The 56905-nt window shown below is 59.2% G+C and carries 53 protein-coding genes and 4 tRNA genes (2 of these 57 only partly in view); 32 read left to right on the top strand and 25 right to left on the bottom strand.

Annotated features, from left to right (window positions below; translation table 11 throughout):
• The 5 genes from msrP to RMV17_RS25010 all read right to left on the bottom strand — a co-directional run.
• Positions 1-597, bottom strand: the 5' portion of a protein-coding gene (msrP, locus tag RMV17_RS24990) for a protein-methionine-sulfoxide reductase catalytic subunit MsrP (protein WP_108226989.1). It extends 417 nt beyond the left edge of the window; 597 of the gene's 1014 nt are visible here — the first part of the coding sequence; it begins with the start codon at positions 595-597; its stop codon lies off the left edge, out of view.
• Between the two features lie 64 nt (positions 598-661).
• Positions 662-1519, bottom strand: a complete 858-nt coding sequence (gene pssA / locus RMV17_RS24995; protein ID WP_016983477.1) for a CDP-diacylglycerol--serine O-phosphatidyltransferase — start codon at positions 1517-1519, stop codon at positions 662-664.
• Positions 1520-1666: 147 nt separating this feature from the next.
• On the bottom strand, positions 1667-2683 hold the full coding sequence (gene ilvC / locus RMV17_RS25000) for a ketol-acid reductoisomerase (RefSeq protein ID WP_003228216.1): 1017 nt from the start codon (positions 2681-2683) through the stop codon (positions 1667-1669).
• 48 nt (positions 2684-2731) lie between these two features.
• Complete coding sequence (gene ilvN, locus RMV17_RS25005) at positions 2732-3223, bottom strand: acetolactate synthase small subunit (RefSeq protein WP_003176102.1); 492 nt, start codon at positions 3221-3223, stop codon at positions 2732-2734.
• Positions 3224-3225: 2 nt separating this feature from the next.
• Positions 3226-4950, bottom strand: coding sequence for an acetolactate synthase 3 large subunit (locus tag RMV17_RS25010; protein WP_034153917.1), 1725 nt, complete (start codon positions 4948-4950; stop codon positions 3226-3228).
• Between the two features lie 399 nt (positions 4951-5349).
• Here RMV17_RS25010 and RMV17_RS25015 point away from each other — a divergent pair, with 399 nt between their 5' ends.
• A complete protein-coding gene (locus tag RMV17_RS25015; protein WP_311883329.1) occupies positions 5350-5766 on the top strand; it encodes a DUF4124 domain-containing protein in 417 nt (138 codons plus the stop codon).
• A gap of 108 nt (positions 5767-5874) precedes the next feature.
• Here RMV17_RS25015 and RMV17_RS25020 read toward each other — a convergent pair whose 3' ends face one another.
• The 3 genes from RMV17_RS25020 to mrcB are packed head-to-tail and all read right to left on the bottom strand — an operon-like array spanning position 5875 to position 9300.
• Positions 5875-6210 (bottom strand): YqcC family protein, encoded by a 336-nt coding sequence (locus RMV17_RS25020; protein ID WP_311883330.1) that lies wholly within the window; start codon positions 6208-6210, stop codon positions 5875-5877.
• On the bottom strand, positions 6210-6959 hold the full coding sequence (locus RMV17_RS25025; protein WP_108226992.1) for a hypothetical protein: 750 nt from the start codon (positions 6957-6959) through the stop codon (positions 6210-6212). Before RMV17_RS25025 ends, RMV17_RS25020 begins: the two co-directional genes overlap by 1 nt.
• A 16-nt stretch (positions 6960-6975) precedes the next feature.
• The gene (gene mrcB / locus RMV17_RS25030) at positions 6976-9300 is read right to left on the bottom strand and encodes a penicillin-binding protein 1B (protein WP_034153902.1); all 2325 of its coding nucleotides are present in this window, start codon (positions 9298-9300) and stop codon (positions 6976-6978) included.
• A 118-nt stretch (positions 9301-9418) separates the two neighbouring features.
• Here mrcB and RMV17_RS25035 point away from each other — a divergent pair, with 118 nt between their 5' ends.
• The 4 genes from RMV17_RS25035 to RMV17_RS25050 all read left to right on the top strand — a co-directional run bounded on the left by RMV17_RS25035 (position 9419) and on the right by RMV17_RS25050 (position 12787).
• On the top strand, positions 9419-10975 hold the full coding sequence (locus tag RMV17_RS25035) for an AAA family ATPase (RefSeq protein WP_311883332.1): 1557 nt from the start codon (positions 9419-9421) through the stop codon (positions 10973-10975).
• Between the two features lie 90 nt (positions 10976-11065).
• Positions 11066-11410 carry a pentapeptide repeat-containing protein gene (locus RMV17_RS25040; RefSeq protein ID WP_007909940.1) on the top strand — a complete coding sequence of 115 codons (345 nt, stop codon included), beginning with the start codon at positions 11066-11068 and terminating at the stop codon, positions 11408-11410.
• 287 nt (positions 11411-11697) lie between these two features.
• Positions 11698-11970 carry a TfoX/Sxy family protein gene (locus RMV17_RS25045; protein WP_003228231.1) on the top strand — a complete coding sequence of 91 codons (273 nt, stop codon included), beginning with the start codon at positions 11698-11700 and terminating at the stop codon, positions 11968-11970.
• A 16-nt stretch (positions 11971-11986) separates the two neighbouring features.
• A complete protein-coding gene (locus RMV17_RS25050) occupies positions 11987-12787 on the top strand; it encodes a cyclic nucleotide-binding domain-containing protein (protein ID WP_311883336.1) in 801 nt (266 codons plus the stop codon).
• A gap of 227 nt (positions 12788-13014) precedes the next feature.
• Here the strand turns inward: RMV17_RS25050 and RMV17_RS25055 are convergent, their stop codons facing one another.
• Genes RMV17_RS25055 through RMV17_RS25070 form a run of 4 tightly spaced genes read right to left on the bottom strand, consistent with a single transcriptional unit; the run spans position 13015 to position 16561 of the window.
• Positions 13015-13866, bottom strand: coding sequence for a ChaN family lipoprotein (locus RMV17_RS25055; protein WP_311883338.1), 852 nt, complete (start codon positions 13864-13866; stop codon positions 13015-13017).
• 21 nt (positions 13867-13887) lie between these two features.
• Positions 13888-14655 (bottom strand): heme ABC transporter ATP-binding protein, encoded by a 768-nt coding sequence (locus RMV17_RS25060; RefSeq protein ID WP_034153898.1) that lies wholly within the window; start codon positions 14653-14655, stop codon positions 13888-13890.
• A complete protein-coding gene (locus RMV17_RS25065) occupies positions 14655-15692 on the bottom strand; it encodes an iron ABC transporter permease (RefSeq protein WP_311883342.1) in 1038 nt (345 codons plus the stop codon). The genes RMV17_RS25060 and RMV17_RS25065 overlap by 1 nt, the downstream gene beginning before the upstream one ends.
• Positions 15689-16561: an ABC transporter substrate-binding protein gene (locus RMV17_RS25070; protein ID WP_311883344.1), complete on the bottom strand. Its 873-nt coding sequence runs from the start codon at positions 16559-16561 to the stop codon at positions 15689-15691. Before RMV17_RS25070 ends, RMV17_RS25065 begins: the two co-directional genes overlap by 4 nt.
• A gap of 165 nt (positions 16562-16726) precedes the next feature.
• On the opposite strand from RMV17_RS25070, the gene RMV17_RS25075 reads away from it, so the two are divergent.
• A complete protein-coding gene (locus tag RMV17_RS25075) occupies positions 16727-17044 on the top strand; it encodes a Rieske (2Fe-2S) protein (protein WP_108226998.1) in 318 nt (105 codons plus the stop codon).
• Here the strand turns inward: RMV17_RS25075 and sfsA are convergent.
• Entirely contained in the window at positions 17041-17754 is a 714-nt protein-coding gene (sfsA, locus tag RMV17_RS25080; protein WP_034153894.1) for a DNA/RNA nuclease SfsA, read from the bottom strand. The genes RMV17_RS25075 and sfsA overlap by 4 nt on opposite strands.
• Positions 17754-18926 (bottom strand): pyridoxal phosphate-dependent aminotransferase, encoded by a 1173-nt coding sequence (locus RMV17_RS25085; protein ID WP_038369028.1) that lies wholly within the window; start codon positions 18924-18926, stop codon positions 17754-17756. Before RMV17_RS25085 ends, sfsA begins: the two co-directional genes overlap by 1 nt.
• 334 nt (positions 18927-19260) lie before the next feature.
• On the opposite strand from RMV17_RS25085, the gene dksA reads away from it, so the two are divergent.
• From dksA to RMV17_RS25165, 16 genes are all read left to right on the top strand, one after another.
• Complete coding sequence (gene dksA / locus RMV17_RS25090) at positions 19261-19704, top strand: RNA polymerase-binding protein DksA (protein ID WP_034153892.1); 444 nt, start codon at positions 19261-19263, stop codon at positions 19702-19704.
• Positions 19705-19846: 142 nt separating this feature from the next.
• Positions 19847-20743: a tRNA glutamyl-Q(34) synthetase GluQRS gene (gene gluQRS / locus RMV17_RS25095; RefSeq protein WP_311883348.1), complete on the top strand. Its 897-nt coding sequence runs from the start codon at positions 19847-19849 to the stop codon at positions 20741-20743.
• A 77-nt stretch (positions 20744-20820) separates the two neighbouring features.
• Positions 20821-20997, top strand: a complete 177-nt coding sequence (locus RMV17_RS25100; RefSeq protein ID WP_003176118.1) for a hypothetical protein — start codon at positions 20821-20823, stop codon at positions 20995-20997.
• Positions 20981-23935, top strand: a complete 2955-nt coding sequence (locus RMV17_RS25105; RefSeq protein WP_178087436.1) for a sensor histidine kinase — start codon at positions 20981-20983, stop codon at positions 23933-23935. The genes RMV17_RS25100 and RMV17_RS25105 overlap by 17 nt, the downstream gene beginning before the upstream one ends.
• A gap of 22 nt (positions 23936-23957) precedes the next feature.
• Positions 23958-25394: a sigma-54-dependent transcriptional regulator gene (locus tag RMV17_RS25110; RefSeq protein WP_034153889.1), complete on the top strand. Its 1437-nt coding sequence runs from the start codon at positions 23958-23960 to the stop codon at positions 25392-25394.
• Positions 25395-26128: 734 nt separating this feature from the next.
• A complete protein-coding gene (locus RMV17_RS25115; RefSeq protein ID WP_034153888.1) occupies positions 26129-27529 on the top strand; it encodes a polynucleotide adenylyltransferase PcnB in 1401 nt (466 codons plus the stop codon).
• 4 nt (positions 27530-27533) lie between these two features.
• Positions 27534-28019: a 2-amino-4-hydroxy-6-hydroxymethyldihydropteridine diphosphokinase gene (gene folK, locus RMV17_RS25120; protein WP_108227002.1), complete on the top strand. Its 486-nt coding sequence runs from the start codon at positions 27534-27536 to the stop codon at positions 28017-28019.
• Positions 28020-28412: 393 nt separating this feature from the next.
• The gene (gene panB / locus RMV17_RS25125; RefSeq protein WP_034153886.1) at positions 28413-29213 is read left to right on the top strand and encodes a 3-methyl-2-oxobutanoate hydroxymethyltransferase; all 801 of its coding nucleotides are present in this window, start codon (positions 28413-28415) and stop codon (positions 29211-29213) included.
• Complete coding sequence (panC, locus tag RMV17_RS25130; RefSeq protein WP_175553190.1) at positions 29210-30070, top strand: pantoate--beta-alanine ligase; 861 nt, start codon at positions 29210-29212, stop codon at positions 30068-30070. Before panB ends, panC begins: the two co-directional genes overlap by 4 nt.
• Before the next feature lie 205 nt (positions 30071-30275).
• On the top strand, positions 30276-30656 hold the full coding sequence (gene panD, locus RMV17_RS25135; protein WP_003205654.1) for an aspartate 1-decarboxylase: 381 nt from the start codon (positions 30276-30278) through the stop codon (positions 30654-30656).
• Positions 30657-30887: 231 nt separating this feature from the next.
• Positions 30888-32552 carry a glucose-6-phosphate isomerase gene (gene pgi, locus RMV17_RS25140; protein WP_034153884.1) on the top strand — a complete coding sequence of 555 codons (1665 nt, stop codon included), beginning with the start codon at positions 30888-30890 and terminating at the stop codon, positions 32550-32552.
• Between the two features lie 311 nt (positions 32553-32863).
• Positions 32864-34801 (top strand): acetate--CoA ligase, encoded by a 1938-nt coding sequence (acs, locus tag RMV17_RS25145; RefSeq protein ID WP_311883361.1) that lies wholly within the window; start codon positions 32864-32866, stop codon positions 34799-34801.
• 51 nt (positions 34802-34852) lie between these two features.
• Positions 34853-35725: an oxygenase MpaB family protein gene (locus tag RMV17_RS25150; RefSeq protein ID WP_311883363.1), complete on the top strand. Its 873-nt coding sequence runs from the start codon at positions 34853-34855 to the stop codon at positions 35723-35725.
• A 117-nt stretch (positions 35726-35842) separates the two neighbouring features.
• Positions 35843-36859 carry a class I SAM-dependent methyltransferase gene (locus RMV17_RS25155; protein ID WP_311883365.1) on the top strand — a complete coding sequence of 339 codons (1017 nt, stop codon included), beginning with the start codon at positions 35843-35845 and terminating at the stop codon, positions 36857-36859.
• 199 nt (positions 36860-37058) lie between these two features.
• Positions 37059-40007, top strand: a complete 2949-nt coding sequence (locus tag RMV17_RS25160) for a DUF748 domain-containing protein (protein WP_311883367.1) — start codon at positions 37059-37061, stop codon at positions 40005-40007.
• A complete protein-coding gene (locus tag RMV17_RS25165; RefSeq protein ID WP_150751693.1) occupies positions 40007-40303 on the top strand; it encodes a DUF2845 domain-containing protein in 297 nt (98 codons plus the stop codon). The genes RMV17_RS25160 and RMV17_RS25165 overlap by 1 nt, the downstream gene beginning before the upstream one ends.
• Positions 40304-40572: 269 nt before the next feature.
• Here the strand turns inward: RMV17_RS25165 and RMV17_RS25170 are convergent, their stop codons facing one another.
• On the bottom strand, positions 40573-40929 hold the full coding sequence (locus RMV17_RS25170; protein ID WP_242207033.1) for a BON domain-containing protein: 357 nt from the start codon (positions 40927-40929) through the stop codon (positions 40573-40575).
• 296 nt (positions 40930-41225) lie between these two features.
• Complete coding sequence (locus tag RMV17_RS25175) at positions 41226-41666, bottom strand: pilin (protein ID WP_016986243.1); 441 nt, start codon at positions 41664-41666, stop codon at positions 41226-41228.
• Between the two features lie 225 nt (positions 41667-41891).
• Between RMV17_RS25175 and pilB the strand changes: the two genes are divergently transcribed.
• The 5 genes from pilB to yacG are packed head-to-tail and all read left to right on the top strand — an operon-like array spanning position 41892 to position 46503.
• The gene (gene pilB, locus RMV17_RS25180; RefSeq protein WP_311883379.1) at positions 41892-43592 is read left to right on the top strand and encodes a type IV-A pilus assembly ATPase PilB; all 1701 of its coding nucleotides are present in this window, start codon (positions 41892-41894) and stop codon (positions 43590-43592) included.
• A 2-nt stretch (positions 43593-43594) separates the two neighbouring features.
• Positions 43595-44812 carry a type II secretion system F family protein gene (locus tag RMV17_RS25185; protein ID WP_311883381.1) on the top strand — a complete coding sequence of 406 codons (1218 nt, stop codon included), beginning with the start codon at positions 43595-43597 and terminating at the stop codon, positions 44810-44812.
• Between the two features lies 1 nt (position 44813).
• Positions 44814-45686 carry an A24 family peptidase gene (locus RMV17_RS25190; protein WP_311883384.1) on the top strand — a complete coding sequence of 291 codons (873 nt, stop codon included), beginning with the start codon at positions 44814-44816 and terminating at the stop codon, positions 45684-45686.
• The gene (coaE, locus tag RMV17_RS25195) at positions 45683-46306 is read left to right on the top strand and encodes a dephospho-CoA kinase (RefSeq protein ID WP_311883386.1); all 624 of its coding nucleotides are present in this window, start codon (positions 45683-45685) and stop codon (positions 46304-46306) included. The genes RMV17_RS25190 and coaE overlap by 4 nt, the downstream gene beginning before the upstream one ends.
• Complete coding sequence (yacG, locus tag RMV17_RS25200) at positions 46303-46503, top strand: DNA gyrase inhibitor YacG (protein WP_095048684.1); 201 nt, start codon at positions 46303-46305, stop codon at positions 46501-46503. Before coaE ends, yacG begins: the two co-directional genes overlap by 4 nt.
• A gap of 6 nt (positions 46504-46509) precedes the next feature.
• Here the strand turns inward: yacG and RMV17_RS25205 are convergent, their stop codons facing one another.
• Complete coding sequence (locus RMV17_RS25205; RefSeq protein WP_008078491.1) at positions 46510-46725, bottom strand: hypothetical protein; 216 nt, start codon at positions 46723-46725, stop codon at positions 46510-46512.
• A gap of 65 nt (positions 46726-46790) precedes the next feature.
• Complete coding sequence (locus RMV17_RS25210; RefSeq protein ID WP_311883391.1) at positions 46791-47480, bottom strand: energy-coupling factor ABC transporter permease; 690 nt, start codon at positions 47478-47480, stop codon at positions 46791-46793.
• A 192-nt stretch (positions 47481-47672) separates the two neighbouring features.
• Here RMV17_RS25210 and RMV17_RS25215 point away from each other — a divergent pair, with 192 nt between their 5' ends.
• The 5 genes from RMV17_RS25215 (at position 47673) to RMV17_RS25235 (ending at position 51158) form a co-directional block, all read left to right on the top strand.
• A complete protein-coding gene (locus RMV17_RS25215) occupies positions 47673-48299 on the top strand; it encodes a DUF1780 domain-containing protein (RefSeq protein ID WP_008078503.1) in 627 nt (208 codons plus the stop codon).
• Entirely contained in the window at positions 48296-48823 is a 528-nt protein-coding gene (locus RMV17_RS25220; protein ID WP_311883394.1) for an MOSC domain-containing protein, read from the top strand. Before RMV17_RS25215 ends, RMV17_RS25220 begins: the two co-directional genes overlap by 4 nt.
• A 51-nt stretch (positions 48824-48874) precedes the next feature.
• A complete protein-coding gene (locus tag RMV17_RS25225) occupies positions 48875-49048 on the top strand; it encodes a DUF3094 domain-containing protein (protein ID WP_007909875.1) in 174 nt (57 codons plus the stop codon).
• A gap of 116 nt (positions 49049-49164) precedes the next feature.
• The gene (locus RMV17_RS25230; protein WP_311883397.1) at positions 49165-50463 is read left to right on the top strand and encodes an NAD(P)/FAD-dependent oxidoreductase; all 1299 of its coding nucleotides are present in this window, start codon (positions 49165-49167) and stop codon (positions 50461-50463) included.
• Positions 50464-50750: 287 nt separating this feature from the next.
• Positions 50751-51158 (top strand): hypothetical protein, encoded by a 408-nt coding sequence (locus RMV17_RS25235; protein WP_034153869.1) that lies wholly within the window; start codon positions 50751-50753, stop codon positions 51156-51158.
• A 63-nt stretch (positions 51159-51221) separates the two neighbouring features.
• Here RMV17_RS25235 and RMV17_RS25240 read toward each other — a convergent pair whose 3' ends face one another.
• From RMV17_RS25240 to pgeF, 7 genes are all read right to left on the bottom strand, one after another.
• Positions 51222-52847 carry a methyl-accepting chemotaxis protein gene (locus RMV17_RS25240; RefSeq protein ID WP_311883400.1) on the bottom strand — a complete coding sequence of 542 codons (1626 nt, stop codon included), beginning with the start codon at positions 52845-52847 and terminating at the stop codon, positions 51222-51224.
• A gap of 164 nt (positions 52848-53011) precedes the next feature.
• Positions 53012-53088: transfer RNA gene (locus tag RMV17_RS25245), tRNA-Pro, on the bottom strand.
• Between the two features lie 97 nt (positions 53089-53185).
• Positions 53186-53261, bottom strand: a tRNA-Lys gene (locus tag RMV17_RS25250).
• A gap of 5 nt (positions 53262-53266) precedes the next feature.
• Positions 53267-53343 (bottom strand) — tRNA-Pro (locus RMV17_RS25255).
• A gap of 9 nt (positions 53344-53352) precedes the next feature.
• Positions 53353-53428, bottom strand: a tRNA-Asn gene (locus RMV17_RS25260).
• A 297-nt stretch (positions 53429-53725) separates the two neighbouring features.
• Positions 53726-56290: an ATP-dependent chaperone ClpB gene (gene clpB, locus RMV17_RS25265; protein WP_034153867.1), complete on the bottom strand. Its 2565-nt coding sequence runs from the start codon at positions 56288-56290 to the stop codon at positions 53726-53728.
• A 129-nt stretch (positions 56291-56419) separates the two neighbouring features.
• Positions 56420-56905 carry the 3' portion of a peptidoglycan editing factor PgeF gene (pgeF, locus tag RMV17_RS25270; RefSeq protein WP_311883403.1) on the bottom strand. 237 nt of this gene lie beyond the right edge of the window, so only the last 486 of its 723 coding nucleotides appear in the window; its start codon lies beyond the right edge, outside the window — the gene reads right to left on this strand; its stop codon occupies positions 56420-56422.

The raw sequence follows: 56905 nt of genomic DNA on the forward strand, positions 1-56905 counted from the left end.
AGAGCGCTGACCGGGCATGCTCTTCGGATCCTGCAAGGTTTCAAAACGGATGTATTTGGCATTCGAGGTAGGTTCGACCTGCTTGAGCAGCGCCGAGATCGGAAAGCCGATCCAAGGAATAACCATCGACCAAGCCTCGACACAGCGCAGGCGATAGATACGTTCCTCCAACTGATACGGCTTCATGAAGTCTTCCAGCGCATAGCGCCCTGGCTTACCCACCTCCCCGTCTATGACCACACTCCAAGGCTCGGTTTTCAGTGATCCGGCATTAGCTGCCGGATCACCCTTGTCGGTACCGAACTCATAGAAGTTGTTGTAGTGAGTGGCGTCTTTATAAGGCGTGATCGCCTCATCCTTAACGTTGACCGCACCCCATTTGGTAGAGGACAGCTTGTCGTTAAACCATGCAGGTGCTTTGCCCGGCTCGACATCGGCATACCGCGCTGCATCGTCGGCATTGGCCCAACGTGGCAGGCTACTGACGGCGATACCGGCAGCAGTAGCACCCAGTAATTGGCGGCGAGAGAGATAAATGGGTTCAGGCGTGACATCCGACTCATGGCAGTCGGACGCTTTGGGGACTTTGATCAACATGGCAACTCCGCAGGCTTTGGAGGACTGATGCACCCATAGACTGCGGAGTATGCGGGAAATTACATTACTCGGCTTTTTTGTGCCGACGAAGATGCAACAGGTACTGCACCGGGCCCGAAGCGGCGTAGGCGAGGAACACCAGCAGCAGAATGCGCGGTGGATCGCTGAAGACCACGGCGAACACCAGCACCACCGCAAGGATAGCCACGAACGGTACGCGCCCCTTCAAGTCCAGCTCTTTAAAGCTGTTGTACTTGATGTTGCTGACCATCAGCATACCGGCAGCCGCCACCATCAACGCGACCAGAAACGACATCTTCGAACCCTGGATCCCGTAATCACTGAACGCCCAGACGATGCCCGCTACCACACCGGCAGCCGCAGGACTGGCCAGGCCAATGAAGTAGCGTTTGTCAGCCGTGCCGACCTGAGTATTGAAACGCGCCAGACGCAACGCCGCGCCCGCTACATAGATGAAGGCGACCATCCAGCCAACCTTGCCCATGTCGCCCAATGCCCAGCCAAACGCCAGCAGCGCCGGTGCAACACCGAAGGCGACCATGTCCGACAGCGAGTCGTACTCGGCGCCGAAGGCACTTTGCGTATTGGTCATGCGTGCCACACGACCGTCGAGGCCGTCGAGCACCATGGCAACGAAAATTGCGATCGCAGCGAACGCGAAATACTTGCTCGCATTGGCCGAGTCGCCAGCGCTTAGAGCAGCCTGGGCACTCATCGAGTTGATGATGGAATAAAACCCTGCGAACAGGTTCGCAGTGGTGAACAGGTTCGGCAGCAGATAGATACCACGATGCCGGACTTTACGACCTTCTGCGTCGTGCCCTTCTTCGATGTGTTCATCGATGGGCAGCAGGCTTTCGGCGTCAGAAGCCTTGTTCGGCTCTTCGGGACGTTCGCTCATGGACATTACCTTGCAACGGTTTGGAGAAATTTCGACAGGTGCTTGAGGACGACAGTTCGGCCACAAACGCTGCAGCTTTATACCAGAACCACACGCTCAAACGAAAAAACGCGGCCGAGGCCGCGTTTTCCGTACAAGAAGGACGACTTAGTTTTTGGCTTTGTCGACGATCTTGTTGGCACCGATCCACGGCATCATGGAGCGCAGTTGCTCGCCGATGATTTCGATACCGTGAGCGGCGTTGTTACGACGCTTGGCGGTCATCGAAGGGTAGCCGGTTGCGCCTTCGCTGATGAACATTTTGGCGTATTCGCCGTCCTGAATACGTTTCAGGGCGTTGCGCATGGCCTGACGGGACTCGGCGTTGATCACTTCCGGGCCAGTCACGTACTCGCCGTACTCAGCGTTGTTGGAGATCGAGTAGTTCATGTTGGCGATACCGCCTTCATACATGAGGTCAACGATCAGCTTCAGTTCGTGCAGGCACTCGAAGTAGGCCATTTCCGGCGCGTAGCCAGCTTCAACCAGAGTTTCGAAACCAGCTTTAACCAGTTCAACGGTACCGCCGCACAGTACGGCTTGTTCGCCGAACAGGTCGGTTTCAGTCTCGTCCTTGAAGGTGGTTTCGATGATACCGGTACGACCGCCGCCAACACCGGCAGCGTAGGACAGTGCAACGTTTTTGGCGTTGCCCGAGGCGTCCTGGTAGATCGCGATCAGGTCAGGAATACCGCCGCCTTTGACGAACTCGGAACGTACGGTGTGGCCTGGTGCTTTCGGCGCGATCATGATCACGTCGAGGTCGGCACGCGGAACAACCTGGTTGTAGTGGATCGCGAAGCCGTGGGAGAAGGCCAGGGTGGCGCCTTTCTTGATGTTCGGCTCGATTTCGTTCTTGTACAGGGAGGACTGGAACTCGTCCGGGGTCAGGATCATGACCAGGTCGGCAGCCGCAACAGCGGAAGCAACGTCGGTCACTTTCAGGCCGTGAGCTTCAGCTTTGGCAACGGTGGCCGAACCTTTACGCAGACCAACGGTAACGTCGACACCGGAGTCTTTCAGGTTGCACGCTTGGGCGTGGCCCTGGGAACCGTAACCGATGATGGCAACTTTCTTGCCCTGGATGATCGACAGGTCGCAGTCTTTATCGTAGAAAACTTTCATGAATTTCCCCTTTATATCCAGGCCGTTCAGGCCATTCGCTAATTTGGTTTAGATGCTGAGTACTTTGTCGCCGCGGGCAATGCCGGTCACGCCGCTACGGACGGTTTCCAGAATCGATGCGGTGCCGATGGACTGAATGAAGCTGTCGAGCTTGTCGCTGGTACCGGTCAGTTGAACGGTATACACGCTGGCGCTGACGTCGACGATCTGTCCACGGTAAATATCGGTGGTGCGTTTGATCTCGGCGCGCTGGGCGCCAGTGGCCTTGACCTTGACCAGCATCAGTTCGCGCTCGATGTGAGCACTTTCCGACAGGTCCACCAGCTTGACCACTTCGATCAGCTTGTTCAGGTTTTTGGTGATCTGCTCGATGACTTCATCGTGGCCAACGGTGGTCAGCGTCAGACGCGACAGGGTCGGGTCTTCGGTCGGGGCCACAGTCAGGCTTTCGATGTTGTAGTTGCGCTGCGAGAACAGGCCGACTACGCGAGACAAAGCGCCGGGTTCGTTTTCCAGAAGCAAGGAAATAATGTGCCGCATGATTAAGTACGCTCCGTCTTGCTCAGCCACATATCGCGCATCGAGCCGTCTTTGATCTGCATCGGGTAGACGTGCTCGCTGGTGTCGACCGAAATATCGATCACGACCAGGCGATCCTTCATGGCGAACGCCTCTGCCATCTTCGACTTCAAATCTTTCGATTCGGTGATGCGTACGCCAACGTGGCCGTAGGCTTCAGCCAGCTTGACGAAGTCAGGCAGCGATTCCATGTAGGAGTGCGAGTGACGGCTGCCATAGCTCATGTCCTGCCACTGACGAACCATCCCCAGAACACCGTTGTTCAGGATGACGATTTTCACTGGCAAGCCATATTGCAGGCAGGTCGACAGTTCCTGGATGTTCATCTGGATACTGCCTTCACCGGTGACGCAGGCAACGTCGTCATCCGGGAAGCTCAACTTGATGCCCATGGCCGCCGGGAAACCGAAGCCCATGGTGCCCAGACCACCGGAGTTGATCCAGCGATTCGGCTTGTTGAACGTGTAGTACTGCGCCGCGAACATCTGGTGCTGGCCCACGTCGGAAGTGATGAAGGCATCGCCCTTGGTCACTTCGCAGAGGGTTTCGATCACGGTCTGCGGCTTGATCATGCTGCCGTCGCCCTTCTCGTAAGGGAACAGGCCGCGATCACCGCGCCATTCATCCACTTGCTTCCACCAACTGGCCACGGACTCCTTGTTCGGGGTCTCGCCGATTTCCTTGAGGATCGCAACCATTTCGGTCAGGACGCTCTCCACCGGACCCACGATTGGCACGTCGGCCTTGATGGTCTTGGAAATCGAAGCCGGGTCGATATCGATGTGGATGATCTTGGCGTTCGGGCAGAACTTCGCCGCGCCGTTGATCACACGATCGTCGAAACGCGCGCCGACCGCGAGGATCACGTCAGCATGGTGCATTGCCAGGTTGGCGGTGTAGCTGCCGTGCATGCCGAGCATGCCGATGAACTGACGATCAGTACCCGGGAAACCACCCAGGCCCATCAACGTGTTGGTCACGGGCAGGTTGAGCATTTTCGCCAGTTCGGTCAGCGGTGCGGAACCGTTGCCGAGAATCACGCCGCCACCGGAGTACATGACCGGACGCTTCGCCGCCAGGAGCATTTCTGCTGCCTTGCGGATTTGCCCGGAGTGACCGCGAACGGCCGGGCTGTAGGAACGCAGCTTGGCTTTCTTCGGGAAGATGTATTCGAACTTTTCGGCCGGGTTGGTCATGTCTTTCGGGATATCGACGACGACCGGGCCCGGACGACCGGATTGCGCCAGGTAGAAAGCCTTCTTCATGACTTCCGGGATTTCCGAAGCGTGCTTGATCATGAAGCTGTGCTTCACGATCGGCCGGGAGATACCGATCATGTCGGTTTCCTGGAACGCGTCGGTGCCGACCATGGTGCTTGGCACCTGACCGGAAATGATCACCATTGGAATCGAGTCCATATAGGCGGTCGCAATACCGGTGATGGCGTTTGTGGCGCCAGGACCGGACGTCACCAATACCACGCCGGCTTTACCGGTGGCACGGGCATAACCGTCAGCCATATGGGTTGCCGCTTGTTCGTGACGAACCAGGATGTGAGTCACTTCCGGTTCTTTGAACAGGGCATCGTAAACATGCAGGAGAGCACCACCCGGGTACCCGTAGATATATTTGACGCCTTCGTCACGCAAAAAGCGGACGAGCATCTCACCGCCAGATAAAAGCTCCACGTTGTTCACCTCTAAAACGCCAGAATACCGTCCACAAAAAAGGGGCGGGTCTTAATAGGTTTACTTCTCGGCAGAGCATGAGCGACGGTGGTCGCCGACTACGTCAGCACTGACTGAGCAAGTATTGGGATCGTCCCAAGTGTTGCGGGCCTTTCCCACCCAGCGCGAGGTAACGCGTTGCGGGTGTAACAGGTCGGCGCGGATGTGCGCCTCATGATCTACCGAGTGGGTCTGCTTCTGGCAGTCCCTCTACAGCGGACTTTGGATTCTTCTGTTTCGCCCTCTCCAAGTCAAGTCGTCTGTGTGGTTAATTGTGGGTAAGCACATGAGAACGCAAGAAAAAACCTGAAAACCGCTACTCTATTAGTGTCAATTGCGCATTTTTGCCAAGGAATCAGCATGCGAACGCTCCTCCTGACTCTGCTGATCGGCCTCAGCCCGTGGTGCACGGCCGCTCAAATCTATAAATGGGTCGATGCCCAAGGTGTCACGCACTTCGATGCGCAGCCGCCTCCGGGTCAGCAGTCGACAACCTTGCAGACGCCCTCCTCGCCCCCACCGAAACCCGCGGCAATGCCGGGCAGCGGCGTGCTGGGAGATCAGAAGGCTATCGATGACAAGGTCAAGAAACAGGTGGCTGACCAACAGGCACAGCTAAAACAGTTCTGCGAACAGGCTCGGACGAACCTTGCGCAATTGCAAAACAATCCGCGCTTGAGGGAAGAGGTGGAGGGACAGTTGCGCCGGCTGGATGATGCGCAGCGTCAGGAACGCATTGTCGAGGCGCAAAAGCAAATCGCGCAGAATTGTGAATAGACACCTGTAGGAGCTGCCGCAGGCTGCGATCTCTTGATTTTGCTTTCAAAAACAAGATCAAAAGATCGCAGCCTTCGGCAGCTCCTACCTATCCGGTGTCAGTCTGGCTCAGCGCGAGGCAGTGATCAGCAGGTCAAACTCTTTGAGCAGCACCTGCAACTGCCGATCCTTGCCACCCAGGTTGCGCTGGGCGAAGACCATTTCGGCCATTTCCTGAATACCCGAGGCATTCGGCAACGGCAGATCCTGCTCAAGGATATATTTCATCTTCGGCAGGAAGATCCATTGCAGCCATTGCTCAAAGTCGAGCGTATCGATCGAAAACGGTTCGACACTGCTCAACGCTTCGGCCGATGGCGGAACTTCGTCCCACCAGCCTTGAGTACGCAGCTCACGCTCGATCAGCAACAACTGATCGGCGATTTTCGGGAAACGGGCATCCATCACAGCGAAACCTTGGCCTTCTGACGGGCCTGAGCGGCACCGGCGGAATCGCCTTGTTTCTCACGGGACTGAGCAATGATTTCCCACAGATTGGCTTGCAGGTCCGGACGACCGTTAGCCATGGTCAGCGCACGACGGGCGAACTGCTCGGCTTGCGGCGCATCGCCTTGAGCCATACGCACTTGCGCCAGGCGATAAAGCACTTGCGGTTCACGCGGGGCGACACGCTGGGCTCGCTCAAGGCTGGACGATGCACCGTTGAGGTCGCCGCCGGCTTGCTGCTGTTGCGCGGTGGTCAGCAGAGCGAGCACCGGGCCGTCAAGTTGCTCATCGGCCGACAAGCCGCCACCACTGCTGGCGGAAGGAATCCCGCTTGGCGTCGATGGCATGCTGTAGCTGCCGGTATTGATCGGCGCAGACTCAGCCGGCGAAGGATTGTACGGCCCCGACGTGATACCGCCGGATGCCGGCCCAGGCACGATTGGCGAAGCGCTGATCGGTGTCGACACGGCAGCGCCGCCACCCGGCACCATCACGACCACACCAGTATCACCTTGCGGAATCGCCTGAGTCTGGCCCTGTGCTGGACGCTTGACCGTCGTTTGACGGAAACCGCCATTGGCCGAAATGCGCTCGCTGTTGGACACCGCAGTACCGGAATCAACCACCGGAATCGAACCACGCTGTACGGTAGAGCAGCCGCTGAGCAAAGCCACGGCGGTCACCGCTGGAATCAACCACTTGTTCACTTGAAACCCTCTTTGCTTAATTCATCCAGCCCTTGACCCAATCCATCACCGACTCGCCGGAAGCAGGCGTTTCGCTTGCACACGCGGCGCCGGGTGGCGGTTCGCTGCCGCGAATATACGGCATCTGCACCGCCCCCGGGCAGTTGGCATCAGAGCCCTGCCCGGTACGCGAATCGACCCACGCCTGCACGACGTTGTCCGGCTGCGGCATGTCCAGCGGCAGCGGATCGGCCTTGCGCATGAAACTGGTCCAGACCTGCAGTGCACCGGTGGCACCGGTGAACGGCGTCTTGCCGTTGTCATCGCGGCCCAGCCAGACCACCGCCAGCAGATCCTGACTGAAACCGGCGAACCAGCTGTCACGGGAATCGTTACTGGTACCGGTCTTGCCCGCCAGCGTCAGAGTCTTGGGCAGCACGTTATAAACCGAGCTGCCGGTACCTTCACGCATCACGCGCTGCATGGCGTTCTGGATCAGATAAATGGACGCCGGGTCGAAACGCTGCTCGATCTGGAACGGATAACGCTTGAGCGGCTCGCCCTCGGCGGTCAGCACGCTGCGAATCCCGCGCATCGGCGTATTGAAACCACCGTTGGCCAGCGTCTGGTACATGGTCGCTACTTCGATCGGGGTCATGCCGCCAGCACCGAGCAACATCGACGGGAATGCCGGGAACTCACGCGTCACGCCCAGACGACCGAGCGTTTTCAAGACATTCGGCACACCGACTTCCAGACCCAGACGCGAGGTCGACAGGTTGTAGGAATGCGCCAGGCCCTGATAAAGGAACACGGTGCCGTGGGAGCGGCGATCATAGTTCTGCGGTTTCCACACCTGACCGTTCGCGCCTTTGACCGACAACGGATCGTCCGACAGCCAACTGGTCAGCGTGTACTGGCTTGGTTTCTCCAGCGCAGTCAGATAAACCGCAGGCTTGATCAACGAGCCGATCGGTCGCACCGCATCCAGCGCACGGTTGAAACCGGCGTAACTGGCCTGACGGCTGCCAATCATCGCCTGGACTTCGCCGGTTTCCGGATTGGTCACGACCATCGCCGCTTCCACATCATCGGAGCCTTTACGCCCGGACAGACGTTTAAAGGTGTCGTTGACCGACGCCTCGGCTTTCATCTGCAGGATCGGGTCGAAGCTGGTGAAGATGCGCAGGCCTTCTTCGGTCAAGTCTTCGTCGCGGTAGTCTTCACGCAACTGGCGTTTGACCAGATCGATAAAGCCCGGGAACGAGCTGTCGGCCAGTTTGCCGCGAGTGGTTACGCCCAGCGGCATGTTCTTCGCTGCGGCCACTTGTTCGGCCGTCGCCACGCCTTGCTGCTCAAGCACGTCGAGCACCAGGTTACGCCGTTCCAGCGCACGCTCGGGATTACGACGCGGGTTGTAGTAGGACGGGCCTTTGACCATGCCGACCAGCAACGCCACCTGATGCAGTTTCAGCTCGGACAATGGCTGGCCAAAGAAGAACTGGCTGGCCAGACCGAAACCGTGCACCGCACGCTGACCGTCCTGCCCGACGAAGACTTCGTTGAGGTAGGCCTCAAGGATTTCCTTTTTGTCGTAATGCAGTTCCAGCAGCATCGCCATCATCGCTTCGGTGAGCTTGCGGGTCAGGCTGCGTTCGCTGGTCAGGTAGAAGTTTTTCACCAACTGCTGGGTCAGCGTACTGCCGCCCTGAGTCATCTTGCCGCCAGAGGTGTTGACCCAGATAGCACGGGCAATCGACTTCGGCGACACCCCCCAGTGACTGTAATAATCGCGGTCTTCGACAGCCACCAGGGTTTCGAGCAGATACGGTGGCACCTGATCGAGTTTGATCAGAATGCGGTCTTCGAGATTCTTCGGATAAATACCACCGATCATCAGCGGCTCGAGGCGCACAACGGACAATTTCGCACCGTTGGTCGCCGACAGCTCAGCCACATAATCGCCGGAGAAACGCACGCGCACTGGCTGCGGTTTCTCCAGACCTTCGTAAAACTGGAAGCCACGGGTATTCAGATCGACTGTATTGCCGCTGACGGCTGCGGCGCCAGGGCCATTGCTCACGGCTTCGCGACGATAGCCGAGGGCATCGAGTTCGGTAAGGAAATCGTCCTTGCTGAGCTTTTGTCCGACGAACAGCTCGAGCGGGCGCGCATAGACCTTGGCCGGGATGGTCCAGCGCTTGCCGGAGAACTTCTCCTGCACCACGGCATCGAGGTATACGGCGAAGCCGGCCAGCACGACAAGGCCGACCAGACTGAGTTTAATGGCCCAGCTCAACCACGGGCTAAGGCCCTTGGAGGGTGGTTTTTTCTTGGTACGGGGGGATCGAGTTCGAGTCATGGCGGCGGATTATACGCACTTTATTCATCCTCAACAGGAGCGCTCCGAGGTTTGCGTCGGGCTGGCGAGCGGCCATAATGGCGGCCTCGAATTTCCCCCAGTCTCTGAAGGATCGCCCGTGAGCCAGTCACTGATCGCTGCCCTGCAAAACCCGGCCCTCTACCCGCACCCTGTCGAAGGGTTTCAGGTCATCGAAACGCATATCTCGTGGGTGATCCTCACCGGTCCCTTCGCTTATAAAGTGAAGAAGCCGGTCAATTTCGGCTTCCTCGACTTCACCGGCCTCGAGTCGCGCGCACATTTCTGCGCCGAAGAGCTGCGTCTGAACCAGCGTCTGACTGAAGATTTGTATCTGGAAGTGTTGCCGGTGACTGGCAGCGTCGAAGCTCCGCAACTGGGCGGCGACGGCCCGGCCATCGAATATGTGCTGAAAATGCGCCAGTTCCCGCAGAGCGGTTTGCTCAGCACCCTGCAAGCCAACGGCGAGCTGACCACACAGCACATCGACGAGATGGCCGAGCAGATCGCCCGCTTCCATCTCACCGCGCCAAAAGTCCCGGCCGAACACGACGCCGGCACCCCGGACAGCGTGATGGCGCCGGTCGCGCAAAACTTCGAGCAGATCCTGCCGTTCCTCAGCGACAAGAACGATCTGCTGCAACTCGACGCGCTGAAGGCCTGGGCCGAAAGCAGCTTCGAACGCCTCAAGCCATTGTTCGCCCAACGCAAGGTCGAAGGCTTTACCCGTGAATGCCACGGCGATATCCACCTGGGCAACGCCACGGTCATCGACGGCAAAGTGGTGATCTTCGACTGCATCGAGTTCAACGAACCCTTCCGCTTCACTGACGTCTGGGCCGACACCGGTTTCCTCGCGATGGACCTGGAAGACCGTGGCCTGAAATCCCTGGCGCGCCGCTTCATCAGCCAGTATCTGGAACTGACCGGCGACTATCAGGGCCTGGAAGTGCTCAACTTCTATAAAGCCTACCGCGCTCTGGTGCGCGCCAAGGTTACGCTGTTCAGCATGCCGGCGGACGCGACCCCGGTGCAGCGCGCCACCACCCTGCGCCAGTACCGCAACTACGCCAACCTGGCCGAAAGCTACAGCACCATTCCGTCGCGCTTCATGGCAATCACCCACGGCGTTTCCGCTGTCGGCAAGAGCCACGTAGCCATGCGTCTGGTCGAAGCGCTGGGCGCGATTCGTCTGCGTTCGGACGTAGAACGCAAGCGTCTGTTCGGTGAGCAAACTGTTGCCAATGATGTGCAGGCCGGCATTTACAGCAACGACGCCAGCGTGGTGACCTACGCGCGCCTGCATGAAATCGCTGAAGTCATCCTGCACGCCGGGTTCCCGGTGGTCATTGACGCCACTTACCTCAAACGCGAACAACGCGACAACGCGGCGAAGATCGCCGAAGCCACCGGCACACCATTCCTGATCCTCGACTGCAATGCGCCGCAAGCGGTGATCGAGAGCTGGTTGGCGATTCGTCAGGCGGATAAACAGGATCCGTCCGACGCTACGCTGGCCGTGATCGAAGCTCAGCAGGCCAATCGCGAAGCCCTGACGCCGGAAGAAATCCTGCGCAGTAAACGCGTGCAGACCAATGAGTCCGGCACGCTGGACACCGTGGTCGCGCAGATCCGTCAGCGCCTGCCAGGCCTGTAAGAAACTATTTCGGCCGTGAAGCCCTCGCTTGCTTCACGGCCGCCAAATAGTGGCACTATACTGGCGCCATAAAACCAACGGTGATATGACATGAGCCAGCCGAAACTTCTCGACACCCCGCTATATGCCTTGCTGCACAAAGACGACATCACAGGTTTCAACAAGGAGCGTCCACAGGACGGCCCGATTGACATGGTCGGCGGCGATTTCCGTGGTCTTGATTTGCGTGAACTGAACGCCGATGGCGTGGATTTCCGCGACGCTTACTTCCGTTCTGCCGATTTGCGTGGCATCGATTTCCGCAATGCATCGCTGGAAGGCGCAAGTCTGGCTCACGCACAGATTTCCGGGGCGTATTTCCCGCCGGAGCTGAGTGCTGACGAGATTCTGATGTCGATGAATTTCGGTACGCGCTTGCGTTATCGCACTCGCTGATATGCATACCCCTCTCTGATACAACACCCACCTGGTGGGAGCGAGCCTGCTCGCGAAGAGGGAGTGTCAGTCACCCTGATCGTGAAAGTCATAGCGCTTTCGCGAGCAGGCTCGCTCCCACATTTGGAATGTGTTTCCTCCCGCCTTTCTGCGTTCGCAGGCCGGTTAAGCTCCCTTTCTTAGAAGCATTTGCGTCGAATCCGACCAAACAACCACGCTTTTCCTACTGATGGCTACACTCCTGAGAAGCTCGCCCACGCACCATTCGGCCGTCGCAAGGAGGCTTGATGAATGATGAACTGCAACACCTGAAGAATCTTGGCAAGACGTCGGCGCAATGGCTGCATGCCGTGGGCATCCACAGCGCCTCGGACTTGCGTCGCCTGGGCGCCGTGGACGCCTACCGGGCCGTGCGTACCCGCGGGTTTCGCGCATCGAAGGTGTTGTTGTATGCGATCGAAGGCGCACTGATGGATGTGCACTGGAACGACATCCCCGCCGAACGCAAGGACGCCTTGAACAAGCAGCTTGAAGCCATTTCCTCGCGCCACAAGAACTGAACGGGCATAGACCGTCATGTATTTACTGGGGGAACAATCGGCTTGGGCCGATGCCTTGATCAACCGTTTGCAGAGCTTGCCCGCGCTGTGGCTCCGCGATTTGGCGCCTTGCGGGCCTTCTCTGGAACTGGAAGCGACGGAAGACTTACTCACGAAAATGCCCACTGATCAGTTATTCCTGCTCAATGAAGGTGTGATCAGCGGCTGTCTGGGCGCACGTCAGCTGTTTTATTGGCAGGAGGGTGATCTGATCGGCCTTCAGCAGGGTGAGGACTGGGCTGATTGCCGTTTGTGCAGTGATGGGGCATTGCGTTTGACGCCCTATCGGCGCCGTGAGGTTTTTCAGCACTTGTATGCCGACGCTCGTCGGGCAGACCAGTTTCTGGAGTATCTGCTAGGGCAAATGGCAATCCTCGCCCATGCCGTCGCAGAACTGAAACCGCGCGAGTTTCGCAGTACCAATGGCTTCAAACGGGTCGAAGCGGGTGAAATTCTGATCAATCAGGGTGACGCGGCTGATCACGTGTTTGTGATCATCGACGGGCATGCCGAAGCATTTGTAGACGGGCAGAAAGTCGGAGACGTGGCCAAGGACGAGATTTTCGGTGCCATGGCCGTGTTCACTGGCGAACCACGCAATGCCACGGTCGTTGCCCGAGAGCCGAGCACCGTAATGCTGATTCCCGGTGATCAATTCTTGAATATGACCCGCACCAATCCGAAGATCGCCCACAGCCTGATCGAGAGCATGGCGCGGCGGATCGGCCAGCTCAATCGGCAGATCACGCAACTGCCCACGACTGAAGGTCAGCGCTGAAGCCCTTTGCTTACCGGGCGTTCCGGCCATTTTCCAGACGAATTAAAAGAAACGGAAAAACAGTTGTTGACTCGGTAATGAGAATCGCTATGATTATCACAACTGGTCGCAAGATCAGTCGATATTCTGAAAAGCCCTTGGTTCGGACTCTCAGATTATCTCCTCATCAGGCTAATCACGGTTATTTGACCCGGTTTTTACCGGGTCTTTTTTTGCCTGTGGAAAAGTCATTTGCCGAACTGTTTGCGCATCTGCTCGCAGTAGTCCTGCTTGGGCGTGGCGGGCGTGTACCAAACGTAGTCGGCCATCGCGGCGGTCACCTCAGCGCCCTGCTCTGCCAGCATCAATACTGTTGGAGCCACAGTGGCACGCAAATCCACAACATGCAGCGGCACGCCAACATCCTTGCGCGCATGCCACGCGCCGGCCAGCAGGAGTGAAGGTGTGGGGGCCGCCATCAGACGCTCAGCCATACGCCGGTCACGTTGTTGCTGAACAGCGAGCATTGCCGGCATCTGTGATTCGGGCAGCAGGCCACAGTGGGAATCGCTGATCTGTTCCAGCAATACAGTTTTCACCGATTCAGCATTGCTGCGCGCGCCCTTCAACACCGGTGGATCACGATAGAAGGTGCGGATTTCGGCGCTGGTCAGATTCGCCGCCAGCATTGGATACGGTTGCGTGAGAGCGAAACGGACAATGGGCCCGTAGAGATTCCAGTCCCAGCCATCCTCCCAGACCAATGCGCCAGGGAGGTCGGCGGGCGGCGTTGTCGCCAGGCGCACTTGATCAACGCGAGGCTGCTGATCCGGCGTGAGCATTTCCAGGAGCAGGCTACCTTGCGGCCGCTGCTCACCGATCGAGCGCAACAACCACAATTGCGCTGCGTGATGATCGGCATTGTCATGCTGCTCGCCGATGATCAACCGCTCAGGCTCAGCCAAGCGCTTCAGCAGTTGCTGCGCCGTCAGCACTTCACCGTTGCGCAAATCGCGAATCTCGCCACTGACCGGAGGTGGCGCCACAGCATGCTGACACCCCGCAAGCAACACCACCGCCAACAGCCACAAACCACGCATGCAATCACCTCAATGGTCCAGTCAGCGGGCGATGATCAGCGGATGCCCACGCTCCGGGTGCGGCTGCACCAACACTTCGAGACCGAATACAGCCTGGAGCGTGTCCGGTCGCAAAACCTGCTGCGGTGTATCCAGCGCCACCGGACGCCCACCTTCCAACAGCAGAATGCGATCACAATAACGCGCCGCCAGATTCAGATCATGCAGGATCACCAACACCGCCGCGCCACGATCGGCAAACTCGCGCACGGCCTGCAGTGTCGTGTGTTGATGCAGCGGATCAAGCATCGACGTGGGCTCATCCAGCAGCAGCGTCTGCCCGGCCTGCCCCGGCCAAAGCTGCGCCAGTACCCGAGCCAGATGCACACGCTGCCGTTCGCCACCGGACAGCGCCAGATAACTGCGACCGCTCAAGTGTCCGGCATCCGCCGCCACCAATGCCTGCGCGATGATTTCGTCATCCCGCACCCGACCGCTTTGCCAAGGCAAACGGCCCATGCCCACCACGTCTTCAACGCGAAAAGCAAAATCCAGGGTCGACACCTGAGGCAACACCGCCAATCGCTGCGCGCGCTGCGGGCCGGTCCAGTGACTCAACGCTTGCCCGTCGAGCGAAACCCCGCCCGCGCTCGCCGTCAACTCACCGCACAACGCGCCCAGCAAGGTACTTTTGCCCGCACCGTTCGGGCCGAGTACACCGAGCACTTCACCCGGTTCGAGCTGCAACGTGACATCGCTGAGCACGGTCTTGCGACCTCGATGGATGTGCAGGTTCTGCGCACGCAACATCAGGCACGCCCTCGCAGCAGCAAATAGAGGAAGAACGGCGCACCGATAAACGCGGTGACGATGCCGATCGGCAACTCTGCCGGGGCCAGCGCCAGCCGCGCGACCAGATCAGCCAACAGCAACAGGCTCGCCCCCGCCAGCACGGAGGCCGGCAGCAACACTTTGTGATCAGGCCCTGCCAGCAAACGTACCAGATGCGGTACCACCAGCCCGACAAAACCGATCATCCCGGCGGCCGCCACTGCTGCGCCAACCCCCAGCGCTGTACAGAACACCAATTCACGTTTGAGCCGTTCGACATCGATGCCCAGATGCCCAGCCTCGGATTCCCCGAGCAGCAAGGCATTCAGCGCTTTCGCCCGGCGCGGCAACCACAACGCGACAGCGGCGCTGATGATCAGCAATGGCCACAACCGCGCGTAACTGGCGCCGTTGAGACTGCCCAGGTTCCAGAACGTCAGCGTGCGCAGGGTCGCGTCATCCGCCAGATAAGTGAACAGCCCCACCGCCGAACCGGCCAGCGCCGTCAGCGCGATGCCCGCCAGCAACATGGTCGCGACGTTGGTCTGGCCATTACGGCGACCCAGTCGATACACCAGCGCCGTCACGCCGAGACCGCCGAGAAACGCGCAGACCGACAGCAGATACGGCCCGAACCATTCCGGCAGGCCGCCAAAAAAAGAACCGCCGACAATCGCGATCGCTGCACCCAATGCCGCGCCGCTGGAAACACCGACCAGTCCCGGATCGGCCAGTGGATTACGAAACAAGCCCTGCATCGCCACGCCGGACAACGCCAGCACACCGCCGACCGCCAGCCCGAGCAAAGTTCGCGGCAGACGAATCTGCCCAAGGATCAGTTCAGCCTGCTCCAGCCCGTCCGGCGCCAACGGCACGCCGAGCATGCGCAATCCTGCACGCAACGTGTCGAACAGCGGCAGACTGACAGGCCCGAGTGCCAACGATAGCCAGATCGCCAATAAACACAGGAGCGTCAGACCGATGAACAAGCCACGGGGTTTTACCAGTGTGGTCATTGGCCGCTCTTGGCCGGGTAGAAACCGTCAGACAGGGTTTTCAACGCTGCCGGCAAACGCGGCCCGAGCCCACCGACCAACAAGGTCGGATCAAGCTCCAGCACACGCCCGGCCTTGGCCGCGCGACTTGAATTGAGAATCGGATTTTCCTTGAACAACGCTGCTTTCGCCGCGTCACCGGTCAACGCACGGTCGGCGAATACCAGCACTTCAGGATCAAGGCTGGCGAGGGATTCCACGGAAAACGGCTTGTAACCCGTGTGCGTCGCCAGGTTATGTCCGCCCGCCTGTTGCAGCAGCCAGTCGGCGGCGGTGTCCTTGCCGGCGATCAATGGCTTGCCACCGGCATGTCCAAGCAACAGCAGCACACCCGGCGCTTTTTGTCTGGTCTGCACTTCGGTAACCCGAGCCTTCTGCGCATCGAGTTGCTGTTGATAGCTTTGCAGCAGTTGCGCGGCCTGAGCCTGCGCGCCGAGCAATTGGCCCAAATGAGTAACGTTTTTCTCCAGCGTTGGCAGATCTGGCTGAGCCGAGAACAACGCCACCTGAACCTTGGCCGCTTTTACCTGCGACAGTACGGGTGGCGGGCCCATTTCTTCGGTGCCGATAAGAATATCCGGACGCAGACTGAGAATGCCCTCAGCGGAAAGGCTGCGTTGATAACCAATGCTTGGCAGCGCCTTCAACGACTCCGGATGCTGGCTGGTGGTATCGACGCCAACCAGTTTCGACTCGCCGCCCAATGCCGTTACCCACTCCGACAGCGCACCGCCGGCGCTGACCCAACGTTGCGGCAAATCAGCCGCTGCAGCCTGGTGGCGGAGCAAAAGTCCGACACACAGCGCGACAACGCGGGTACTCAGGCGCATACACAGCTTCCTTGAATAAGGTTTTTCCCGGGCATCAGGATGGCAGGCCAAGTATCCTCGACATCTGCCAGATGCCTGCGGGTGAAGGCCGCCATTTGATAATTGTTTGCATTTAAACGTCAAGCTCGGACATATCCAGACACGAGCGGACACTAGAGGATAGTCATGAAGCTTCTCTGCGCAGGCGCCGATCTGGCCGAAGCGAAAAGTCGTGGTTTCGAGATCGACGGTAAAAGGCTGTTTGCCGTGCGTCGCAATGGTCAGGCCTATGTCTACCTCAATCGCTGCCCGCACCGGGGCGTGGGCCTGGAATGGCAACCCGACCGGTTTCTCGACCCGAGCAACAGCCTGATCCAGTGCGCCACCCACGGCGCACTGTTTCTGATCGAGGACGGTGAATGCGTCGCCGGGCCTTGCGCCGGGCAAGCACTCACCGCCATTCCTTGCCGGGAAGATGCACAAGGGCTGTGGATCGATGTTTAGCCGTTAAGCAGCACGTCGAGACGCCGGTCGATGACCATTTCTTCATGGTCCAGTCGCACGCCATACGCCAGCACCTCAACGCCGCAGGCCACTGCTTCGAGAAGCGCATCGGCGTAAGCCGAATCGATTTCCTTCGCCGGCCGCACCGCTTCAATCCCGGTCAGATTGACGCAATACAACTGCACCGCCCGAATTCCGTCCCGCGCCAAATGTGCCAGCTCACGCAAATGCTTGGCGCCGCGCTGGGTCACGGCATCGGGAAACGCCGCCACTGCGGTGCCGTCGAAACCGAGGGTGACGCTTTTCACCTCTACATACGCCGGGCCACTGGGGTATTCGAGACGGAAGTCGATACGGCTCTTTTCCTGCCCGTACGCCACTTCACGTTTCAACGCGGTAAAGCCGTTCAACTCGCTGATGACGCCGGCCTGCAAAGCCTCCTCGACCAAACCGTTGGCCCGTGCGGTATTCACGCAAAACAACCGACCCTGCGGGGTTTCGCCAATTTCCCAAGTACCGGGCAATTTACGCTTGGGGTCATTTGAGCGACTGAACCAGACCTGCCCGCCTTCGACCTGACAGTTGAGCATCGAACCAGTGTTGGGGCAGTGAATGGTCAGCAACTCGCCGCCAACGGTTTCGATATCGGCGAGAAAACGCTTGTAACGACGGATCAGTCGCGCCTCTTCCAGAGGGGGATAAAAGCGCATCAGCCTTGCCAGCTCTTCAAGCCGCGGGCGATTCGCTCCACCGCTTCCTGTAAGCGCGGGAGGTTTTGCGTGTAAGCAAAACGCACATGGTGACTGGCCTGATAGCGACCGAAATCCAGACCCGGGGTGAACGCCACATGCTCGGTTTCGAGGAAATGTCGGCAGAACGCGAAGGCATCGCCGCCGAACTGGCTGATATCGGCGTAAAGATAGAACGCGCCTTCAGGCTCGACTGCGATGTTGAAACCCAGTTCACGTAACGCCGGCAGCAGGAAATCGCGACGACGGCCGAACTCGGCACGACGCTCTTCAAGAATCGCAATAGTGTCCGGTTCGAAACAGGCCAGTGCCGCATATTGCGCCATGCTTGGCGCGCTGATGTAGAGGTTCTGCGCGAGTTTCTCCAGCTCGCTGACCGCCGCATCCGGCGCCACCAGCCAGCCGAGACGCCACCCGGTCATGCCGAAATATTTGGAGAAGCTGTTCAGTACAAAAGCGCTGTCATCGACTTCCAGCACGCTGGCGGCATCGGTGCCGTAAGTCAGGCCGTGGTAGATCTCGTCTACCACCAGATGCCCGTGTCTGGCCTTGATAGCGGTGGATAACCCGGCCAGTTCATCGCGAGTCAGAATGGTGCCGGTCGGGTTGGCCGGCGAAGCCACCAACGCGCCAACACTGTCGTGATCCCAATGGCGCTCAACCAGATCCGGGGTCAGCTGGTAGCGCACGTCCGGCCCTACAGGAACAAGCTGCGCCGCGCCTTCGACCAACCGCAGGAAGTGCCGGTTGCACGGGTAGCCGGGATCCGCCAATAGCCAGTGCTTGCCGGGATCGACCAGCAACGCGCTGGCCAGCAACAGCGCACCGGAACCGCCCGGCGTGATCAGAATCCGCCGAGGATCGATGTTCAGTCCATACCGCGATTGATAAAACCCGGAAATCGCTTCGCGCAGTTCAGGAATGCCACGCGCAGCGGTGTAGCGGGTCTTGCCCGCCGTCAGCGCCGCCTGCCCGGCACGGATGATCGGCTCGGCGGTGGTGAAGTCCGGCTCGCCGATTTCCAGATGGATCACGTCGTGACCTTCAGCCTGCAATTCATTGGCCCGCGCCAGCAGCGCCATCACATGGAACGGTTCGATCGCACGACTGCGCGCACTGTAAGGCTGAGCCATTGGTTTTCCTTCGGCAGGGAAAAAGAGACGATTCTACCCATCTGCCGGAACGAGCGAGAACCCGCAGCGGTCACAGCCTCAAGAACGCTGGACTGTAACGATATGAGCGTACGCTCCAGGATTGACTAAAATCAGTGATTGAACAGGTCTTCAACACCACCAGACACGGCTTGCCAAACATTTGCAAGCGCCACCCGCCGGGGCCTCGACATCCGGGAGTAGCGCAGGCCGAATTGATCTGGTAAGTTCGCCCGCTTGCAGCCGCAGGGCCGGCAGGTGTCGGTGATGGAGCAATCCTGCGCAATGGATTACAAGAGTAGAGGCGGTCCATTTCATGCCCACCCAAGCAAAGCAACAGCAGCAAACGACGATCAGCGGTTTCGAACCTTACGTTCCGGCGAAAGGTGAAGAGTACATGGGCGCCCCGATGCGCGCGCACTTCACCAAGATCCTGAACAAGTGGAAACAGGACTTGATGCAGGAAGTCGACCGTACTGTTGATCACATGAAAGACGAAGCCGCGAACTTCCCTGACCCGGCCGACCGTGCCAGCCAGGAAGAAGAATTCGCCCTCGAGCTGCGCGCCCGCGACCGCGAGCGCAAGTTGATCAAGAAGATCGACAAGACGCTGGAGCTGATTCAGGACGAAGAGTACGGCTGGTGCGAGTCCTGCGGCATCGAGATCGGCGTCAAGCGCCTCGAAGCCCGCCCGACAGCGGATCTGTGCATCGACTGCAAGACCCTGGCGGAAATCAAGGAGAAGCAGGTCGGCAAGTAATCTCGACCTGAACCAAAAACGGAGCGTGCGAACGCTCCGTTTTTGTTTCTGCCTTTTGCCTTTGCCTTTTGCTCTTGTGGGAGCGAGCCTGCTCGCTCCCACAGGTTGACCTGCGTATAGCCTGAAAAGTAGTTTCGTCTTCATGACTGCCAAGACATCCCCCGCCTACATCGGCCGCTTCGCCCCCACCCCCAGTGGCCACCTGCACTTCGGTTCGCTGGTCGCTGCCCTCGCCTCTTACCTCGATGCGCGCTCGGTCGGCGGTCGCTGGCTGGTGCGCATGGAAGATCTCGATCCGCCGCGTGAAGAGCCCGGCGCGCAAACGGCGATTCTCAAGGCACTGGAAAGCTACGGCTTCGAATGGGACGGCGACATGGTGCGCCAGAGCGATCGACATGAGGCTTACGCCGACGTGCTCAACAGCCTGTTCAATCACGGCCTGGCCTATGCCTGCACTTGTTCGCGCAAACAACTGGAGCCGTATAACGGGATTTATCCGGGCCTGTGCCGCAATGCCGGCCACGATCAGCAGGACGCGGCGATCCGCCTGCGCGTGCCGGAACTGGAATACCACTTCATCGATCGTGTGCAGGGCGAATACCGCCAGCATCTGGGCCGCGACGTCGGCGATTTCGTGATCCGTCGCCGCGATGGCCTCTACGCCTACCAATTGGCGGTGGTACTCGACGATGCCTGGCAAGGCATCACCGACATCGTCCGTGGCGCCGACCTGCTCGACTCGACACCGCGTCAACTGTATCTGCAAGAATTGCTGGGTTTGCGTCAGCCGCGCTACCTGCATCTGCCGCTGATTACCCAACCGGACGGCAACAAGCTCGGCAAGTCCTACCGCTCGCCGCCGCTTGAAGCAGATCAAGCCACGCCATTGCTACTGCGAGCCTTGCGCGCCTTGGGGCAAAATCCCGGCGCCGAACTGGCCCACGCCTCGCCGCAAGAGTTACTCAAGTGGGGCTGCGCGCACTGGGATGCCAGCAAGATCCCGCGCACACTGACCCTGCCCGAAGCGCAACTGCTATGACGGTACTTGCAGTCGCGCGCCCATCCGTTACCATCGCCGCACGTTTTCGGGCACGCGCATAAAAAAGAGAGGCCGGGATGTACATCTATCGCTTGGTCCTGCTTCTAGTCGTGGGGATCTACCTGTTTTCCCCCGCCATCATGGATTGGTGGATCGACGCTACGGGCGCCTGGTATCGCCCCTATCTGCTCTGGCTGATCCTGATTGTCGTGACCTTCATCCTGCAGAGCCAAAAAGATGCCGATGAGCTTTAGCCTGACCCAGATGATCCTGATCAGCGCCGCGTACCTGGCGGTGCTGTTCGGTGTTGCCTGGATCAGCGAACGGGGCATGATCCCGCGCGCGATCATTCGCCACCCGCTGACCTACACCCTGTCGCTGGGGGTTTACGCCAGTGCCTGGGCGTTCTACGGCACGGTCGGCCTCGCGTATCAGTACGGTTACGGCTTTCTGTCCAGCTATCTCGGCGTGTCGGGCGCGTTTCTGCTGGCGCCGGTGTTGCTCTATCCGATCCTGAAAATCACCCGCACCTACCAACTGTCATCCCTGGCAGACTTGTTTGCGTTCCGCTTTCGCAGCACCTGGGCGGGCGCGCTGACCACGATTTTCATGCTGATCGGCGTTTTACCGCTGCTGGCGTTGCAGATTCAGGCGGTGGCCGACTCCATCGGCATTCTGACCGGCGAGCCGATCCAGAGTCGCGTGGCGCTGGCGTTCTGTGCGCTGATCATCCTGTTCACGATTTTCTTCGGTTCACGCCACATTGCCACCCGCGAGAAGCACGAAGGCCTGGTGTTCGCGATTGCTTTTGAATCGGTGATCAAACTGGTTGCCCTCGGCGGCGTCGGTTTGTATGCGCTGTACGGCGTATTCGACGGCCCGCAGCAACTTGAACTGTGGCTGCTGCAGAACCAGACCGCCCTCGCCGCCCTGCACACGCCATTGCAGGAAGGCCCGTGGCGCACGCTGCTGTTGGTGTTTTTCGCCTCGGCGATCGTGATGCCGCACATGTATCACATGACGTTTACCGAGAACCTCAACCCGCGCTCACTGGTCAGCGCGAGTTGGGGCTTACCGCTGTTCCTGCTGCTGATGAGCCTGGCAGTGCCGCTGATCCTCTGGGCCGGCCTGAAGCTCGGCGCCACGACCAATCCGGAGTACTTCACCCTCGGCATCGGCATCGCCGCCAACAGCAAACCGCTGGCGTTGCTCGCCTATGTCGGCGGTCTTTCAGCGGCCAGCGGCCTGATAATCGTCACCACCCTGGCGCTGTCAGGCATGGCGCTGAACCATCTGGTGCTGCCGCTCTATCAGCCGCCGGCCGAAGGCAATATCTACCGCTGGCTGAAGTGGACCCGCCGCGCGCTAATCGTCGCAATCATCATGGCCGGTTTCGGTTTCTACCTGATGCTCGGCGCCGAACAGGATCTGGCCAACCTCGGCATCGTCGCGTTTGTGGCCACTCTGCAATTTCTGCCCGGCGTATTGTCCGTGCTGTATTGGCCGACCGCTAACCGCCGTGGCTTTATCGCTGGTCTGCTGGCGGGGATCCTGGTCTGGGTGGTGACCATGCTGTTGCCGCTGGTCGGCAATCTGCAGGGTTTCTACATTCCGCTGCTGAACATGATTTACGTGCTCGACGACACCAGCTGGCACATGGCGGCCATCGCCTCGCTCGCCGCCAACGTCTTGATGTTCACCCTGATCTCGTTGTTCACCAACGCCAGCCCCGAAGAAGCCAGCGCCGCCGAAGCCTGCGCTGTGGATAACGTTCGTCGCCCGCAACGGCGCGAACTGCACGCCGCTTCACCACAGGAGTTCGCCACACAACTGGCGAAACCGTTGGGCGCCAAGGCTGCGCAGAAAGAAGTCGAGCAAGCGCTGCGTGATCTTTATCTGCCGTTCGACGAACGCCGCCCGTACGCCTTGCGTCGTTTGCGCGACCGCATCGAAGCCAACCTCTCCGGCCTGATGGGCCCGAGCGTGGCGCAAGACATGGTGGAAACCTTCCTGCCGTACAAGGCCGGCGGCGAAAACTATGTGACCGAAGACATTCACTTCATCGAAAGCCGCCTCGAGGATTACCACTCACGCCTCACAGGTCTTGCCGCTGAACTCGATGCGCTACGCCGATACCACCGCCAGACCTTGCAGGAACTGCCGATGGGCGTCTGCTCGCTGGCCAAGGATCAAGAGATCCTGATGTGGAACAAGGCCATGGAAGAACTCACCGGGATCGCCGCGCAACGCGTGGTCGGTTCGCGTTTGAGCACCATCGGCGAGCCGTGGAAGGAATTGCTGCAGGGTTTCATCAATCTGCCCGACGAGCATTTGCACAAACAGCATCTGGCCCTCGACGGCCAGACTCGCTGGCTGAATCTGCACAAAGCGGCAATTGATGAGCCGTTGGCGCCGGGTAACAGTGGTCTGGTGTTACTGGTCGAAGATTTGACCGAAACACAGATGCTCGAAGACAAACTGGTGCACTCGGAACGCCTGGCCAGCATTGGTCGCCTTGCGGCCGGTGTGGCCCACGAAATCGGCAACCCGATCACCGGCATCGCCTGTCTGGCGCAAAACCTGCGCGAAGAACGTGAAGACGACGGCGAGCTGACGGAAATCAGCGGACAGATTCTCGAACAGACCAAACGCGTGTCACGCATCGTCCAGTCGTTGATGAGTTTCGCCCATGCCGGCAGCCATCAGCACAGTGACGAGCCCGTTTGTCTGGCCGAAGTGGCGCAGGATGCGATTGGCCTGCTGGCGCTGAACCGACGCAATTTCGAAGTGCAGTTCTACAACCTGTGCGATCCCGATCACTGGGTCGAAGGCGATCCGCAGCGACTCGCTCAGGTGCTGATCAATCTGCTCTCCAACGCCCGCGACGCCTCGCCGCCGCACAGTGCGGTACGGGTCAAGAGCGAAGCCGGCGAACACACGGTCGATCTGATCGTCGAAGACGAAGGCAGCGGTATTCCGAAGAACATCATGGATAGATTGTTCGAACCCTTCTTCACCACCAAGGATCCTGGCGAAGGCACCGGTCTGGGCCTTGCACTGGTCTATTCCATCGTTGAAGAGCATTATGGACAAATCACCATCGACAGCCCGGCTGATGTACAAAGCCAACGCGGCACCCGTATCCGGGTGACCTTACCGCGTCATGTCGAAGCGACGTCCGCTGTGAACTGAGACCGTCGAGAGTATCGAATCAATGCCGCACATTTTGATCGTCGAAGACGAAACAATTATCCGCTCCGCCTTGCGCCGCCTGCTGGAACGCAACCAGTACCAGGTCAGCGAAGCCGGTTCAGTGCAGGAAGCACAAGAACGCTTCACCATTCCTACGTTCGATCTGATCGTCAGCGATCTGCGCTTGCCGGGCGCGCCGGGCACCGAGCTGATCAAGCTCGGCCAGGGCACCCCGGTGCTGATCATGACCAGCTACGCCAGCCTGCGCTCGGCGGTCGACTCGATGAAGATGGGCGCGGTGGATTACATCGCCAAGCCTTTCGACCACGATGAAATGCTTCAGGCTGTCGCGCGGATCCTGCGTGATCGTCAATCGGCTCCTGCTGCCGGCGAGCCCGTTGCCGTGAAAACGACCAACGGCAGCGGCAAATCCGCGGTCGACAACAGCAACGGCGAGATCGGCATCATCGGTTCCTGCCCACCGATGCAGGATCTGTACAGCAAGATCCGCAAAGTCGCGCCGACTGATTCCAATGTATTGATCCAGGGCGAGTCCGGCACCGGTAAAGAACTGGTGGCCCGCGCCCTGCACAACCTGTCGAAACGCGCCAAGGCGCCGATGATCTCGGTGAACTGCGCGGCCATTCCGGAAAGCCTGATCGAGTCCGAATTGTTCGGCCACGAGAAAGGCGCATTCACCGGTGCCAGCGCTGGTCGTGCCGGTCTGGTTGAAGCGGCGGACGGCGGCACGCTGTTCCTCGACGAAATCGGTGAGCTGCCACTGGAAGCTCAGGCCCGCCTGCTGCGCGTGTTGCAGGAAGGCGAGATCCGCCGTGTGGGTTCGGTGCAGTCGCAGAAAGTCGATGTGCGCCTGATCGCGGCGACTCACCGCGACCTGAAGAGCCTGGCGAAAATCGGCCAGTTCCGTGAAGACCTTTATTACCGTCTGCACGTGATCGCGCTGAAACTGCCGGCCCTGCGCGAGCGCGGTGCCGACGTCAACGAAATCGCTACTGCCTTCCTCGCTCGCCAAAGTGCGCGCATCAACCGTACCGACCTGAAATTTGCCGCGGATGCCGAACAGGCGATCCGGCATTATTCCTGGCCGGGTAACGTGCGTGAGCTGGAGAACGCAGTCGAGCGCGCGGTGATTCTGAGCGAAAGTCCGGAAATCTCCGCCGACCTGCTGGGCATCGACATCGAGTTGAGCGATCTGGAAGACGACGAGTTCATCGGTCTGCCGCCACAAACGCCGGGTAACGCCAGCAACAGCAGCCACGAGCCGACCGAAGACCTGTCGCTGGAAGATTACTTCCAGCACTTCGTTCTCGAGCATCAGGACCACATGACCGAGACCGAACTGGCGCGCAAACTGGGCGTCAGCCGTAAATGCCTGTGGGAGCGCCGTCAGCGTCTGGGCATTCCACGGCGCAAGACCGGGGTCGCCAGCGAGAGCTGAACGTTACCTGTCGAGTGTGCGGGTAACGCTTGAAGATGTGAAAAAACTGTTACCTCAGTCCTTTCACGTAACAGAAGCCGGGGTTATCGGTAACGAAACCCCGGCTTTTTTTCGCCCCGACAAAACGGTTATATCGACCTAACCCCTTGTTTTATTGGGTTTGGCAAAAGTTGGCACGCCCCCTGCTATATGTTTGGTACAAGAACAATAACAAGCAATGCACAAGACAATAAAAATAAGACGAATCGACTCACGCACAATAAAAACAAGACGGCGAGAGGCGCAGCTAACTGATTCTTTTGGAGAGGCGTTGTATTTGGGGCTTGCCCCACGACCAGGCCGAGAACAACAAAAACTGTCCTAAGACAGAGCCTGTACTGGTTGGATCGATAGATCACTGCAATTCAGCGACCAAAGCAATCCGTTTGCTCTTGGCTCCCGATTGGGAGGGTCCCGAAGGAAACACTTCGTGGCGAGGGCACTCAACAAAAACAAGAAGCCCGAATCAATAATAAAAAGAGCACGCAACTACTTCTTGGGGAGCTTCGGCTCCCCTTGTAGTTTCTCCCGTCTGTAAAAAACTCCCTGCTTTACCCCGCTTCACCCTTGTAGCTTGCGGCTTTCAGCTCGAAACTGCTGTCTCCTACACCATCCCCCGACTAAATGCTAGAATCTGCGCCCATCATGCGGTCATTCTTTGGTATGGCCGAACATTCCTTCAAACAGTGCATCCCATGCTGAAGAAGTTGTTCCAGTCATTCCGAACTCCCGTGCGTCGTACGCAACACATCCGCAGCACCCCTGAAGTGCTCAACAGCGGTCAACATTCGCTGCAGAAAACGCAGTTCAGCCGCTATGCGGTGAATATCGTCGAACGCCTGCAAGGTGCCGGTTACCAGGCTTATCTGGTCGGCGGTTGCGTGCGTGACATGCTGCTGGGCATCACGCCCAAGGATTTCGACGTCGCCACCAGTGCCACGCCTGAACAGGTCCGTGCCGAATTCCGCAATGCGCGGATCATCGGTCGTCGCTTCAAACTGGTGCACATCCATTTCGGTCGCGAAATCATTGAAGTCGCGACCTTCCGCGCCAACCACCCGCAAAACGAAGACGACGAGGACAGCAATCAGTCTTCGCGTAACGAGAGCGGGCGGATTCTGCGCGACAACGTTTACGGCACCCTGGAAGAAGACGCGCAACGCCGCGACTTCACCATCAACGCCCTGTATTACGATCCGGTCAGCGAGCGCATCCTCGATTACGCCAATGGCGTACACGACATCCGCAATCATCTGATCCGCCTGATCGGCGATCCGAAGCAGCGTTATCAGGAAGACCCGGTGCGCATGCTGCGGGCCGTGCGTTTCGCCGCCAAGCTCAACTTCGGCATCGAGAAGCACACCGTGCAGCCGATCCGTGAACTGGCACCGATGCTGCGCGAGATCCCGTCGGCGCGACTGTTCGAAGAAGTGCTCAAGCTGTTCCTCTCGGGCCACGGCGCGATCACCTTCGAAATGCTGGTCGACCTGCAACTGTTCGCCCCGCTGTTCCCGGCCAGTGCCGATGCGCTGGAACATAACCCGGAATACACCCACACGCTGATCAGCGAAGCGCTGACCAACACCGACCTGCGCATCAAGCAGAACAAACCGGTGACCCCGGCGTTCCTGTTTGCCGCGCTGTTGTGGCCAGCCCTGCCGGCCCGCGTATTGCGCCTGCAAGAACGTGGCATGCCGCCGATCCCGGCAATGCAGGAAGGCGCTCACGAACTGATCGCCGAACAGTGCCAGCGCATTGCGATTCCGAAACGCTTCACCATGCCGATCCGCGAAATCTGGGACATGCAGGAGCGCTTGCCACGCCGCAGCGGTAAACGTGCCGACCTGTTGCTGGACAACCCGCGCTTCCGCGCCGGTTACGACTTCCTGCTGCTGCGTGAAAGCGCAGGCGAGGAGACCGATGGCCTGGGCGAATGGTGGACCGACTATCAGGACGCCAACGACAGCGAGCGTCGCGACATGATTCGCGACCTCAGCGGCAAGGGTGATGACGCCAGTGGCGCCCCGCGCAAACGTCGCCGCAGCAGCGGTTCCAAGCGCAAACGCGCCAGCGCCCCGAGTGCTACAGGCGAGTAAAGGCATGGAACGCATCTACATCGGCATGGGCAGCAACCTCGCTGACCCGGCCGAACAGTTGCGCAGCGCCGTCGAGGCGCTGGGGCAATTGCCGCAGACTACACTCGCTGGCGTTTCCGCCTTCTATCAAAGCGACTCGTTGCTGCCGGGCCAACCGCGTTACACCAACGCGGTCGCGGCGCTCGACAGCGCGCTCGACCCTCTGCAAATGCTCGATGCGTTACAGGCGATCGAGAATGATCAGGGGCGCGAACGCCTCGAACGCTGGGGCCCGCGCACGCTGGATCTGGACATCCTGCTGTTCGGTGATCGACTGATCGATGAGCCACGCCTGAAAGTCCCGCACTACCAGATTCAGGAACGCGCGTTCGTGCTCTATCCCCTTGCCGAACTGGCCCCGCAGGATCTGCGTCTGGCCGATGGCCGCAGCCTCTCCGACCTGCTGGCAGCCTGCCCGTTCGTCGGCCTGGAACGCCTCCCCCACGCCTGACACAAATCCGCCCTTTGTAGGAGCTGCGGAACGCTGCGATCTTTTGATCTTCAAAATCAGGATCAAAAGATCGCAGCGTTCCGCAGCTCCTACAGGGAATTGCGTTTTACCTTCAGGATTTTGTCGGACAAAAAGCCGCCGAATCAGCCCCGCCGCGCCGCTGAATCGCATCAGTAACGCCGGTAACACTCCCCTCGTAACAATGCGGTAACACACGCAATTGACTTCCTGTTGGCTCATCACGACTATAGGCGTCCCGCTGCCGCCAACCCGGCACATACGGGCGCAATCCAGGCCTTATAAGCACGACAAAAGAGCGTGCGCCTGAGTAGATGAAGAATCACGCGCGTTACTCGCAGTAGTTTCCAGAGCGCCTGAACGAGGATTTTTTACATGCCAGCCATCACCCTGACCACGCTCCAGAGCCTCAAGCAGAAAGGTGAAAAGATCACCATGCTGACCTGCTATGACGCGACCTTCGCCCACGCCTGCAACGAGGCTGGTGTCGAAGTGCTGCTGGTGGGCGACTCCCTCGGCATGGTCCTGCAAGGTCACGACAGCACCCTGCCGGTGACCACCGCAGAAATGGCCTACCACACCGCCTGCGTCAAACGCGGCAACACCGATGCCCTGATCCTCGCCGACCTGCCGTTCATGGCCAACGCCACCCTCGAACAAACCCTGAGCAACAGCGCCATGCTGATGCAGGCCGGTGCGCACATGATCAAAGTCGAAGGTCAGTTGTGGCTCGCCGAGTCGATTCGTCTGCTCGCCGAGCGCGGTGTGCCGGTGTGCGCGCACATGGGCCTGACCCCGCAAGCGGTGAACATTCTTGGCGGTTATAAAGTGCAGGGACGCAACGAGAACCAGGCGCGGCAGATGCGTGCCGACGCGATCTCGCTGGAACAGGCCGGCGCGGCGATGCTGCTGCTCGAATGCGTACCGAGCGAACTGGCCGCTGAAATCAGCCAGGCCGTGAAGATCCCGGTCATCGGTATTGGTGCCGGTAACGCCACCGACGGCCAAGTACTGGTGCTGCACGACATGCTCGGCCTGTCGATCACTGGCCGCGTGCCGAAGTTCGTCAAGAACTTCATGCACGGTCAGGACAGCATCCAGTCCGCGCTGAAGGCTTATGTCAACGAAGTCAAAGCCACCACGTTCCCTGGCATCGAACACGGATTCTCTGCATGAACACCGTTAAAACCGTACGCGAACTGCGCGCCGCTGTAGCCCGCGCCCGCAGCGAAGGCAAGCGCATCGGCTTCGTGCCGACCATGGGCAACCTGCACAGCGGCCACGTCGCGCTGATCACCAAAGCCACCCAACGGGTGGATTTCGTGGTCGCGAGCATTTTCGTCAACCCGCTGCAATTCGGCGCCGGCGAAGACCTCGATAAATACCCACGCACGTTGGCGGCGGACCAGGAAAAGCTCCTTGAAGCCGGTTGCTCCCTGCTCTTCGCGCCAACTGTCGAAGAAATGTACCCCGACGGCATGGCCGGGCAGACTCGGGTCAGCGTGCCGCAATTGTCCGAAGGCCTCTGCGGCGCCAGCCGTCCGGGGCACTTCGAAGGCGTGGCGACCGTGGTCAGCAAGCTGTTCAACATGGTCCAGCCGGATCTGGCGATTTTCGGTCAGAAGGATTACCAGCAGCTGGCGGTGATCCGCGCGCTGGTGCATGACCTGAACATGCCGATCCAGATCATCGGCGAGCCGACTGTTCGCGCCGCCGATGGCTTGGCGCTGTCGTCGCGCAATGGCTTCCTCAACGAGGAACAGCGCGCGGTGGCTCCGGTGGTCTATCGCTCGCTGAGCAACATTGCCGAATCGATCAAGCAAGGTGAACGGGATTTCCCGGCGCTGATCAGTGCCCAGGTGCAGCAGCTGGAAGCGGCGGGCCTGCGTCCGGATTACCTGGAAATCCGCCATGCGCTGACCTTGCGTCCGGCAACGGCTGAAGACCGTGATCTGGTGATTCTGGTGGCGGCGTTCCTCGGCACTACGCGGTTGATCGACAACCTGCACCTGAATCTCGATACGCCGGTTTAAGCCTCACCGATAACCTGTGGGAGTGAGCTTGCTCACGAATGCAATCTGTCAGCTGACGTAAATATCGACTGACACGACGCCTTCGCGAGCAAGCTCGCTCCCACAGGTTTTTTTGTGTTTTAAAGATCTGGTTTCAGCCATATTGCCGCCCTCAAAGCCTTCGGGCACACTGCCCGCCGTTCGATTTCAACCCGGGAAAACCCTCATGCACGCGATCATGCTCAAGGCCAAACTGCACCGCGCCGAAGTCACTCATGCGGTGCTCGATTACGAAGGTTCGTGCGCCATCGATGGCGAGTGGCTGGACTTGTCCGGCATCCGTGAATACGAGCAGATCCAGATTTATAACGTCGACAATGGTGAGCGTTTCACCACCTACGCGATTCGCGGTGAAGAAGGCTCGCGGATGATCTCCGTCAACGGCGCCGCTGCGCACAAGGCCAAGGTCGGCGACCGCGTGATCATTTGTGCCTACGCCCATTACAGCGAAGCCGAGCTGGTCAATTTCAAGCCGCGCATGCTCTACATGGCGCCCGGCAACGAGCTGAGCCACACCAGCAACGCCATCCCGGTTCAGCTCGCCTGATCGCGAAATCGCCCCGCTTCCCCTCCGTTTGTCGGCCAGTTCCCGGTCTTGATGTTAAAAAAGTACAGGGATCTGGTCAGACAAAGTCAAGACAGAACGCAGCGCGAGGTTTACTGTATTCGCCCTGTGTCCAGAAATCGTGTCGACGCAGTTGATCCCGTGCCCAAACATGGCGTGCCGGGTCTGTTCAGTGTTCAAAAGGCCGTTCAAGTAAAAAGGAAAACCGCAGCGATGGCGTATTACCTCACTCCTCAAGACGTTACCGCTCTGCCCGCCTGGCAAGCGTTGAAAGAACACCGCCAAGCCATGCAGGATTTCAGCATGCGCGAAGCCTTCAACGCCGATCCGCAGCGCTTCAACCAGTTCACCCTCAGCAGCTGCGGACTGTTTCTCGATTATTCGAAGAATTTGATCAACGCCCAGACCCGCAACCTGCTGGTCGGTCTGGCCAATGAAGTCGATCTCAAAGGCGCCATCAAAGCGCTGTTTGAAGGCGAAATCGTCAACACGTCCGAAGGCCGCCCGGCGCTGCACACCGCCCTGCGCCGCCCGGTAGGCGACAAGCTGTCGGTCAATGGCGTCAACGTGATGCCGGAAGTCCATAAGGTCCTGAACCAGATCACCGACCTGGTCGGCCGCATTCACGACGGTCTGTGGCGCGGTTACACCGAGAAGCCGATCACCGACGTGGTGAACATCGGCATCGGCGGCTCGTTCCTCGGCCCTGAGCTGGTCTCCGAAGCACTGCTGTCGTACGCGCAGAAAGGCGTGCGTTGCCACTATCTGGCGAACATCGACGGCAGTGAGTTCCACGAGCTGACGCAGAAACTGCGCGCCGAGACCACGCTGTTCATCGTTTCGTCGAAGTCGTTCAACACCCTCGAAACCCTGAAGAACGCTCAAGCTGCGCGCGCCTGGTACCTGGCGCAGGGCGGTTCGGAAGCCGAGCTGTATCGTCACTTCATCGCCGTATCGAGCAACAACGCTGCTGCCGTAGCGTTCGGTATCCGCGAAGAAAACATTTTCCCGATGTGGGACTGGGTCGGCGGTCGTTATTCGCTGTGGTCGGCGATCGGTTTGCCGATTGCCCTGGCCATCGGCATGTCCAACTTCAAGGAACTGCTGTCCGGCGCCTACACCATGGACCAGCATTTCCAGACTGCGCCGTTCGAACAGAACATGCCGGTGCTGCTGGCCCTGCTCGGCGTGTGGTACGGCAACTTCTGGGGCGCGCAAAGCCACGCGATCCTGCCGTACGACCACTACCTGCGCAACATCACCAAACACTTGCAACAGCTGGACATGGAATCCAACGGCAAGAGCGTGCGTCAGGACGGCACGCCGGTGTCGACCGATACCGGTCCGGTGATCTGGGGCGGCGTCGGCTGCAACGGTCAGCACGCGTACCACCAGTTGCTGCATCAAGGTTCGCAACTGATCCCGGCCGACTTCATCGTGCCGATCGTCAGCTTCAACCCGGTTTCCGACCACCATCAGTGGCTGTACGCCAACTGCCTGTCGCAGAGCCAGGCGCTGATGCTCGGCAAGACCTTGCCGGAAGCCGAGCAGGAACTGCGCGACAAGGGCATGAGCGAAGAAGAAGTGCACAAACTCGCGCCGCACAAGGTGATCCCGGGCAACCGTCCGAGCAACACCATCGTGGTTGAACGCATCAGCCCGCGTCGTCTCGGCGCGCTGGTGGCAATGTATGAACATAAAGTGTTCGTACAAAGCGTGGTCTGGGGCATCAACGCCTTCGACCAATGGGGCGTGGAACTGGGCAAGGAACTGGGCAAAGGCGTTTACAACCGCCTGGTCGGCAGCGATGAAACCACCGCTGACGATCCTTCCACTCAGGGCCTGATCAACTACTTCCGTGGTCGTCACCGCGGTTGATCAGTCGCTTGATAGAGAGCCCCTGAAGTTCAGGGGCTTTTTTTCGTCTGGCGTTTGGCGTGGATTTCGCGGTGACTGCCAAATCGTTTCCCCCTCACCCCAGCCCTCTCCCCCAGGGGCGAGGGGGAAAGGGAGCCGATTTTCGCGTTTTTCAGTACTTGAGTTCGACTCAGGAATTTCAAGTCGATGTATCAAGCCCCTCACCCTAACCCTCTCCCTTTGGGAGAGGGTTAGGGTGAGGGACGCCCTTGAACCCTTGCCCCCATCGGCGCATCTTTATCCTTGTCGCACCACAAGAATAAGGAACCGTCATGTTCGATATCAGCACGTTCCCCAAAGCCGATGCCGTCCGCCGGGCTGCGCAATTAACTCAGGATGACTACCGGCGCCTGTACCGCGAATCCATTGAACACCCCACAGCCTTCTGGGCCGAACAGGCCACGCGTTTCCTCGACTGGAGCACGCCGTGGCAGACCGTTCAGCGCTACGACCTGAAAACCGGTGAAGCCGCCTGGTTTGCCGGGGGCAGACTGAACGTCAGTTACAACTGCATCGACCGCCACCTGGAAAAGCGCGGCGATCAGACTGCGTTGCTCTGGGAAGGCGACGACCCGGCCGAATCGGCACAAATCACTTATAAAAAACTCCATCACCACGTCTGCCGCCTGGCCAACGTGCTGAAAAGCCGTGGCGTGAAGAAAGGCGACCGGGTGTGCATCTACATGCCGATGATCCCCGAAGCCGCTTACGCCATGCTTGCCTGTGCACGAATCGGTGCGATCCATTCGGTGGTATTTGGCGGCTTCTCTCCGGATTCTCTGCGAGACCGCATTCTCGATGCCGACTGCCGCACGGTGATCACTGCTGACGAAGGCGTACGAGGCGGCAAGTTCGTGCCGCTGAAACAGAATGTCGACAAAGCGCTACAGAGTTGCCCGGACGTCAGCACCGTCGTGGTGGTCGAGCGCAGCCAAGGTAACGTCGATTGGGTCGAGGGTCGTGATCTCTGGTATCACCAGGCTGTACGCGATGTCAGCGACGATTGCCCACCGGAGCCGATGGACGCCGAAGACCCGTTGTTCATCCTCTACACCTCCGGCAGCACCGGCAAACCCAAAGGCGTGCTGCACACCACCGGCGGCTATTTGCTGCAAGCGGCGATGACCTTCAAGTACGTGCTCGACTACCGCGACGGCGAAGTGTTTTGGTGCACCGCCGATGTCGGTTGGGTCACCGGCCACAGCTACATCGTCTACGGCCCGCTGGCCAACGGCGCGACCACATTGATGTTCGAGGGCGTGCCGAGCTACCCGAGCAGTTCACGCTTCTGGCAGGTCATTGATAAACACAAGGTCAATATTTTCTACACCGCGCCGACTGCTCTGCGCGCGTTAATGCGCGAAGGCGCCGAGCCGTTGAAGGAAACCTCGCGCGCCAGCCTCAGATTGCTCGGCAGCGTCGGTGAGCCGATCAACCCGGAAGCGTGGGAATGGTATTTCAACGTCGTAGGAGAACAGCGCTGCCCGATTGTCGACACTTGGTGGCAGACCGAAACCGGCGGCATCATGCTCAGCCCGCTGGTCAGCGCACAGCGGATCAAACCGGGCTGCGCCACACAACCCATGTTCGGCGTGCAACCGGTGCTGCTCGATGAACACGGCAAGGAAATCAAAGGCGCCGGCAGTGGCGTGCTGGCAATCAAATCGAGTTGGCCGGCGCAGATCCGCAGCGTCTATGGCGACCCGCAACGAATGGTCGACACCTATTTCAAACCCTACCCCGGCTACTACTTCACCGGCGACGGCGCACGCCGCGATGAGGACGGCGATTACTGGATCACCGGGCGCATCGACGACGTGATCAACGTCTCCGGTCACCGCATCGGTACCGCCGAAGTGGAAAGTGCACTGGTGCTGCACGACAGCATCGCCGAAGCCGCCGTGGTCGGTTACCCGCATGACGTCAAAGGTCAGGGCATCTACGCCTTCGTCACGCCCATGAACGGCACCGAGCCGAATGATGAACTGAAGAAAGAACTGCTCGCCCACGTCAGCAAGGAAATCGGCAGCTTCGCCAAACCGGACCTGATCCAGTGGGCGCCAGCCTTGCCGAAAACCCGTTCAGGCAAGATCATGCGGCGCATTCTGCGCAAGATCGCCTGCAACGAACTCGACAGCCTCGGTGACACCTCGACCCTGGCCGACCCGAGTGTGGTGCAAGGCCTGATCGACACGCGCCTCAATCAGTAACATCCCGGGTGCGGTTCATCGACCGCGCCCGCCCTTCTTCACTGAGTGCTCATGGAATTTATCCGCAGTCGCATTGAACACCAGCTCATGAGCCTGACCGGGCTGTCGCTCGGTCAGCTCGACCTGGAAAACCCCAAGGGCGATCCCGGCCTGTTCGGCCCGGATTCGGTCAGTTGGCAAGTGCACGGCGACTTCAGCAGCATGCTGATCGGCGGCATCAGTGCGCTGTTGCTGCAAGCCTTGCACCCGCTGGCGTTGGCCGGGGTCTGGGATCATTCGAATTTCCGTGAAGACATGCTTGGCCGTCTGCGGCGCACCAGCCAGTTTGTTTCCGGCACCACGTTCGGCTCGCGAAAGGACGCCGACTGGCTGATCGAGAAAGTGCGCACCATTCACCTGCAAGTGGTCGGCACTGCGCCGGATGGTCGGCCATACGCGGCGAGCGATCCGGATTTGCTGACATGGGTACACGTGGCCGAGGTCAGTAACTTTCTTGCGGCACATTTGCGCTATCGCAATCCGCAATTGTCCGGAGCGGATCAGGATCGTTATTACGCGGAAATTGCCGTGATTGCCGAACGCCTCGGCGCGCGGGATGTGCCGAAATCGCGGCAAGCCGTGGCTGATTACCTGCAACGCATGCGCCCGCAGTTGCTGTGCGATGAGCGCAGCCGTGAGGTTTTGCGCTTGCTGCTCGACGCACCGGCACCCAGCGTTCTGGCCCGGCCGTTTGGTGATCTGATGATGAAGGCCGGTATCGACCTGTTGCCGGAGTGGGCCAGCGCCATGCTTGATGTGCGACAGAGTTCGCTGCAACGCCAACTGATTCGTGCCAGCGTCCGGCGCAGCGCACCGATGCTGCGCTGGGCGATGCGCAATGGCTCAGTGCAACGGGCCAAACGCCGGATGGGGCTGCTTCGCTGACGCTCAGAGCTGCAAGCTGCAAGCTGCAAGTTTTGAGCTTGAGGCTTGAAGCTTGGAGCTTGCAGCTCAGTAACTGCTAAACTCCCGCGCCCCCATTCTCTCCAGCAAGGCGCCCGCATGTCTTCCTTGAATCAGGCGCTGCGCGCCGCCCTCGATCAACGCCAGGACTTGCTCGCAGAGCTGCACCGCCAGGGCACCGATTGCTATCGGCTGTTCCATGGCAGCCAGGAAGGCGCTGGCGGCCTGACCATCGACCGCTACGGCCCGCAACTGTTGGTGCAGAGCTTTCACCAGACGCTGGAGCGTGAGGACTTGCTGCAACTGCACGCCATGGTCAATCAAACCCTGGGCCAGGACACCTTGCTGGTCTACAACGACCGCTCCCGTGGCAACTCGCGCATTGACCGCGAAGACAGCGTCTATAAGGCTGACGAGGCGGCGCTGGCCGATCTGGTCGGTCACGAATGGGGTCTGAACTACCGTGTGCGCGGCCGCCATGCCGGGCAGGATCCGCTGCTGTTCCTCGACCTGCGCAACACGCGCGGCTGGGTCAAGGATCACGCCAAGGGCAAATCCGTGCTCAACCTGTTTGCCTACACCTGCGGCGTCGGCCTCAGTGCGGCTGCCGGTGGCGCGCGAGAAGTGTGCAACCTGGATTTCGCCGAAGGCAATCTGGCGGTCGGTCGCGAAAACGGTCTGCTCAACCCGCAGTTGCCCGAGATGCAGTTCATTCAGTCGGACTACTTCCCGGCCATCCGCCAACTCGCCGGCCTGCCGATCAGCCAGCGCCGCGGGCAGAAACTGCCGAGCTACCAGCGCCTCGAACAGCGTCAGTACGATCTGGTCCTGCTCGATCCGCCCGCCTGGGCCAAGAGCGCATTCGGCACCGTCGACCTGCTGCGCGACTATCAGAGCCTGCTCAAACCGGCCCTGCTGACCACCGCCGACAACGGCGTGCTGATCTGCTGCAACAACCTGGCGAAAGTCAGCATGGATGACTGGCGCGAGCAGGTGCTGCGCTGCGCCGAGAAGGCCGGGCGACCGGTACGTGAGTGGAGCGTGATGACACCGGGCGCCGACTTCCCGTCCATGGACCAGCAGCCGCCGCTGAAAACCCTGATCCTGCAGCTATAAACACCCCTGTGGGAGCTGGCTTGCCAGCGATTGCGGTGGGTCAGTCAACAAAGTCGTCGACTGGTGTGTCCTCATCGCTGGCAAGCCAGCTCCCACATGGGTTCTGTGTTTTGAGATAAATCTGAACAATCCTGCCCCATGCGAGGTACTTCGGAACCAGAATCGCGTGCCATACTCCAAGGCACTCCGATTCAGACAGATGAAGCCGCACATGCCCAAAGGATTGATTCGCGCGATTGGCGCCTTGTTGACAGCTCTGGCCCTCTACAGCCTGCTGGGGTTTCTGATTTTGCCGGGCATCGCCCTGCGTGTGGCCAATCAACAACTGGCCAATTACGCGACGGTGCCTGCGCATATCCAGCGTATCGAGCTCAACCCGTTCAGCCTTGAAGTCACCCTGTGGGGACTGGTGATCGGCGAGCCGGGCAAGGAACAGATCGGCTTCGATCGCCTGTACGCCGACCTGCAAATCGACAGTCTGTGGACCAAAGCCCTGCACCTGGCCAACATCGAACTGGACAAGCCGAAGAGCGAAATCCTTTTCGCCAAAGACGGCAAGCTCAACCTTCTGGGCCTGTTCAATGTGCCGGCCAGTGAGCCGACACCGGCCGATCCGAACGCCAAGCCCTTCCCGCTGCGCATCGACAACATCAAACTCGCCGGTGGCGTCGTGCACTTTGAAGATGTGCGCCCGAGCGAGCCGATCGAATTCCTCTACGACGACCTGAGCTTCGAACTGAAAAACCTCAGCACGTTGCCCGAAGACAGCGCCGACATGACCCTGGTCGCCATCGGCCCCGCTGGCGGCCGGATCGACTGGAGCGGTAATTTCAGCCTGATCCCGTTCACCTCCGAAGGCACCCTCAAAATCACCGACGGCAAGATGAAAGCCTTCTGGCCCTACGTGCGTGACTCGGTACCTTTGGTACTCGAAGACGGCGTGATCAGCCTCAGCAGCGAATACAAACTCAATCTGTCGAAAGAAACCGAACTGCAGTTGAACAATGTCGCGGTGAGCATCGCGCCATTCGCGATCAAGGCCCCCGATGGACGCCCGTTGGCGAAGCTCGAACGTCTCGACGTCAGCGAAACCTCGGTCGATCTGGCCAAACAGCAAGTGGTGGTCGGCAAGATCCGCAGCAACAAACTGGAAACCTGGGCAGCGCTCGAAGCCGACGGCCAACTGGACTGGCAGAAACTGTTCGCCAGCCAACCGTCGAAACCCGCCGCCAAAGCCGCCGCAGAACCGGTGAACACGCCGGCCGCTGCCGACTCGCCGAAAACACCGCCCGCGCCGAGCAAACCATGGCAAGTGCTGCTCAAAGACGTGCAATTGCGTAACTACACCGTGCATCTGGCCGACCGCTCGGCCACACCCGCCGTCGCCCTGGATATCACCCCGCTGAACGTCGATCTGCAGGATTTCGACAGCCTCAACGGTTCGCCCTTCAAGCTCAAGCTCGACAGCGGCGTGGGCAAGCAAGGCAAGATCACGGCTGACGGCACGGTCAATCTCGCCCCGGTCAACGCCCAGCTCAATGTAAAAACCCAGGACATCGACCTGCGTGTCGCGCAGTCTTACATCAACCCGTTCATTCGCCTGGAACTGCGCAGCGGCATGCTCGGCAGTGATCTGAAGGTCAACCTCAAGAGCACCGAACCGCTGGCGCTCAGCGTCACCGGGCGCGCGCAGATCGATCAACTGCACACCCTCGACACCCTGAAAACCCGCGATTTTCTCAAGTGGCAGCAAGTGGTTGTCGAGGGCCTGAATTATCAACACGGCGACAGCCTGTCGATCGACAAGATCAATCTGTTCCAGCCGTATGTGCGGTTCATGATCAACGATGACCGCACCACCAACATTGATGATCTGTTGATTCCACAACCCGCCGACAGCGGCGCAAAAACCGCAGCAGCGAAACCGGCCAGCAACGACAAACCGCTGGGCATTCATATCGGCGGCATCGCCATCAACGACGGTTCGGCCAACTTCGCCGACTTCAGCCTGACGCCGAACTTCGCCACCGCCGTGCAGCAACTCAATGGCCAGATAGGCACCATCGACAGCCGTCAGGCCAAACCGGCCAGCGTCGATATCAAAGGCAAGGTCGACCGTTATGCACCGGTGACCATCAAAGGCGCGGTCAATCCGTTCGACCCGATGGCCAGCCTCGACATCGCCACCAGTTTCAAACGCGTCGAACTGACCACCCTGACGCCCTACTCCGGCAAATTCGCCGGTTACCGCATCCGCAAGGGCCGGCTCAACCTCGACCTGCATTACCTGATCACCAAGGGCCAGCTCAAAGCCGAGAACAAAGTGGTGGTCGAGCAATTGCAGCTCGGTGAGAAAGTCGACAGCCCGGATGCTGTGAGCCTGCCACTGAAACTGGCGATTGCCTTGCTCAAGGACGTCGACGGCAAGATCTCCATCGAATTGCCGGTGACCGGCGACTTGAACAACCCGCAGTTCAGCGTGATGCCGATTGTCTGGCAGACCCTGCGCAACCTGATCGTCAAAGCCGCTGCCGCGCCCTTCAAAATGATTGGCGGGCTGATCAGTGGCGGCGGTTCGGAAGACCTTGGCACGGTGTCGTTTGCCCCGGGTTCCAGCGAGTTGAACAAGGATGCCGAAGCGGCGCTGATCAAACTGTCGCAAGCACTGAAGGAGCGCCCGGCCCTGCGTCTGGAGATCGAAGGCACTGCCGCGCAGAGCAGCGATGGTCCGTTGCTCGCCGAACAGCGTCTGGAGCGTGAATACCAGAACAACTACTACAAGATGCTCCAGCGTCGTGGCGATAAAGTTCCGGCTCAGGCGTCGTTGCTGCAAGTGCCCGACAGCGAGAAAGGTCCGCTGCTCGAAGGCATCTATCGCACCCGCCTGAAAACCCAGCCACCGGCCGAATGGAAAGATCTGGGCAAGGAAGAACGTACGGCGAAGATGCGCGAAGGCGTGATCAAGTTCTGGAGTGGCAGCGACGTGCTGTTGCGTCAGTTGGGTCAGGACCGCGCCAGCAGCATCAAGGATTATCTGGTCGATAAAGGCCAGCTCGCAGACGACCGCGTGTACTTCATCGACGCCAATCTCGGTGAAGCCGAGAGTGATGGCCGCGTGGTGACGCAAATGCACCTGGATGCCGAGTGATGAAACTGCAGTGGCTGGCCTTGCTCGCAATGACGTTCGCGGCCAGTCACGCCTCGGCGTCCGATACGCTGCGCTGCGGCAGTCAGTTGATCAGTCTCGGAGACCGCTCAAGCGAAGTCCTGCAAAAGTGCGGTGAGCCGGTCAGCCGAGATGTGCTGGGCTACAAGCGTAGCGCCAATCGCCGCGAGGAGTTTCAGGTCGAGGAATGGACCTACGGCCCGAGCAACGGCATGTATCAATACCTGCGCTTCGAAGGCAATCGCCTGCGACAGATCAACAGCAAACGCGGTAACTGACTCAACACCAAACCCCTGTGGGAGCGAGCCTGCTCGCGAATGCGTCGTGTCAGTCGACATCTTCGTCGGCTGACAGATCGCATTCGCGAGCAGGCTCGCTCCCACAGTTGTTTTATGTTGCCCCTGAAATAGAACAGGCCCCGACACAAGTGGCGGGGCCTGTAATGGTCACATCCGTGTGACCGTTCGCATGAACTCTAAAGTTGCGGCAGACGTATTGCTCGGCCCGTCTGTCGCGCCTTCTCCCGGTCCAGGCGAGAAGTCATGCCTTACTCGGCTTTCAGGCCGTCAGCGGAGACCGCTTTGACGCCTTTGATTTTCTTGGTGATCGCTACAGCGGTAGCTTTCTGAGACTCGGTAACGGCTACAGTCGACGACAGCGATACAACACCTTTGTTGGTTTCTACTTTGATGTCGGTGCCCGGAATGCCTTTTTCGGTGACCAGGTCGCTTTTGACTTTGGTGGTGATCCAGGTATCGGAAGTAGTTTCTTTAGCCTTGGTCATTTCACCGGCGGCCAGAGTCATTGGAGCCTGGGTAGCCTGGGTGGATTGTGCGAACGCACCGGAAGCCATGGTCAGGGTCAGCGCGGTAGCAGCAGCGGCAGTGATAGCGAACTTCTTCATACGAGTAACTCCTGTTTTTCTGGAAAGTCTGCTGGTTGTCTTGTCAGCAGGGTTACCAAGGTAGTTGCGAACGCTGTGCCAACTTTTTATCCACAATAAAAATATTTAAAATCAAACACTTAGCCAAAAACCCAAATTCCGATTTCATGCAATTTGCATGACTTGCAGATAAATCGCATGCAAGTTGCGGTTTTTTGGAAAGTTCCTAAGACGCTGAAATTATTGAAGCTTTTATTTATCGCCAGACCAAGAAAATGCCCCGTAAACGGGGCATTTTTAACAGATCGAATGATCGATCAAGTACCGCTGCCTGGGCAGCCTTTAGGGGCGTAGTCGGCGTTCACGGTTGATGCACAACTCCAGACACCCGCTGCCGAGCCAGTCCCGGAAGAGCGGGTTAGCGTGATCGTTTTGCCCAGCACCGGAGCTGGTGCGTTAGCGAGTGTGCAAACGATGCTGCCTGCCCCAGAAGACGCAGTACCCGACGCCGCTACCGTGCCGCAGTTGGTAGTGGTGAAAGTGGCGCTACCGGTGACGTTCGTCAGGCTTGGATCGGTGCCTTGGTTAATGGTGTCTTCAAACGGAATCTTCAGTGCACTGATTTCTGCCAGACCCGCAGTGACCTTCGCCCGCGCTTGATACTTGGTGTACTGCGGCAGGGCGATAGTCGCCAGAATCCCGATGATCGCCACCACGATCAACAGTTCGATCAGAGTAAAACCTTGTTGTTTTTTCATAGACACGCTCCATGCATGAGTCGAAATCTCATGATCTGCAAGGGACGCAGCATAGGCCATGCCAACGCCTCCAAGCCCCGTCCGTTGGGCGCGTCCCCTCTACAACGCCATTTCCTACAACCCGCAACCGCACTATCTGACACTTTTTGTCACCTGTACCCGCCGTGTTTGGCGCTGTCACTTGACTAGGCTATAAGTCATGAACGGCAAGCCTGCGGAATACCCATGAATGACATCGCTCTGAGCGGTCTGGCCAAGCAATTGGTGCAGGCCGAACTGCTCACGGAAAAAAGCGCCCAGCAAGCCTGGCAACAGGCCCAGCGCAATCGGCTGTCGCTGGTCAGCTATCTGGTGCAGAACAAACTGGTCAAGAGCTGGCAGGTGGCCGAGATCGCCAGCGAGCATTTCGGCATGGCGTTCCTTGATCTCAATTGCCTCGACAAGGAAACCCAGCCCAAAGGCCTGGTCAGCGAAAAACTGGTCCGTCAGCATCACGCCCTGCCCTTGTGGCGGCGGGGCAACAAGCTGTTCGTGGGGATTTCCGATCCGAGCAATCATCAAGCGATCAACGACATTCAGTTCAGCACCGGCCTGAGCACCGAAGCCATTCTGGTCGAGGACGACAAGCTCAGCGATGCCATCGAAAAGTTCTTCGACACCCACGCCAGTGGTCTGGAGGACATGGCCGATGTCGATCTCGACGGCCTCGATGTCGAATCCATCGACGACAACAAACAGGACGCCATCGCTGGCCTCGACGCTGACGATGCACCCGTGGTGCGCTTCGTCCACAAGATGTTGCTCGACGCGATCAAGAGCGGCTCTTCCGACCTGCACTTCGAACCCTACGAGAAGAACTACCGGGTACGCGTGCGCACCGACGGCATCCTGCGCGAAGTGGCCAAGCCACCGATTCAACTGGCCGGGCGCATCGCCGCACGCCTGAAAGTCATGGCCAGCCTCGATATCTCGGAACGACGCAAGCCGCAGGACGGGCGGATCAAAATGCGCCTGTCGAAGAGCAAGTCGATCGACTTTCGGGTCAACACGCTGCCGACCCTGTGGGGCGAAAAAGTGGTGATCCGGATTCTCGACCCGTCCAGCGCACAGATCGGCATCGACGCCCTCGGCTACGAGCCGGTGCAGAAAGACTTGTACATGGCCGCGCTCAAGCAGCCACAGGGCATGATTCTGGTCACCGGCCCCACCGGTTCGGGTAAAACCGTGTCGCTGTACACCGGCCTGAATATTCTCAACACCGTCGACATCAACATCTCCACTGCCGAAGACCCGGTGGAGATCAACATGGAAGGCATCAACCAGGTCAACGTCAACCCCAAACAGGGCCTGGACTTTGCCCAGGCGCTGCGCTCGTTTCTGCGTCAGGACCCGGACGTGATCATGGTCGGCGAGATCCGCGATCTGGAAACCGCCGAGATCGCGATCAAGGCTGCGCAGACCGGCCACCTCGTGCTCTCGACCCTGCACACCAACAGCGCTGCGGAAACCCTCACGCGTCTGCACAACATGGGCATTCCCGGTTTCAACATCGCCACCTCGGTCAGTCTGATCATCGCCCAGCGGCTGGCGCGAAAACTGTGCAGCCATTGCAAGAAGCCCATCGAGATCCCACGCGAAACCTTGCTCAAGGAAGGCTTCCCCGAGGAACGCATCGGCCATTTCACGATCTACGAGCCGGTCGGTTGCGATCACTGCAACGGCGGCTACAAAGGACGCGTGGGGATTTATGAAGTGGTGAAAAACACTCCAGAGCTGCAACGTTTGATCATGGCCGAAGGCAACTCGCTGGAAATCGACAGTCAAATGCGCCGCGACGGCTTCGACGACCTGCGCACCTCAGGGCTGCGCAAAGCCATGCAAGGCATCACCAGCCTTGAAGAAATCAACCGGGTTACCAAGGACTGAACATGGCGGTCAAGGCAGCGAAAATCAGTATTTATGCCTGGGAAGGTACGGACAGGAAAGGCAGCAAAGTCACCGGTGAACTCAGCGGACAGAACCCGGCGCTGATCAAGGCTCAACTGCGTAAACAGGGGATCAATCCCGGCAAGGTGCGCAAGAAATCCGCGTCTCTGTTGAGCTTTGGCAAGCGTATCAAAGCTCAGGACATTGCCCTGTTCACCCGGCAGATGGCGACGATGATGAAGGCCGGCGTACCGTTGTTGCAGTCGTTCGACATCATTGGCGAAGGCTTTGAAAACCCGGCCATGCGCAAGCTGGTGGACGAGGTCAAACAGGAGGTCGCGGCGGGTAACAGCTTCGCCACCGCCCTGCGCAAGAAGCCGCAATATTTCGACGAGTTGTATTGCAACCTGGTCGACGCCGGCGAACAGTCCGGCGCCCTCGACACGTTGCTGGAACGGGTCGCAACCTATAAGGAAAAAAGCGAACGGCTCAAGGCCAAGATCAAAAAAGCCATGACCTACCCCACCGCCGTGGTGCTGGTGGCGGCCGTGGTGACCGGGATCCTGCTGGTGAAAGTGGTGCCACAGTTTCAGTCAGTGTTTTCCGGTTTCGGCGCTGAGCTGCCCGCGTTCACCCTGATGGTGATCAGCCTGTCCGAGTTCATGCAGCAATGGTGGTGGGCGATTCTCGGCGCTCTGGTCGGGGCGATTTTCGGTACTCGCCATGCGCTGAAAACATCCCAGGCCTTGCGCGATCGCAAAGACACCTGGCTGCTGAAACTGCCACTGGTGGGCACGCTGATGTACAAGTCCGCCGTGGCGCGATTCGCTCGAACCCTGTCGACCACATTCGCTGCCGGTGTGCCGCTGGTGGAGGCGCTCGATTCGGTGGCCGGGGCCACCGGCAACGTGGTGTTCAAACGCGCTGTGCTGCGCATTCGTCAGGACGTCTCGACCGGTATGCAGCTGAATTTTTCCATGCGTACCACTGGCGTGTTTCCGAACATGGCCGTGCAGATGACCGCGATCGGCGAAGAGTCCGGTGCACTGGATGAAATGCTCGACAAGGTTGCAGGCTTTTACGAGGAAGAAGTGGATAACATGGTCGACAACCTCACCAGCCTGATGGAGCCGTTCATCATGGTGGTGCTAGGCGTTATCGTCGGCGGGCTGGTGGTGGCCATGTACCTGCCGATCTTCCAACTCGGCTCAGCGATCTGACATGCCTATCGACGAACTGTTCGCCCTGTATCCGCTGGCCTTTGTCTTCACCGCCCTGTTGCTGGGTCTGGTGGTCGGCAGCTTCCTCAACGTACTGATCTGGCGCCTGCCGAAAATGCTTGAGCGCGACTGGCGCCAGCAGGCCCACGACGTGCTCGGCTTGCCCGGCGAAACGCCGCAACCGACCTACAACCTGATGCTGCCGCACTCCGAATGTCCGCATTGCGCCCACCGGATCCGCCCGTGGGAAAACATTCCCCTGCTCAGTTATCTTTGGCTGCGAGGGCGCTGCTCAGCGTGCGCCGCGCCGATCAGTAAACGTTATCCGTTGACCGAACTGGCCTGTGGGCTGCTCTCGGCCTTCATCGCTTGGCACTTCGGGGTCGGTTGGCCGGCGTGCCTGCTGATCGTCCTCACCTGGGGCTTGCTGGCGATGAGCCTGATCGACACCGCGCATCAGTTACTGCCTGATGTGCTGGTGCTGCCGCTGCTGTGGTTGGGGTTGATCATCAACAGTTTCGGCTTGTTCGTGCCCTTGCACGATGCGCTGTGGGGCGCGGTGGTCGGCTACATGGCGCTGTGGTCGGTGTTCTGGCTGTTCAAATTGCTGACCGGCAAGGATGGTATCGGTCACGGTGACTTCAAGTTGCTGGCGCTGCTCGGCGCGTGGGGCGGCTGGCAGATTCTGCCGCTGACCATCCTGTTGTCATCGCTGGTCGGCGCCGTGATCGGGGTGATTTTGCTGCGCCTGCGCGAGCAGAAAACCTCGACGCCGATCCCCTTCGGCCCCTATCTGGCAATTGCCGGCTGGATTGCCTTGCTCTGGGGTGGTCAAATAACCGACTTCTATTGGCAGTTTGTCGGTTTGAAATGAATACCCCTGTGGAAAAACCCTGGATTCTCGGCCTCACCGGCGGCATCGGCAGCGGCAAAAGCGCGGCGGCCCAGCACTTCATTGATCTGGGTGTCCATGTGGTGGATGCCGATCACGCGGCGCGCTGGGTGGTAGAGCCGGGGCGTCCAGCGCTGGCAAAGATTGCCGAACACTTCGGCCCGGGCGTACTGCACGCTGATGGCACGCTGGACCGCGCCGCCCTGCGCAAGCTGATCTTCGAGGTGCCGGAGCAACGCCGCTGGCTCGAAGCCCTGCTGCATCCGCTGATCGCCGAGGAAATCGCTCATCATCTGGCGCTGGCAAAATCGCCTTACGCGATTCTGGTTTCGCCGCTGTTGATCGAATCCGGGCAATACGCGATGACCCAGCGCATCCTGGTGATCGACGCCCCGCAACAATTGCAGATCGAACGCACCTTGCAGCGTGACCAGACCAGCGAAGCGCAGGTTCAGGCGATTCTCAAGGCCCAGTCGAGCCGCGAAGACCGCGTGAGCCGTGCCGACGACGTGGTGGTCAATGACCGCGACCTCGCCTGGTTGCACAGCGAAGTCGAGCGTCTGCATCACTTTTACCTGACTTTATCCGGAGGCCAAGCATGAGCCAGATTCCCACCGTTGAATGCCCGACCTGCGGCGCCCCCGTGGAATTCATCCCCGAAAACAAGTTTCGGCCGTTCTGCTCTGATCGCTGCAAGCTGATCGACCTCGGCGCCTGGGCGTCGGAAGAACACAAGATTCCGGTCGCACCGGATGCCGAGGACGAACTGTTTTCCGGCGACTTCGATCCGCGTCACTGATCTCGATCAGGGCCGCATAAAACCGTAGTCCTGTTCGTCGTCGAGATTTTCCGCCAGAAAGCGCAACTCGTCGGCCAGGTCTTCGGCGTTGCGCACGGCCTTGCTCTGCTGCACCACCGCACTGAGCAAGGCGCGCAAACTCAAACCCGGGTCAAAGCCCACCTCCTGCGCCATGTCCAGACTCTGCCGGGTCTCCTGCCTTGCCCACTCGTACACACTCATGCCGCTGCTCCTGAAGGGATTTGCGCGAGCATGAAATTTCCCGCGCGTGGCGGGTTTGATGTGGATCAAGACTTCGGATCGTCGTCCTTCCATGGCGCTGAAAGGTAGCGTGTGCGGTTGAAGGTCTCCAGCCATTCCGGGCTGAATACCACCAGCGCACTGACGATCATGCCGTTGATGAACGCCTCGGGGAAAATGATCAGCCACAAGTAACCGATGAAGTCTTCCAGCCATTCCGGCATGGCGAAAAGGCCGTCGTACCAGAGCAGCGTCAGGCTCAGGATCAGGCACAACAGGGCTGACAGCGCGGCGGCAAAAAAACCGGAACAGAAGATGTACACGAATGGATTGCGTGGCTGCGCACGCTCGACGAGGATCGCCACACACTCGGTGACCAGCACCGGCAGCAGAATGAACAAGGCGCCATTGACCCCCATCGCCGCGAGATCCTGACGCCCGAGCAGCACCAGTCCGATCTGTGCCACCAGCCCGCCAATGATCGCCAGCGGCCAGTCCAGCAACAGGGTTACCGCCGTCATGCCGAGGAAGTGATACGACACGCCCGTGTCGAAATCCCTGCGCATCAACCACAACAGAAACAACGCAAACACGGTGCCGAACAGCAGATGCTGGCGCCGGCTGTCGCTGAACAACTCGACCCACGGCGCCCGCACGATCGCCCAGAGCAGCACCGGCAGATAAATCAGCCAGCCGAGCGTCAGGCTCGCCGAGGACAACAGTTCAGCTCCAATCATGACCCTCACCTTTGCGACGACGCATTCCCTGTAGGAGCTGCCGAAGGCTGCGATCTTTTGATCTTGCTCCTTTAAAGTCAAAAGATCGCAGCCTTCAGCAGCTCCTACAAGTGCGCGATGACGCGGCGGTTTGTAAGCATCAGCCCAAGCAAAGCTTTCTGCTTGTCGCAATTGAACGCTAAGCTTGGGCTTATGGATGACTCAGATTATTTACGCCTGCTGACCATCGCGGCCGAGCAGGCCAACGCCTTTCTGTCCAATGCCCGCAAATGGGAGCGTGAGCGTTGGGTCTGCCAGCGCCTGCTGCAAGGCCTGAACATTCCCTACCGCGCCGACGAATTCGCGCCGGCCGGCGAACCGCCGGACGTGCTGTTTCGCGATGCCAATTTCGAGGTGTTCTTCGTGCTCGATGAGGGGCGCCGGCTCAACGACGAATGGCGCGATGAATTGCAGCGCCGCCGAAGCGCCTTTTCCCTCAGCCAACTGGTGCGCCGCGAAGCCAAGCCCAAGCGCATCCCGGCCAATGAATTCCTGATGCGACTGGCGCCGACCTTGCGCAAAAAAGCGCACAACTACAAGGAACGCGGTATGGATCTGGGCGAACTGGACATCATTGCTTTCGCCAGTCTTAAACGCGAGGTGCTGGATCTGAACAGCCATTTTCCGCCGCCAACCGAATATCTACGTCAAGGCTGGCGCTCGCTGTCACTCGTCGGCCCGACGTTTGCCCGTGTGCTGTTCGCCCACCCGGACGCGCCGGACTTTCTGCGCAGCAACCTCGGTCGCAGCATTGTCTTTGATGTGGGAATCAGTCTGTGACGCCACTTCAGCAATTGATCGCCGATGTGCCGCAGACTGGGCGTGTGCGCTGGATCGGCGTGCGCCCCGAGTCGCGTGGGTCGATGATCGAACTCGATGCGGTGGAAGCGCGGCTGGAAGCTGGACTGACCGGCGACCACGCCCGCCCCGGTGTGCGTAACGCGCGGCAGGTGACGCTGATTCAGTGGGAACATCTGCCGGTGATCAGCGCATTGATGGGGCGCCCCGATGATCAACCTGTCAGGCCTGAAGATCTGCGGCGCAATCTGGTTATCAGCGGTATCAATTTGTTTAGCCTGAAGGGTCGGCGCTTTCGCATCGGTCAGGCAATATTCGAAACCACGGGCTGGTGTCAGCCCTGCGCACGGCTGCAGAACAACCTTGGCCCGGGCACCTTTCAAGCGGTGCGCGGGCATGGCGGAATTACCGCGCGAGTGTTACAAAGCGGGATCATTCGCCTCGAAGACCGGGTGAGCGTCGAGCCGGTTCCGGACAGCGGCTATGCTGCGTTCAACCCCGGATAAAAACCGCTGTAGCTTCTGCCCATTCAGTAACGTCTACCTGACGAGGCAAATATGACCAGCCGCCTGAACCCCGAAGACCAGAAACATGTCGAAGAGTACCTGCAACTGTCCCAACACCGAGTCGAGCGCCGGCCATTTCGGCCGTGGATGCTCCTGGTGCTGGTGCTGGCAGTGACCATTGGTCTGGGCTTGTTGAGCCGATTTATCAGTTACCTGACGCTATGAGCTGCAAGAGGGTCTGTTGACGTTTTATGACGAACCGCGTCATAAAACGTCAACAGACCCTCAGCTCGCTTGGGTAACCGCACCGATTTCCTTTAAAAACCTTGCGAGTTATCCCTATGTCCCATCGTATTGTTATTGTCGGCGGCGGCGCCGGCGGTCTGGAGTTGGCTACCCGTCTGGGTAAGACTCTGGGCAAACGCGGCACGGCCAGCGTGATGCTGGTCGACGCCAACCTGACGCACATCTGGAAGCCTCTGCTGCACGAAGTGGCCGCCGGCTCGCTGAACTCTTCCGAAGACGAACTCAACTATGTTGCCCAGGCCAAATGGAACCACTTCGAGTTCCAGCTGGGGCGCATGAGCGGGCTCGATCGCGCGCAGAAGAAAATTCAACTGGCAGCGACTTACGACGAAAACGGCGTCGAACTGGTGCCGGCACGTGAAGTGCAGTACGACTCGCTGGTGATCAGCGTCGGCAGCACCACCAACGATTTCGGCACGCAGGGCGCGGCGCAGCACTGCCTGTTCCTCGACACGCGCAAACAGGCCGAGCGCTTCCACCAGCAACTGCTGAATCACTATCTGCGTGCCCATGCCGGGCAAACCGATGTGGTCGAGCAGATCAGCGTCGCGATCGTCGGCGCTGGCGCCACGGGCGTCGAGCTGGCGGCAGAACTGCACAATGCCGCCCATGAACTGGCGGCGTATGGTCTGGACCGGATCAAACCGGAAAACATGCACATCACCCTGATCGAAGCCGGGCCACGGGTGTTGCCTGCCCTGCCGGAGCGCATCAGCGGGCCCGTGCACAAGACCCTGGAAAAACTCGGGGTCAATGTGATGACCAACGCTTCGGTCAGCGAAGTGACCGCCGATAGCCTGATCACTGCCGATGGCAATGAGATCAAGGCCAGCCTGAAGGTCTGGGCGGCGGGTATTCGCGCACCGGGTTTCCTCAAGGACATCGACGGCCTGGAAACCAACCGCATCAATCAGCTGCAAGTGTTACCGACCCTGCAAACCACCCGTGACGAGAACATCTTCGCCTTCGGTGATTGCGCTGCGTGCCCACAACCGGGCACCGATCGCAATGTGCCGCCGCGTGCACAAGCCGCGCACCAACAGGCGTCTCTGCTGGCCAAGTCGCTGAAATTGCGCATCGAAGGCAAGACCCTGCCGGAGTACAAGTACACCGACTACGGCTCACTGATCTCGCTGTCGAGTTTTTCGGCTGTGGGTAACTTGATGGGCAACCTGACCGGCAGCGTGATGCTCGAAGGCTGGCTGGCGCGGATGTTTTACGTGTCGCTGTACCGCATGCACCAGATGGCGTTGTACGGGCCGTTCCGCACGGCGATGCTGATGCTGGGCAGCAAGATTGGCCGTGGCACTGAACCGCGTCTGAAACTGCACTAAAACCTGTGGGAGCGGGCTTGCTCGCGAAAGCTTCTGATCAGTCGCATCAACATTGACTGACAGAACGCTTTCGCGAGCAAGCTCGCTCCCACAATGTTTTGTGTTGATCGAAAGATCTGTTTCGTACTGTATCCCCGCCCCACATTTCCGACCTTCGCTTACAAACTCCCCTGCTGCGCGACACAGACGCGATACACCGCGACCGCTTAATGGCCACACCCGAGCAACACCTGCTCAGGCAATCGTCCTTAACGTGTGGTTGCGCAGTGCAGCCCAGGAGAATGTAAATGTCCCGTACTTCGTCCCTCGGTAAAAAATCCATTGGCCTGATCGGCGCAGCCCTGGCGGGCGGCTTGATGTTGTCCGGTTCGGTGTTTGCCGCCCAGCCACTGGCGCAGGGCTACATGGTTGCGTCGGCGGAAACCTCGGTGAAAGCGCCGGAAGGCAAATGCGGTGAAGGTAAATGCGGCGACGCCTCAATGGCCAAGACGGACAGCGATGGTGACGGCAAGGTCTCCCGCGCCGAATTTCTGAAAGTCGCGCCGAAGTCAGACTTCGACAAGATCGACACCAACCATGACGGTTTCATCGACGAGCAAGAGGCCTACAACAACGTGAAGGCCAACTTTGAAGCCAACGGCAAGAAGATGCCAAAAGGCTTGTTCGAGCACCTGAAAGATCAAGACGGCGCTTGATCGACAGTAAAAAACAAGCCGCGCTTCTCCTGAGAGAAACGCGGCTTTTTCACGTCTGCCCGTTTACAACTGGAAGCGCCGCACCATGCCCTGCAAGGCGTTAGCCAGTTGCGACAATTCATGGCTGGAGGCACTGGTCTGGTTAGCGCCAGCGGCAGAACGTACCGACAAATCACGAATATTCACCAGGTTGCGATCCACTTCCCGCGCGACTTGCGCTTGTTCTTCCGCCGCGCTGGCAATGACCAGATTGCGCTCATGAATCTCATGCACCGACGCGGTAATGGTTTGCAGCGCCTCACCGGCACGCTCTGCCAACGCCAGCGTGGTCGTCGCCCGCGCCGTGCTGGCCTGCATCGAATCCAGCGCCAGGCTCGAACCGCTGCGCATGCCCTGGACCATCTGTTCGATTTCCTGAGTCGATTGCTGCGTACGATAAGCCAGTGCCCGTACTTCATCGGCCACTACGGCGAAGCCTCGCCCGCTCTCGCCGGCCCGTGCCGCTTCAATCGCTGCGTTGAGCGCCAGCAGGTTGGTCTGCTCGGCAATCGCCCGGATCACGTCGAGCACTTTGCCGATGTCCTGCGACTGGTTGGCCAGTGATTGCACCAACTCACCGGTCTGTTGCACATCGCTGGCCAGAGCATTGATGGCCGTGGCGGTCTCACTGACACGCACCTGGCCCAGATGCGCCGACTCGCTGGACTGGCGAGTCGCGTCAGACGTCGACACCGCATTGCGTGCGACCTCTTCCACCGCTGCCGTCATCTGGTTGACGGCGGTCGCGGCCTGTTCGATTTCATTGTTCTGTTGTTGCAACCCCTGTGTGCTGTCGAGCGTCACCGCATTGAGTTCATCGGCAGCGGTTGCAAGTTGCGTGGCCGAGCCGCTGATGCCTTGCAGCGTCTCTCGCAGGTTCTGCTGCATAGTCGCCAAGGCTTTGAGCAAACGACTGACTTCATCGTTGCCATGGGTTTCGATTGGCCGGGTCAGATCACCCTGCGCCACACTTTCTGCTGCACTCACGGCACTGCTCAACGGACGAACGATACTGCGCGTGAGCATCATCGCCAGTGCCACCGTGGCCAGCGCGGCCAAGGCAATGAACAAGCTGACAATCGTCCGCGAGTTTTCGTAGTGCGCAGCGGACTTCTGGCTTTCGGCGGCGACCTGTTTGGCAAACAGATCCGCCAGATCGTTGAGTTGTTTGCCGGAGCCATCGACGACGGTTTTCATGTCGACCAGCAACAATTTGGTCAATTCATCACGCTTGCCTTGCTCGGCGAGGGCGAAGGATTGAGCGATGCCGCTGCGATAGGCAGCGAAGGTTTTCTTGAACTGGTCGTATAGCTGCTGGCCTTCCGGGCTGTTGACCAGTTTGTCGTAAGCAGCGATTTTCTCGCTCAGCTCTTTGTCGCGGGTGTCCATCTGGCTGCGGTAGGTGGCGATATTGTTCGCGTCCTGATCCAGCGCCATGCGCAGCGAGATGGTGCGGATGCGCAGCATGATCTCGCGAATCTCATCGCCGCCACGAATGCTCGGCAGCCACTGATTTTCTACCGCGACCTCGCTGTCGCGAATACTCGACATCTGCCCGAGCGCAAAAACGCCGAGCAAGGCCACCAACACCGCGATCAGGGCGAACCCCAGGGCCGCCCGGGGAGCAATATTCAACTGACGAAGCAACATGACGAACGCCCTTATTCTTGTATTGGCAGATTCAAGGGGCGAAAGCCATGGCAGTCCCCTCGTGTTAGCGGGCTATCGGCAGGTTGTATGATGACTTGAAGGGGAAATGAGTTTTTGTCGGACAAAAAAAATCCCCGTATCTTTCGATACGAGGATTTTTAATATGGTCGGGGTAAGGGGATTCGAACTCCTGACATCCTGCTCCCAAAGCAGGCGCGCTACCGGACTGCGCTATACCCCGGTAAAAAAAAGGCGACCTTTCAAAGATCGCCTTCTTCGATCAGCGCTTTTGGCCTCTGATCTTAAGATTCGATCCCAGCGTTAACTGGTTTCAAAAATGGTGGGTCGTGTGGGATTCGAACCTACGACCAATTGGTTAAAAGCCAACTGCTCTACCAACTGAGCTAACGACCCAAAAATGGTCGGGGTAAGGGGATTCGAACTCCTGACATCCTGCTCCCAAAGCAGGCGCGCTACCGGACTGCGCTATACCCCGGTTTGAAATTGGCTCCGTGACCAGGACTCGAACCTGGGACCCAATGATTAACAGTCATTTGCTCTACCGACTGAGCTATCACGGAACTACATATTTCAATTTACAACGGTGAAACTTGTTGCATCTAGTCACTCGTTCGCATCGCTGCGTTCGTGTGTCTGAGGCGCGCTATTCTACAACCTAGAACACCTCTGTCAACCCCCTAAATTGCTTTCAAGTTAATGATTTGCAACTTATTTCAGATTTCAACTCAGTGAGCTGAGACCGTCTTGGCGACTGACTGCGGGGCGCACTTTACAAGCCTTTTCCTTTGAGTTCAACAGCCTAACGAAAAAAAAGGCCTCACGAGGTGAGGCCTTCCTTTTTTCATTGGCGCTTTGACTCAGTTGAAAACGATTTCGTCGTTCTCGACCTTGCCGGTCGCCGTGTCGCCTGGCATGAAGTGACCCGAGAGGATCAATTGCGCCAGCGGGTTTTCGATCCAGCGCTGAATCGCCCGTTTCAAGGGACGTGCGCCATACACCGGGTCGTAACCAACAGCGATCAGCTTGTCCATTGCCTCTGGACTGAGTTCCAGCTTCAGCTCGCGCTCGGCCAGACGAGTACGCAGACGGCCCAACTGGATCTCGGTAATGCCCGCAATCTGATCCCGTGCCAAAGGCTCGAAGATCACCACTTCGTCGACCCGGTTGATGAACTCCGGACGGAAGTGCGACGTCAGCGCATCCATGACGGCAGCACGCTGAGCCTCGCGATCACCGACCAGCTCCTGAATCTGCACAGAGCCGAGGTTCGAGGTCATGACGATCACGGTATTGCGGAAGTCCACCGTGCGGCCATGGCTGTCGGTCAGGCGACCATCCTCGAGCACTTGCAGCAAGATGTTGAACACATCCGGATGCGCCTTCTCGACTTCGTCCAGCAGGATCACCGAATAAGGCTTGCGACGTACCGCCTCAGTCAGGTAACCGCCCTCTTCATAACCGACGTATCCCGGTGGCGCACCGATCAAGCGAGCCACGGAATGTTTCTCCATGAACTCGGACATGTCGATCCGTACCATCGCCTCTTCCGTATCAAAGAGGAATTCGGCCAGCGCCTTGCACAGCTCGGTTTTACCGACACCGGTCGGGCCGAGGAACATGAACGAGCCGCTCGGACGATTCGGGTCGGACAATCCGGCCCGCGAACGCCGTACCGCGTTGGCCACAGCGACCACCGCCTCTTCCTGACCGATCACCCGTTTGTGCAACAGGCTTTCCATCTTCATCAGCTTGTCGCGCTCGCCTTCGAGCATTTTCGACACTGGAATGCCGGTCCACTTCGACACAACTTCGGCAATCTCTTCCTCAGTCACCTTGCTGCGCAGCAACTGGTTCTCGCTCTTGCCGTGCTGATCGACCATTTGCAGGCTGCGTTCCAGATCCGGGATCACCCCGTACTGCAATTCGGCCATGCGATTGAGGTCGCCTTTACGGCGCGCGGCCTCCAGCTCCTGACGCGACTGTTCGATCTTCTGCTGAATCTGTGCAGAACCCTGCACCTCGGCTTTTTCCGAGTTCCAGATTTCTTCCAGATCGGAATACTCGCGTTCGAGGCGGACAATTTCTTCCTGGAGTTTCTCCAGACGTTTCATCGCCGCTTCGTCGCTTTCTTTCTTCAGCGCCTGGGATTCCACCTTCAACTGAATCAGGCGACGTTCCAGGCGATCGAGCACTTCCGGCTTGGAGTCGATTTCCATGCGGATGCGGCTGGCGGCCTCGTCGATCAGGTCGATGGCCTTGTCGGGCAACTGCCGGTCAGTGATGTAGCGATGGCTGAGCTTGGCCGCGGCGATGATCGCGCCGTCGGTGATTGCCACCTTGTGGTGAACCTCGTAACGCTCTTTAAGGCCACGCAGGATGGCAATGGTGTCTTCTTCGCTCGGCTCATCCACCAGGACTTTCTGGAAGCGTCGCTCAAGCGCCGCGTCCTTCTCTATATATTGGCGGTACTCGTTGAGCGTGGTCGCGCCAACGCAGTGCAACTCACCGCGCGCCAGCGCAGGCTTGAGCATGTTGCCGGCATCCATCGAGCCTTCGCCTTTACCGGCGCCAACCATGGTGTGCAGTTCGTCGATAAACAGAATGATCTGCCCTTCCTGCTTCGACAGCTCGTTGAGCAGCGATTTCAGGCGTTCTTCGAATTCACCGCGATACTTGGCACCGGCAATCAGCGCGCCCATATCCAGCGAGAGCAGACGCTTGCCTTTGAGGCCGTCCGGCACTTCGCCGTTGATGATGCGCTGGGCCAGACCTTCGGCAATCGCGGTTTTACCCACGCCAGGTTCGCCGATCAGCACCGGATTGTTCTTGGTGCGGCGTTGCAGAACCTGAATGGTGCGACGAATTTCGTCATCACGACCGATCACCGGATCGAGCTTGCCGTCTTCGGCGCGCTTGGTCAGGTCGACGGTGTATTTATCCAGCGCTTGGCGCGACTCTTCGTGGTTGGCGTCGTTTACCGCTTCGCCGCCACGCAGGTTGTTGATCGCGTTTTCCAGGGCTTTCTTGCTCACGCCCTGGCCGAGCAGCAACTTGCCGAGCTTGCTGTTCTCGTCCATTGCAGCGAGCAACACCAGTTCACTGGAAATGAACTGGTCGCCCTTCTGCTGGGCCAGGCGGTCAGCCTGATTGAGCAGGCGCGCCAGATCCTGCGACATGTTGACGTCGCCGGTCGGGTTCTGGATTTTCGGTAATTGGTCGAGCTCTTTGGTCAGCTCTTTACGCAAGCTGTTGACGTCGAAGCCCACCTGCATCAGCAGAGGTTTGATCGAACCACCCTGCTGCTCAAGCATGGCTTGCATCAAGTGCGCCGGCTCAATCGCCGGATGATCGTGGCCAACCGCCAACGACTGGGCGTCGGACAAGGCCAACTGTAATTTGCTGGTTAAACGGTCTATTCGCATAAGTCACCTTCCTTTTGAGCAGGCCGGACCTAAAAACCATCCTGAATAAAGAAACCTGCCAGATACCCCTATAGATGCGGTCGATTCTGGGAGATTCAAGCGTCAGGCAGTTGATGCAGATCAGATAGTCTAGCGGGTGAGCCAAACCAAGGAGGCGAAGCGACCGGTGCGCGAGGCACGGCGATAGGAGAAGAAGCGCGGATCGGTCACGGTGCAGAAACCGCCACCATAAACAGCAGTGACACCGCGTTCAGCCAGACGTAGGCGCGCCAGCAGATAGATGTCAGCCATGAACTTGCCGGCATTGTGGCTCGGTACGAACGCTTCTGCTGCTTCAGGCAGTTGATTGATGAAGACCTCCCGGACTTCCGGGCCGACTTCAAAGGCTTTCGGGCCAATGGCCGGACCGAGCCAGACCAGAACGTCGTTAGCCGGAATATCGAGGCTATCGAGCGTAGCTTCAAGTACACCTGCTGCCAGACCACGCCAACCGGCATGGGCCGCCGCCACGCGGGTGCCAGCACGATCGCAGAACAATGCTGGCAGGCAATCCGCCGTCATCGCCGTGCAGGCAATTCCGGGGGTTGTCGTCCAACTGGCATCTGCAGTCGCGAC

Origin of the sequence: Pseudomonas sp. VD-NE ins (assembly GCF_031882575.1) — a bacterium.
GTDB classification, from domain to species: Bacteria; Pseudomonadota; Gammaproteobacteria; order Pseudomonadales; family Pseudomonadaceae; genus Aquipseudomonas; species Aquipseudomonas fluorescens_BZ.

What these genes read in the sequence shown, in the direction of transcription:
- folK (WP_108227002.1), top strand. Translation starts at nt 27,534, where the DNA reads ATGGAACGCATCTACATCGGCATGGGCAGCAACCTCGCTGACCCGGCC.
- RMV17_RS25240 (WP_311883400.1), bottom strand. Translation starts at nt 52,847, where the DNA reads ATGTTGCTTCGTCAGTTGAATATTGCTCCCCGGGCGGCCCTGGGGTTC.
- RMV17_RS25070 (WP_311883344.1), bottom strand. Translation starts at nt 16,561, where the DNA reads ATGCGCCTGAGTACCCGCGTTGTCGCGCTGTGTGTCGGACTTTTGCTC.
- RMV17_RS25185 (WP_311883381.1), top strand. Translation starts at nt 43,595, where the DNA reads ATGGCGGTCAAGGCAGCGAAAATCAGTATTTATGCCTGGGAAGGTACG.
- yacG (WP_095048684.1), top strand. Translation starts at nt 46,303, where the DNA reads ATGAGCCAGATTCCCACCGTTGAATGCCCGACCTGCGGCGCCCCCGTG.
- pilB (WP_311883379.1), top strand. Translation starts at nt 41,892, where the DNA reads ATGAATGACATCGCTCTGAGCGGTCTGGCCAAGCAATTGGTGCAGGCC.
- RMV17_RS25215 (WP_008078503.1), top strand. Translation starts at nt 47,673, where the DNA reads ATGGATGACTCAGATTATTTACGCCTGCTGACCATCGCGGCCGAGCAG.
- RMV17_RS25040 (WP_007909940.1), top strand. Translation starts at nt 11,066, where the DNA reads ATGAGCCAGCCGAAACTTCTCGACACCCCGCTATATGCCTTGCTGCAC.
- RMV17_RS25100 (WP_003176118.1), top strand. Translation starts at nt 20,821, where the DNA reads ATGTACATCTATCGCTTGGTCCTGCTTCTAGTCGTGGGGATCTACCTG.
- pgi (WP_034153884.1), top strand. Translation starts at nt 30,888, where the DNA reads ATGGCGTATTACCTCACTCCTCAAGACGTTACCGCTCTGCCCGCCTGG.
- RMV17_RS25105 (WP_178087436.1), top strand. Translation starts at nt 20,981, where the DNA reads ATGCCGATGAGCTTTAGCCTGACCCAGATGATCCTGATCAGCGCCGCG.
- RMV17_RS25085 (WP_038369028.1), bottom strand. Translation starts at nt 18,926, where the DNA reads ATGGCTCAGCCTTACAGTGCGCGCAGTCGTGCGATCGAACCGTTCCAT.
- panB (WP_034153886.1), top strand. Translation starts at nt 28,413, where the DNA reads ATGCCAGCCATCACCCTGACCACGCTCCAGAGCCTCAAGCAGAAAGGT.
- RMV17_RS25115 (WP_034153888.1), top strand. Translation starts at nt 26,129, where the DNA reads ATGCTGAAGAAGTTGTTCCAGTCATTCCGAACTCCCGTGCGTCGTACG.
- RMV17_RS25075 (WP_108226998.1), top strand. Translation starts at nt 16,727, where the DNA reads ATGAAGCTTCTCTGCGCAGGCGCCGATCTGGCCGAAGCGAAAAGTCGT.
- RMV17_RS25050 (WP_311883336.1), top strand. Translation starts at nt 11,987, where the DNA reads ATGTATTTACTGGGGGAACAATCGGCTTGGGCCGATGCCTTGATCAAC.
- RMV17_RS25165 (WP_150751693.1), top strand. Translation starts at nt 40,007, where the DNA reads ATGAAACTGCAGTGGCTGGCCTTGCTCGCAATGACGTTCGCGGCCAGT.
- RMV17_RS25110 (WP_034153889.1), top strand. Translation starts at nt 23,958, where the DNA reads ATGCCGCACATTTTGATCGTCGAAGACGAAACAATTATCCGCTCCGCC.
- RMV17_RS25210 (WP_311883391.1), bottom strand. Translation starts at nt 47,480, where the DNA reads ATGATTGGAGCTGAACTGTTGTCCTCGGCGAGCCTGACGCTCGGCTGG.
- RMV17_RS25015 (WP_311883329.1), top strand. Translation starts at nt 5,350, where the DNA reads ATGCGAACGCTCCTCCTGACTCTGCTGATCGGCCTCAGCCCGTGGTGC.
- RMV17_RS25150 (WP_311883363.1), top strand. Translation starts at nt 34,853, where the DNA reads ATGGAATTTATCCGCAGTCGCATTGAACACCAGCTCATGAGCCTGACC.
- ilvC (WP_003228216.1), bottom strand. Translation starts at nt 2,683, where the DNA reads ATGAAAGTTTTCTACGATAAAGACTGCGACCTGTCGATCATCCAGGGC.
- clpB (WP_034153867.1), bottom strand. Translation starts at nt 56,290, where the DNA reads ATGCGAATAGACCGTTTAACCAGCAAATTACAGTTGGCCTTGTCCGAC.
- RMV17_RS25160 (WP_311883367.1), top strand. Translation starts at nt 37,059, where the DNA reads ATGAAGCCGCACATGCCCAAAGGATTGATTCGCGCGATTGGCGCCTTG.
- RMV17_RS25225 (WP_007909875.1), top strand. Translation starts at nt 48,875, where the DNA reads ATGACCAGCCGCCTGAACCCCGAAGACCAGAAACATGTCGAAGAGTAC.
- pssA (WP_016983477.1), bottom strand. Translation starts at nt 1,519, where the DNA reads ATGAGCGAACGTCCCGAAGAGCCGAACAAGGCTTCTGACGCCGAAAGC.
- ilvN (WP_003176102.1), bottom strand. Translation starts at nt 3,223, where the DNA reads ATGCGGCACATTATTTCCTTGCTTCTGGAAAACGAACCCGGCGCTTTG.
- coaE (WP_311883386.1), top strand. Translation starts at nt 45,683, where the DNA reads ATGAATACCCCTGTGGAAAAACCCTGGATTCTCGGCCTCACCGGCGGC.
- RMV17_RS25205 (WP_008078491.1), bottom strand. Translation starts at nt 46,725, where the DNA reads ATGAGTGTGTACGAGTGGGCAAGGCAGGAGACCCGGCAGAGTCTGGAC.
- dksA (WP_034153892.1), top strand. Translation starts at nt 19,261, where the DNA reads ATGCCCACCCAAGCAAAGCAACAGCAGCAAACGACGATCAGCGGTTTC.
- RMV17_RS25190 (WP_311883384.1), top strand. Translation starts at nt 44,814, where the DNA reads ATGCCTATCGACGAACTGTTCGCCCTGTATCCGCTGGCCTTTGTCTTC.
- RMV17_RS25020 (WP_311883330.1), bottom strand. Translation starts at nt 6,210, where the DNA reads ATGGATGCCCGTTTCCCGAAAATCGCCGATCAGTTGTTGCTGATCGAG.
- panD (WP_003205654.1), top strand. Translation starts at nt 30,276, where the DNA reads ATGCACGCGATCATGCTCAAGGCCAAACTGCACCGCGCCGAAGTCACT.
- RMV17_RS25065 (WP_311883342.1), bottom strand. Translation starts at nt 15,692, where the DNA reads ATGACCACACTGGTAAAACCCCGTGGCTTGTTCATCGGTCTGACGCTC.
- RMV17_RS25175 (WP_016986243.1), bottom strand. Translation starts at nt 41,666, where the DNA reads ATGAAAAAACAACAAGGTTTTACTCTGATCGAACTGTTGATCGTGGTG.
- RMV17_RS25235 (WP_034153869.1), top strand. Translation starts at nt 50,751, where the DNA reads ATGTCCCGTACTTCGTCCCTCGGTAAAAAATCCATTGGCCTGATCGGC.
- RMV17_RS25155 (WP_311883365.1), top strand. Translation starts at nt 35,843, where the DNA reads ATGTCTTCCTTGAATCAGGCGCTGCGCGCCGCCCTCGATCAACGCCAG.
- RMV17_RS25170 (WP_242207033.1), bottom strand. Translation starts at nt 40,929, where the DNA reads ATGAAGAAGTTCGCTATCACTGCCGCTGCTGCTACCGCGCTGACCCTG.
- RMV17_RS25060 (WP_034153898.1), bottom strand. Translation starts at nt 14,655, where the DNA reads ATGTTGCGTGCGCAGAACCTGCACATCCATCGAGGTCGCAAGACCGTG.
- mrcB (WP_034153902.1), bottom strand. Translation starts at nt 9,300, where the DNA reads ATGACTCGAACTCGATCCCCCCGTACCAAGAAAAAACCACCCTCCAAG.
- RMV17_RS25055 (WP_311883338.1), bottom strand. Translation starts at nt 13,866, where the DNA reads ATGCGTGGTTTGTGGCTGTTGGCGGTGGTGTTGCTTGCGGGGTGTCAG.
- acs (WP_311883361.1), top strand. Translation starts at nt 32,864, where the DNA reads ATGTTCGATATCAGCACGTTCCCCAAAGCCGATGCCGTCCGCCGGGCT.
- RMV17_RS25045 (WP_003228231.1), top strand. Translation starts at nt 11,698, where the DNA reads ATGAATGATGAACTGCAACACCTGAAGAATCTTGGCAAGACGTCGGCG.
- sfsA (WP_034153894.1), bottom strand. Translation starts at nt 17,754, where the DNA reads ATGCGCTTTTATCCCCCTCTGGAAGAGGCGCGACTGATCCGTCGTTAC.
- gluQRS (WP_311883348.1), top strand. Translation starts at nt 19,847, where the DNA reads ATGACTGCCAAGACATCCCCCGCCTACATCGGCCGCTTCGCCCCCACC.
- panC (WP_175553190.1), top strand. Translation starts at nt 29,210, where the DNA reads ATGAACACCGTTAAAACCGTACGCGAACTGCGCGCCGCTGTAGCCCGC.
- RMV17_RS25230 (WP_311883397.1), top strand. Translation starts at nt 49,165, where the DNA reads ATGTCCCATCGTATTGTTATTGTCGGCGGCGGCGCCGGCGGTCTGGAG.